The following is a 57,671-nucleotide window of genomic DNA, read 5'->3' on the forward strand; positions in this document are numbered from 1 at the left end:
ACCTAGTTGAATAGTTTTTGCCTGATAATCATCTACACGTTCAAATTTGACGCTACTTGTGCCTGTGCCATCACGGCTAGGCTTGCCCCACTCACCTTCACGATAAGCCAAGTTACCCATCAATTGGGTTTGATCACTAATAAAGTAGCTACCTTGAGCATAGAAATTATCTAAGGTTTTATCGGTATTTTCACGAATATCACCTTGCTGGTATTCAGTGTCTTGGTAATCATCCGACATTGACCAGCCATCTGTTGTTTGGTGGGAATAATTCACTAGACCTTGCCAATTATCACCACTGCCTGCTGCACTGATGTCACCGTTAAAGGTACTGTCTTGTCCAAGCTCTAATCGACCTGCTATCGCCGGAGCACTTTCACCTTGCTTAGTGATGATATTAATCACGCCGCCAGCACCACCTGGACCATATAAAACGGATGATGGACCCACTGACACTTCAACGGAGGCTATTTGGGAAGTAGGGATGAGACTAGGATCGAATTGACCATCTTCAGCATCATTGGCTGGAACGCCGTTAATCAGATAAATAACATGACGTGCTTTAAAGCCACGAATATCGACTCTTGGGGTACCTTGACCGCCTGTGCGAACATAAATACCAGGCACATTTTTCAAAACTTGATCAAGACTTTGTGCACCTGAAGCTTTTATTTCTGCTTCATCTAAGCTCCAGTGCGTCGTTGCTGACTCAATGACTGAGCCGCGTTCACCATGTACCACTATGACCTCTGACACATTAAAAATAGCGTCTCTTTCTATGCCATCTGCTTGAGCTTGGTAAGCGACACTCATCGCCAATACTAGCGTTGAAACTCGAAGCACTTGCTGTGATTTGTTCATTTAATCCATCATCCTAACGCCATAATTAACACTATTGTCAAAAAGCATCGAAGATCACTCAAGACAATAAAATCACAAAATGAAGCTAGATCAACTATTGGAACTAATGGGTAAAAGGTTTTACTAATGAAGGACAATTTGTCTCACAGTAAACATTTAACCAAAAAAGCAGTGGGACAAAAGGGGGCAGATTTTTTGCTAATAAAGCATCAAATTCAATATAGTGGAAATACCGATATTGATTTTTTCTGCGTTAAAAGTAATTTATCAGCGCCGTAGAAACTCCTGGCACACATAAGATACGTACAATCTCATCTAGAGTGTGACCAATGGCTCATTTTCAGTTTAGACAGTGCCAGCGATCCATATTGCTATGCAATGATTCACTATATGGGATTATTTAACGTAAACACTAACCAGTATTAGTGTGCCCCTTAACCGGATAATAAGTAAATGAAGCTCCACAAGGATGAACAATGACAGAGTCGGCCGAACTGACCTACATGAGTGTAAAGCAAGTTTCTGAATACCTTTCTCTCAACGAAAAGAAAGTTTACTCCATGGCCAACGACCGTATTTTACCGGCGACAAAAGTCACCGGAAAATGGTTATTCCCCAAAATACTGATCGATAGATGGATTATGGAGTCTTGTCATAGCGGAATGCTTTCGGATCGAATGCATATAACCGGTAGTGACGACCCTTTATTATCGATGTTGGTCGCAAAAGTGATGTCACAAGTTGGCACCAGTGAACTTGTTAGCTATAGCTCTACTGGCTCGAGCTTGGGTTTAGATATATTATCCCGTGGCTATGCCGATGTGTGTGCTCTGCATTGGGGCAAATTGGAAGACAGTAATGAATCCCACCTTGAGTTATTAAAAAAATACCCAAACCATCAACAATGGCTGATGGTTCATGGCTTTAACCGTAAACAAGGCTTAATGATGCGTCCAGAAACGCATCTTAAATACGAAATGCTAGCTGATGATTCCACAAGTTCATCTTTACAATCTTGGCGCTGGATAGCTCGTCAATCGGGCTCGGGCAGTCAGCAACACCTTGAACAATGGCTTGCCAAAAAAGACATCAACTTTGAAGAGGTTAATTCGACCATCGTAGCCCAAAGTGAACGGGAACTGGCAGGTTATATCGCTCGCCATAATGGTGATATTGGCTTTGGTTGTCAGTCAGTGGCCTTTGAAAGTGGTTTAAGCTTTGTTCCTGTCTTAACTGAATCTTTTGACTTTGTTATGCCACAAGGCATCTATTTTAGGCGCCAATTACAACAACTTTTAAGTATGTTTCAAGAGCCAAAGTCAATTCAACTCGCCGCTACCCTTGGCGGCTATGACCTCACTGATTGCGGCAAGTTAATGTGGGATGGTAAATCTGAAAATGGACCATAAAACAATATCGTTTCAGTGAATTCGAATATTGCTAGTACGCATTATCTTAAACTTGTAGTAAAGTGATTGTTCGAGGACGACCTTGATTCGTATTCTTATCAGCTAAATAGAATGCAACAATGACAGTATTGTAAGCACTGAGATAGCTTGAAAATAAACATATGAACACTTTCGGGGACGGCCCCATCTGACTAAGACAGATAGGAGCCACCATGTTCAATCCCGCTTATACCTTGATAATATTTACCCTCTTTTTCAATATATTTACCTCCGTTCAAGCCGTTGAGAAACCATCAAACCATTATGGTGTGCATGGCATGACGTTGTTTGGTGGGAAAGATGGTTTATTTGCCTCACATTTACCTATGTACCATCAACCCCACAATGTACAAATGATCATGCAATTTCACTTTGCCAATGAGAAAGTTGAAAACTCGGTTAGACAACAACTTCAACAACAATCATCGAGCCCACAACAACTCTGGACTATCGTCCCTAAGCCTTTTGATTTAATGACCTTACACCCTAAAATGTCAGATGAATTACCGCGATTACACATTGAGGTCGTTGAAGGACATTTTGAGCGAGGTGGCAACAGTCAGTTCACCGCCCAAAAAATTATCATTGATAAGGTATTATTATTTTCTACCTTAAACATGGAAAAAGAACAGCCCAAATCAGCCTCGGCGCAATATCAGAAAATTGCAGTATCACCAAACAGTCCCAATCAATTTTTGATTAAACGACTAGGTAATAGACCGGAAGCAGATCATTTATTAAGAGTGCTTAACTACGATTTATCTAAAATGTCACAGTTATCAGTGCCAATTGAATCAGAACTAACTGAATCAGGATTAACCGAATCAATTCACCCTTCAACGACAGCAATAACTGAAGCATTAGGAAAACAAAACTATAATCATGACTTATCGGCAGCAAGTGTCATTGAAATTTATCTAGAAACCAGAGAATTACAATAATGGCGGTATTATCACTGGCAGTGATCCAGCATCACCCTGCCGAAGGTCCTGGACGAATACAAGACTGGTGTGACAGTCACGGCCATCAGCTAACCTGTTTTATGGCGCCTTTAGGCGCGCTGCCTAAACTAAGTAGCTTTGATGGTATTATCATTCTCGGTGGGCCTACGGATGTGGCAGACAACTCGGCGTGGATGCAGGCCGAGCTTGAATTAATAAAGGATGCTATCGACATTGATATGCCGATTTTAGCCATTTGCTTAGGGGCGCAACTATTAGCCACAGCCCTGGGAGCCAGCCTGTATAAATTAGAACAGCCCGAACTCGGCTGGCATGAGGTTAAGCTGTTATCAAACGGATTAGTCGCTGAAACACTAATGGTGCCTCAATGGCATTTTTATGGGTTTGATTTTAATCAGCAAGCCCAAAAAAACAAGCCTATGAAACAAGTCAGTATTGAAGCCAGTTCAGTACTATGTCACCAGCAAGCCTTTCGCCACCAGCGTCAATTAGGGCTGCAGTTTCATCCCGAGTGGCATGAGCTACAAATACACGCCTTAATTGAACACTTTAAAGATGATTGCCCATTCGATACAGAAACTAAGCCGCTATTGCAGCAGCAATTAGCGCTGTGGTTTATGTCATTATTGGACTCAATGTTTAAGCCTAATGACCACTAAGATTTTGTCGCTAGATTCTGCATTAACGATACTAGCACTGGCTAATAGTAATGTTGGGTATTAGTGGCTTATCTTTTTTCTTTTCCTGTTTGTGTTTATACATTCGTTGATCCGCTAGTGATAAGCACTCTGATTGATTTGCTGTTTCAAAGCTTGTGGCAATACCAAAACTTAAACCTATATTCTTCCACCTAGTTCGCTGTAATTCCTGCTCTGTTTTGAGCAGTGCTACTGACAATTGCGAAATCACTGAAGCTGTTTGTTGAAGATTTGTAATTTCAGCCACCAAAATAAACTCATCACCTCCAGATCTGAAAATAGTTCCCAAACCTTGAAGTTTTTGTTGAATAAGATCGACTGTGGAAATTAATAATTTATCGCCTTCATCATGGCCAAATGTATCGTTAATCTCTTTAAAACCATCAAGATCAATAAATGTTAGACAATAGCCCCCAGTTAGCTTGGCGAGCTTTTCATTTTGAGCATAGCGATTGCCTATTTTTGTTAATGGGTCTATCCGAGAAATAGTATAACTGCGATGATAGTCCTTCTGTTTTATTTGCAACCATTCAGTCAATGATAACAAAATACAAATACAATCAATTGTTAATGCAACTTGCACAATCAATTCTGTAGAGATATTCCAATCAAGTTTTAGGGCATGAGATAAAACATAAGCAAACAGAGACAAGCCATATAACAGGTTACCTATTAAATAATATTTGGCTTTAAAATCCAAAGTGGTGAGCATAAAGATGCCTGTCCCGATACTTATTGGGATCCATACAGCTGCAATAATATGGGATATTAAGAAGCTGTTATTAAAGGATAGAAAAGGCATCAATAAGCCAAGAGTAACGCTGACTATTGATAATAAATTAAATAGCTTTGCGAATTTACTATGCTCCTGAGGGCAATTAAACAGTAGCTTAGTAAATTGACTTGCAGAAGCGATAGCAAACGGAAATATCATGATGCCAATATAAACAGGGTTAAAAGCGCTGACACTAAACAGCTGCCCGAAACTTCCAGAGGCAACAAGCCAACCTAAACCATGAAAACCAACATATCCGGCGCAGGCTAAGGTCACTAAATATCGGGTTCTGAAATAGATAAAACATGCAATTAAAGCGAGTGTAATCATCACCGAGAAAGCCATAGTATTAATGCTATTGGTAATAAATTGTTTGTTATAGAAAGCCGCTTTACTATAAATATTAACGTCTACCGGTGTGGCGAATTTTTTGGCTTGTATAAAAATCCACAGTACACCACGCTCTTGTTGACTCAACATCAGTGAGAAGGTTTGTGAATGAGCTAATTTAGGGTTTGTACCAGTTATTTGCCCAAAGCTTGCTAAAGCAACAACTTCACCTTGCTCTGACTGCCAATATGCAGTCCCTATGTCTAAGTAATTTGTATATAAATTCACAAACCGAGTGTGCTGAATATCACGACTATTGGCTAGTGGTATCCTTGCCACAAAAGCCCCGTTTCCTCCCAAGGTAGAAGTCACTTGCTTGGCATCGGCATATAAGAGCACTAGATCGGTAAATCGAGGATCTGAAATCAGGGGCGAAGTTTTATACCAGAGATTTTCCTCAACAATTTCAATTTTATCGCGTTCATCTAACGTAACATAAGGGCTAGCACTTACCGTACCAACGGCAAGTGAGATAAGAAAACAAACAAAAAGTGCGGTAATTCTTGCTATATTATTGATAAAATTTAGTCCTTTAAATTTATTTTTATTCCGCATAACATACGTGTTATTAAATTTAATTGTAGCTGCTAATTATATATTTCGTAGCGGAAACCTTTTACTTTGTTAAGCTCTAATAATGGTTTTATTCCTAATCAGTTAACTCTACGCTCTATGCCACCATGAAACGTTAGCCAGCTCAAAAATTAACAGTTAAATAAAACGCTCACAAACCAGACTATTACAACAAGCTCATCCCAAACAAAATTTGCGGTAGATCTTCACTTTCTATTATCTATTACGCTAAGCTAACTACCAACAAAATACTGAATTATAATGGAATAATATAAAAAGCTATTTTAGATGAGTACGGCTCAGTTGCCAGTTGATTACTCTTCATAACAATAATAAAAGTAAGGACACATAGAACATGTACCAGAATAAACAAGCTATCGCATTAGGAACTCTAGTATTTATGACCTTCACAGGGGTCATCATATTGATCTTAGCCTTGTGGGCTTGGCCAAAATACAACGTCTACAAAATGGAACTCAATGGACAGGCAGCGTTAAAAGAAGCCTAATGGTCAAAACAGATCCTTATTGAAGAATCCAAAGCCAGAGAACAAGCAGCTTTAATGCAAGCTAAAGCGAGAGTCACACTTGCCGAAGCAGAAGGTAAGGCGCTAATTGTTCGAGCAAAATCTGAGGGCGCAGCTGATATCGAACTTGCCAAGGCTGCAGCAGAAGCCAACAAGATCATTGGTGAATCATTAAAAGATAATGAAGCTTACTTACGTTATATCTGGATAAAAGGCTTACAAGACGGCAGTGGCGAGCGGATTTATATTCCTACCGAAGCGGGAATGCCAATTTTAGAAGCTGGCAAAGCTGGAAGCTAAATAATTTGCTGTAATTTCAGTGTTCAATATACTCAAGAGAAAACAAAAAAGAGGATTATTAATCCTCTTTTTTAGGTTTAGATGCTAGCCCAAGTCTGAGCTAGTACAGTTAATTAGCCTTCGGCGCTAAAGCCTCTGAATTTTTACTACCATTTGCTGTTACTGGAGGCATATTACTTTGCTTAATTGCGCTGCGAGTTGTATCAGTTAAGAAGTTTTCACCACTCACTAAGTCATTTAACGTGCCAGATTTTGAGTCTACCAACCCAAGCTCTTGCAGCATTGAGTCTACCAGTGGTGCATTGGCACGATAATTAAGCGCTGCCGAGGTAATTTGCTCCGCCATACCTGACGTTCCTGTTGCTACGCTAGCATCGTTACCAGGCCCAGCACCATGGTAGCCTTGAAGAATCTTAATACCATCTATATTTTCTAAAGGTTTAACGGCATTAGCCACGATTTCAGGCAGTACTTTTAATATCGCGAGGGCTTTTTGCAGCTCAATTTGCTCATCTTTCAAGGTGTTTTCAGCTTCATACAAAGCTTGTTTACCAGCAGCTTCTACAGCAAACACTTTTTCATCTGCTTCTGCTCGCAGTTTCTTTGAATCTGAATCTGCCCTTGCATCAGTTAATATCGCAATGGCTCTATCTTCAGCAGCTTGTTTCTCTGCCGCAGCATGTACTGTCACCCCGACAGCTTCTCGTTCTGCTTCTTTCTTAGCATCAATCACTTCAATTTCTTTACGACGGTTCGCTTCAGCAACTTGTCTTGCAGTAATAACCGCTTCTTCTTTTTCAACTTTGTCTTTTTCAGCACCTGCTGCTTTGGCTCTTGCTGCTGACTCTTCTTCTGACTTCACTGCAACAGCAATTTGCTTATCTTGTTCAGACACTTCAATGTCGCGTTGTTGTTGAATTTGCGCCTGAGCAAGAGTCCTTTTCTTATCAATTTGACGGGTTTCAATGTCTTTTGATTTTTCAATTTCAGCAGTTTCAATGGCGTGCTCTTTGGCGATTTCAGCTTCACGTTCTTCACGCTCATTGCTCTCACGGGTTTTAGCAATTTCAGCTTTTTGATCCGCACGTTTAAACGCTATAATTTGCTCCTGATTTAGACGAGCTTCCTCTTCTTCTTGCTTAATTTCTAGAGATTGACGCTCAGCTTCTAAGTTTCTACGCTGAATTTTTACGCGATTCTCCTGTTCAATATCATTGGTTTCTTTACGCTTTTCTTCAATAATTTTAGCCAGCCTTGCACGACCTTCGGCATCAAAGGCATTATTTTCATTAAAGAACTGCAAATCAGTTTGATCAAAGCCTGTTAGCGATACTGACTCAAGCTCGAGGCCATTTTTCTCTAGGTCATTGGCAACACTTTGTTGTACTTTTTGCACAAAATCAGTTCGTTGTTCATGCATTTCGGTCATGGTCATTTCAGCAGCAACGGCGCGCAGTACATCGACAAACTTTGACTCCATCAGCTTCTTAAGCTCTTCCACACGCATGGTTCTGGTACCCAGCGTTTGCGCAGCCATCGAAATACCTTCCTTGCTCGGCGCCACTCGTAAATAAAAGTCTGCTTTTACATCCACCCGCATTCTGTCTTTGGTGATCAACGCATCTTTCTGGGTTTTTTCAACTTCAATACGCAAGGTATTCATATTGACTGGAATGGTTTCATGCAACACAGGTAGGCAAATAGTGCCGCCGTCTTTTACGACTTTCTCACCACCGAAACCGGTGCGGACAAAAGCAATCTCTTTAGAGGCGCGAATGTATAATTTGGCAAACATTAACCCTATGGTAAAAAATGCCAATATAACCACACCCGCTACGATTAAGATAAACATGGTGTTGGTGTTTGAAGATATATCTAGTATGTCCATTGCTATTCCTTTTTAACGACAATTTATGGTTCTATCCATGATTTAATTTTTGAAGATTATTGATATTTCAGTGTTGAAACTTATTGCTTAAAACGGCTCAAGTTTGGCGACTAACCAAATACTGCCTGACTTACGTAACAATACGACCTGTTCATTTTGACTAAAGCTTTCTTCTGCGAATTCTGGCGCCACCATCACATAATGCTTTTGTGAGTATTGATCCACCAATACAGCTTCAGCTGGGCTATTTAATTTGGCGGTGCCTACGGTAATTTTGGCAGATAGACCACTAAAACTGCCATTAGATACCGCTAAAGACTCATTTTTAGGCAGGATTTTTGCTAAGGGATGACCCACGAGTGATGTACATAAAAGGCTGAATATAAATACAATGGGCGCACTAATAAATGGCGTGATTAAGCTGTTGGCATAGACGTAACTTAAATAATTAACGCTGTAACCCAGCAAGGCAAAACAGGTCAAAAATAACACTAACCAAATTAACATTGGTAGCTTATTGAGACAAAGCCAACCTAACAGCGGGGTGAGCCCGGTGTTAGCAAGGGTTAAGTCAGCATCAAGGTCTAAATCAACAGGGGATAAATGATCTAATAGGCTGGAAATACTGAAACCAATGACTAAACCCACCCCTTCTAATAGTGCAAGTACGAGCACCAAGGTTAGCGCTATGGCATAGGGTGTATTGGCATTGATGAGTAAAAACTCGAGCATAACTGTATTCCTTTACAGCAAACACTGAACATCAATATGAAAGTACAGTGGTATTGAAGAATGATGTAAAAATTTATTACTAACGTTAAATGAGCATATTTCAACCGCAAGTGGATGTAAAAATGCCGTAAAACTATAATGTTAACAACAATATCAGAACTACAAAGTTTGTAACACTGCAAGTTGACTTAATTGTTAACATCTTGGATGTTTTAGTGACCAATATTGTCTGCAGCCTGACCTAACTGCCATCACATTGGGCTTTACCAGCTGCATAACAGCTTGGTTGGCGTGGACACACGGCGCCGCGGGAGCAAATCACTCGGGCATCATTTTCAATTCCACGCTCAATCCAATTGATATTCAGAATTTTAGCCACACTGGTTAAATCAGCTTTGATGTGTTTTGGAATGGCCACCAAACCGCCATTATCAACACAGGCTTTCTTTAAATCGGCGGTAATGGATTTTGCATCCTTGCCTTGGGCTTCAATGGCAGGGTTGAGATCAATGCCCGCACATAGCACATGTGGATTGCCTGCAGAATCATCAACTTTGATTGATTCGCAACAGTAAATTCGCGGCTCGTTACCGACATTTAAAATCGAGATCTGCGCCGAGGTGCCATCAGTGCTAGGTTCATTAATTTTTCTAAACACTGCCCAGTGATGACATGGATCTTCAACAATGCGCATATTGCCCCACGGCAGTGGAATACCATTGCCACGATAAACCGCTTTTAGCTTTCCTGGCGCATAGGCATCAAAGTAATGCCAGTGTGGATAAGGTGACACTACCGTCATGCGGCGCATTGCCACTGATGCTGACACTTGCAGTTGTTTATGTACCGCAATTTCATAGCCATGACGGTCGAGTAATTGTCTAAATGGCACCTTGGGACATAATAAAGCGCCAGCAAAAAAGCTCGATTCAAAATCACGCCATGCATGCAAAATATCTTGAGCATTAAGGGTATTTGATTGCATTGAGCTGTCATCATCAATTTCTACCCGACGCCCTGAGGTCATCACACTTTTAAGGCCATCTTTATTGTGTAAAACACAATGGCCAATATGCACCGCCAAGTCATATTTTAATCGCGGTACATTGGCTTTCAGGGCTTTATTAATATAAATCGTCGCTGGCGGCTCAAAAAATGAGGTGGTTAATCGGGCTGAACTTGCGCCAGTTTCATCGATCACTTCTGTGGGGATTTCATCAATCCACTTGATTTTAAGCCCCATACTTTTAGCGATATTAAGCATTTCTTCAGCCGCTAGAGGCAGTTGTTTTTTACCAATATCTTCAGCGGCTCGTTCTAAATCTGGGAAGTGATTTTGATGATGCTCTTGATGGGCGCGAATAAGTAACTGGGCAAATTGCCTGCCTGATGTACCTGTTTGCGATAACATTTCTGGAATGGCAATTTGCAATATATCATTTGAAAACAAGAAACTAGGCTCAAGCGGCATGCCGCTAACACCGCCATGACGGCCTTTTTCAGGGGTGATTGACTGCTCTTCTGGCATGTCATCTAAAAACCATTCCACATCTTTTTGAAACACGGTTGCGATCACGGCCAGCATTCCTGCACTGGGGACACGTTTACCGCGCTCTATCATCGAAAGGTACGACACTGACGGCGCCGAACTGGAATCCACTCGAATACATCGAGCGGATAAATCTTCCATGGTCAGGTGATTGCGTTTACGTAAATTACGAATCTTAGTGCCAAGGAAATGTGACTTTCTCATCAAGCTTTGATCATTGCGCATTTTGTAAAATTCACAGTGTAAAATTTTTATTGTGAAATTGTAGTGAAAAATACACTAGACTACAAATTAAGCAATCGGGAAACAGTGTTTGTTTTAACAAAACCCGTTTAAGCCAGTAAATGTTAAACCAGTACGCAGGGCATTAATTGCTGAAAACAACCAGCAAGTGCCGACATCAAACGAAGAGGATAAGGTTATGATTATGACTACTATGAACCACAACACAGCCGCTCACGACCTTAACAGCTTCATTGAAGAACAAATTGTGGCCACCAGCACTAATGCAGATAAAATCACCAACGCGAAAATATTTTTAGATAATAACTTTCCATTGGCTAGCGGGACTCATGCCGATGTAAGTAGCTACGTGATTTACTACACTCATCTGCTAGCATTTATGAAAGATGGCAGCCAATGTGGATTGCAAAATCCTTGTCAATTTGTGGCGTTAACTGGTCATAAAAGCGACCCAACATCTATCGTGTTAAAAAATAACGATACCCATGTTGAAGTGAGCTTTGACCGAAACGGTGAACTGGGTGCTAACGACCCAGCGCATATTGAAGATATTCAAGTGGCACTGCCGATTAAGAATTTACCGACACCTTACAAGCAATGGGTAAGCATGCTGCATTCACGTTGTTTACCAACTGAAGGTAACTGCAAAGTGTTTACCGCCAAAGATGGCAGTGACTACGCTATGCATCAGCGTTAATTGTTACTCTCTATATCGCTTAAGATAGCAAAAATAGCCCATTAAAAAAGTCCAAGCTGTATTCATACAGCTTGGACTTTTTTATTGCTGGCATTTGTACTAAAACTAAACTCAAGCTTTAAGCCAGATTCAAGCCACACCGAGTTTAGAGCTATGCCAGAGTTAAGTAAACCCTAAAACTCTTGGTTCATCTTTGCTAAGCAGCTTTGTAAAACCTGTAGATGTTCTGGGTCGATATTGCGGCTCAAGTCAGCCACTAAATCTAAATGTAATTGATTATGCTGGCGATGAATCACTTGCCCGGCTTCTGTTAACACCACCACTATCGAACGTCTATCATCGGGGTGAGCGCAGCGTTCAATTAGCTGAGCTTGGACTAATTTATCCACCTGAACAGTTAAGGTGCCAGTGGTTATCGCCAGCTTTTGCGCCAACTCCTTCATGCGTAAAGGACCATGATTGCCCAACACTTCAATGGTATGGGTTTGCGCCAGTGAATAGCCGGTTTCTTTTACCACCGATTGCTCCCAAGAAGCCATCTTGTCGTAAAATTCAGTTAGTAAGTGATTTAGGTTTTGTAGATTTTTCATTATTTAACAGGATGAACCTCAAGGGTGAGATGATTAATTTTATCAAAATTCGCCAATAATTGTTTGTATTCAGCAATGCTTTTATCAACATGAGACTCAAGAATGATAGCCGCCGAGTAATGATCGCCACTGATTTTCCATATATGCATATCTTTGATGCTGGCAAAGGGCTGTAATGCTTGTGTTATCGCCTGACGATAATGCTGATCAATATTTTCATCCAGTAACACTGGGCTAGTTTGCTTTAATAGCCCTAAGGTCCACTTACAAATCACCACAGCGCCCACCATACCCATTACCGCATCAAGCCAGTTCCAGCCATAAAACTTACCAAAAATAAGCGCCACAATAGCCAGTACTGAGGTCAATGCATCGGCTAACACATGTAAATATGCCGCCCTTAAGTTGTGATCGTGATGCGGCTTATGTTGGTGATCATGCTGATGTTCTGCTTGCGCGGTTTCATCGCGGGAATGGTTATGTGAGTGCTGATGTGAATGATGATGTGAGTGGCTATCGGAATGAGCATGCCCGTGGGAATGATCATGGCCATGATGATGATCGCCAAGCAAGAACATGCTGACAACATTTACCGCCAAACCAATAAAGGCCACCATAATCGCTTCATTAAATTGAATATTTTGCGGGTTAAACAGACGGTGAATCGACTCTGCCATCATCAATAACGCCACTACCCCAAGCACTATCGCACTGGTGTAACCACCTAATACACTGACCTTGCCAGTACCAAAGGAAAATTTATCACTGCCAGCATGTTTTCTAGCATAGCGATAAGTAAATAAGGTGATATAAAACGCCGCAGCATGTGTGCCCATGTGCCAACCATCGGCTAGTAATGCCATTGAACCGTACATCGTACCGGCGACAATTTCTACCACCATAGCGGTAACGGTTAAGATCAACACATACAAGGTGCGCTTCTCACCTGTATTGTGCAACGAACTAAATTGATGATGATGTTGATTTAAAAATTTCAAAAGCCACCTTTGTTTGCCTATTGCTTGCCTATTGTTTGATAGTCAAACTATATTTAGCAATAGTATTTTGACTGCCAAACTAAGTCAATTAATTACTACGCCAATTGCTTACTAGGTCAAATTAGTGAAAAAATGGATAAGCTAGCACTGTAGATTATCCATTTTTATATCAGCCGACGTCAGTGCTGATACTAGGGCCTAAAAAAACGTGATTCTTGCGATACTTGATTCAATTGAGCTGAAGTCACCATGCCTTTTGGGGTAACTTCAGTAATAACAAACTCGAGATGATCAAATGACTTTGAAGCATTGTTTGCTTCATCCATAGACGCTGAACTCTGGCTAACGATTGTATTTGGATTGATGATAACGGTGCGCCTCACCGTTAGTGGATACTCTAACTGCTCGGCAGCCTTAATCATCACTAAAGTGTCATTAGGGATCTCAAATTGTGATTGTGATTGTGATTGTGATTGTGAATCATCAGTAGCGATAACACTTATCCTGTAAACAGCAGCTTGTTGGGTTTTATTCCTAATTTTTAATAGATAGCTATTCTCTGTCACCGTGTCACTGATTTCACGGTACAGACTTTGGCGATCGCGAATCACATTAAGTTGAATATCGCTGCGCTGATATATATCCATCACAATCAGTAACAACATAATGATTAACGCACTGGCGTACCCCACTGCTTTAACTGACCATATAGAAGGCTTAGCTTCACCTTTCAAAGCGTTTTCGCTAGTGAAACTAATGAGATTTTGTTGATAACCAAACTTATCCATTGTTTGATTACACGCATCGACACAAGCACCGCAGTTAATACACTCATATTGCAAACCATTACGGATATCGATGCCTGTTGGGCAAACATCAACACAAAGATGGCAATCAACGCAATCACCTAGAGCCGATTCTATAGACTTCTCAGCATTGTTAATGACAACTGCTTGTTCGCTTTTGTTGATACGTTTGCGCGGGCCACGAGTTTCCCCACGCATCGCATCGTAGCTTACTGTTTTAGTATTAGAGTCAAACATCACCGCTTGAAAGCGTGAATATGGGCAGCAGTGTAAGCACATCATTTCGCGCATCCAGCCTGCATTAATATAGGTACATATGGCGAAGAACCACACCCACACTCCGGTCCAAAAACCACTGCTTAAGGTAAATATATCGATATAAAGTGCTCTTGCAGGCATAAAGTAGCCCATGAAACCACAACCTGTTACCAATGCCGTTAACATCCACAGACTGTGCTTGATGAATCTTTTACGTATTTTAGCAATAGATAAAGGCGCTTTATCTAAAGCTGACCTATGATGGTGATTGCCTTCAACTTTAGCCTCTAGCCACATAAACATCGCCGTCCATGCGGTTTGCGGACATAGAAACCCACACCACACTCGTCCCCAATAAACGGTAATGAAAAATAAGCCAAAGGCCGCGGCCATGAATACCCATGCCAGAACGGTAAAATCTTGTGGCCATAAGGTGACATCAAAAAAGAAGAATTGCTGCTTAGTCACATCAAACAGTATTGCCTGACGCCCTTGATAATTAATGAATGGCAGTAAAAAGAACACCATGATCAGCAGGCTATTGCTACTTTTACGAATACGTTGAAATAGTCCTTTTTGCTCACGAACATGTATTTTATCTAAGTGGCTTTTATTACCATAAATATTAACGATTGGGATTGATTGACTTGCCGTAGTGACAGCACGAGATACAGGCTCAGACATATGCTTATTCCTAAATTCAAAATACTCTTAGGAATAGCAAGACATACGCCAACACTGAAATATGATTAAACCACTGATTAATATAGTTAAAAACCCGTCACCACATGAAGAAAGTCACGATATATCGCCTATTGATGATATATCGTGACTTATGACAGTTTTACTATGGTCGATTTAAGGCAAACGATGATCACTATTTCATTCATCTAGCACCTTACCTAGCACCCTACCTAGTAATAGACAGTTTCTTCATTCGAGATCGAAGCGTGCTAGGTGGTAAGCCTAATAGGTTGGCGGCGCCATTAACTCCAGATATTCGCCATTGGGTTTGGGCTAACACATCACCAATATGCGCCGCCTCCGCCTGTGATAATGTCATCACCTGCTTTGCTTGCGAAGTTAATCCGCTATTCGCTGTTACCTTACTCGTGTTTAGCGGGTTGAGGTTGAGACTATTAAAATTCAAGGTGTTGTTTTGTGTGAGAATAATCTCGCGTTCAATTAAGTTCTGTAATTCCCTGACATTACCCGGCCAAGTATAGTGCTGTAACTTTTTGAATCCTTTAGCACTCACCTTAGTGATTTTCTTACCCAGCTTTTGGCTTAATGAGCCCACCAAATCGCTCACCAATTCAGCTAAATCTTCACTGCGATCACGCAGTGGCGGTACTAAAATAGGAAATACATTCAAGCGGTAATAGAGATCCATTCGAAACAAACCTTGCTCCACTCTAGCTTGCAGATCATGATGAGTTGCTGCGATTAGCCGAATATTGACCTTAATGGATTCACTGCTGCCCACACGCTCAAAGGTTTGCTCTTGAATCACACGTAATAATTTTGATTGAGCCTCAAGGCTGAGCTCTGCTATTTCATCAAGAAATAAGGTGCCGTTATGTGCCAGCTCAAAACGGCCTTTGCGGCGACTTGTAGCGCCAGTAAAAGCGCCTTTTTCATGACCAAATAGTTCACTTTCCAAAATCGATGCCGAAAATGCGGCACAATTAACGCTGACCATAGGCTGGTCTTTACGATGACTTAATTGATGTAGACTACGGGCCACCAGCTCTTTACCTGTGCCATTTTCACCACAAATAAGCACCGTACTGTCAGTATTGGCCACCAAACTAATCTGTTGTGTCAGGTGCTTAATGGCCTGACTACTTCCTGATAAACCTGTAGCCCCCTGCTTACCTTGAAGTTCAGTAAGTAAATACTGATTCTCAGATGCTAATCGCTCTGAAAGCGCCTGCACTTGTGCCAGAGCCTCTCGTAATGAATTTTCGGTATGCTTTTGAATACTGACATCACGAAATATCGCGATAACCCCAATCAATACACCATGGTCGTATACCGGAGTCGAGCTGTAATACACCGGAAAACAGCTGCCGTCTTTTCGCCAAAACACATCTTCACTGACTTGTCTTGCCACCCCATCGTGCAAAGTACGATATATCGGGCAATCTTCTCGAGGATAATGGCGACCATCAGCATGACTATGGTGATGACAATCATGAATATTATTACCAATCAGTTCTTCACTTTTCCAGCCAGTCATTTTCTCGGCGGCAGGATTGATAAAAACGGCATTACCATCAAGGTCAAAGCCATACACACCCTCAGTTATAGCCGAAAGTAATAAGGTGTTTTCTGGTAAAAAGTGACTGCTTTTTATATCAGGACTCACATTCTGGCCAATACTCGAGCTGGTACTGGAGCTAATACTGGAGTTAATACTCGAGCTGGTACTGGAGCTAGGGCTAACACTAGCATGAGCACTGACATTAACGGAGTGGGGTTTATTCATAATAAGCGCGATACCAACAATATCGTAAAGAGTGGTTGTAATTATAACCAAGTCACGACATTTCGCGACCCCTACTTATCATTCACGATGATGAGTTATAACAGTGGATGAATAACAAAGAATTTATCAGCCAATTGCTCATTCATGTCGATTTATCGTTATTCAATACTGGATATATCGCGCGGTGAAATGAGTTTACATGCGCAAACTTCTCATGTTCACCATTAATTGTCTGAGTTTTATCGTCCATAAGCACTGATCTTGCTACAATAAGTCATCAGTATTGTGAGTTACTTTCAATGACAGCAGCTATTTCAGCACGATTCAAACTAGGGTTATTCATCGCCATAGGCATAATCTGCTTAACGCCTTTTATCTCTTCTCCTATCGCTTTGCTCATGGGGTTTACACTTGCCAGCCTTGGCATGGTGCCAAATAACATTGATTTAAATAAGCTCACTAAAAAGTTATTAGCCTATTCAATTGTTGGTTTAGGTTTTGGAATTAATTTACCTGAAGCGCTTGCTGCCAGTAGTCATAATCTTGGCTTAATCGTCGGCTCTATTTTTTTTACACTCATGCTCGGCATTGGTTTAACCCGATTAATGAAATTAGAAGTTAAGACGGGCCATTTAATCAGTTGCGGCACAGCGATTTGTGGCGGTAGCGCGATAGCCGCAGTCGCGCCTGCTATTAATGCTAAGAACGATCAAATTGCGGTTTCACTGGCATGTATTTTCCTACTCAACTCTGCTGCATTATTTTTATTTCCCACCATTGGCCATGCGTTATCACTTAGCCAATATGATTTTGGTGTTTGGAGTGCGATTGCCATTCACGATACTTCATCTGTGGTTGGCGCCGCCTCTGCTTATGGTGATGAAGCCCTTAAAACCGCCACTACCATTAAACTGGCTAGAGCGCTTTGGATCATTCCTATCGCGTTATTGAGTGCAATAATTTTTGACGGTGATAAATCAAAAATATCTATCCCGTATTTTATTGGCTTTTATTGCTTAGCCATTCTTATTGCTTACTTTATTCCACAAGGCCAGCCCGTTTATAACGTGCTGTTTAGCGTATCCAAGCAGTTGCTTATTGTGTGTTTGTTTTTAATTGGCGCTGGTATCACGGTCAGTAAAATGCGCGCTAATGGGCCAAAACCGTTAATGTTGGGGATCATATTATGGCTGGCGATTGGCAGTACATCACTTGGGTATATTTTATTGACGGGAGATTAACTTGAGTAGCTGTTGCGGCAATGTCTGCGCGAAATGCTGTTAAAGGTCTTGTTGGTTATTCTGCTGCTTAATAACCTCTGACTGTTCTTGCTGAATATCAGGTTTAGCTAACGCCAGTGCAATCAGGCCACTAAATGCTAGTAGCTCAATCACAGCGCGGGTTAAACCCGTTGTTTGCACCGAGGCAACAATGGCAATAATGCACAGGCAAACTATCGCGCAGGCTTTAATGATTTTTGAATTTAGCAGCCGAAACATAATAATGAGATAACAACCTTTCTGAATATGAAAGGTTATTATCGGAACTGTCAGTGTAAGCCGCCAATATCTATTTTTACTATGTTATACAATTAACTCGACGGTTTACTGGTATGACGCTTGTTAACGCTACTGGCCATTAACCAATGACTGGCAATTGAAAACACACAATAAGCACTAAAATAATAAAAGCCTATTTCAAAGTGGGCAGTGGTTGTCAATAGTTCGCCCATACCGGCAGAAGCATTGCCCGCCATATAAACTATGATTAGCGCCACCACAAATACATCTGCCATTGACCACTTTCCAATCGCACCAATGAATCTCATTAATCCATATTGCAACGGCTTAAATATTGGCAGATTGACCATCAACATAGTCAGTAACTTAATCGCCGGAAAAACGATACTGAATAAACCCACTAATGCTGCAACTAAAATATTATTGGATTGATATAACTCATTGACGGTATCAACAATACTGCGGGTTTTATAAAAAACCTCTACCTCTCCTTCAATATTATCAAACCCGAGCATACTCACCGCCATATCCAGCATACTGCGGGCATTACTGCGGTTATCTTCAGATAAGCTTTCGGTAAACATGGTCACGCCGGCTTCAACTAACTCCGACTTTTCGATGGAGCCTTGGATGGTCAAAATGGGTTGAGTCACCCCGGGAATTAATAGCGCCAGCGACAGGATTATCACAACAATGCTCAGTAGCGACTTCATCTACAACTCCATGGTATTGAGATTGGTATTGGCTAATAAAAAGGGCTTGGGTCCACAGCTAATGACCGTGGCGATACACCGCGGTCAATATTGAGGTTACATTTGCGTAAATCAACTAAGGTGACTTCGGTATAGCGCTGATGCTTTTGTGAATAAAAGCATTTTACCACTGGATGTAACGCATCTCTGCCTGTTGACTCCCATACAATGCCCACACGTTCATCAGACAATTGCACCAACGAGCCCACAGGGTAAATACCGACACAGCGGATAAATTCGTACACCAAAGTTTGATCAAGATGGAACGGGGTCAAACTCATTAAAATTTTAAATGCTGCAGCTGGGCTCATGGCTTCTTTGTAGCAGCGGGTCGCGGTAAGTGCATCATAAATATCCACAATACAACTCATACGCCCATGTTGCGGGATCTCGTCGCCTTTAAGGCCTTTGGGGTAACCTTTGCCATCAAGCTTTTCATGGTGCATCAAACACACATCTTTACTCACCTGAGATATCTCTTGGGTATCACTCATGATGTCGATGGCATACACCTGATGCATCTTAATCAGTTCAAACTCTTCTGCCGTTAATTTTCCTGGCTTGTTGAGTATTTTGTTATCCACTTGCACCTTGCCAATATCATGCAAGATCCCACCCACAGCAAGCTCTTTAAGCAGTGAGGCATCAAGACCTAGGTGCTTACCAAAGGTCACTAGCAAAAATGCCACGTTAACTGAATGCTCAAGCAAATAAGCGTCTTTGGTTCTTAATGCTGATACACACCTAAGTGCATCGGCATCATCCATCACCGACTCAAGCATCTTGTCGGCAACATCTTCAAAAGGAGCCACCTCGACAGCCTTGCCTTGATAGGTTTCAGACAAGACTTTACGCACTAATGTTTTTGCTTCAGTGAGGATTTTTTTAGCTTGAGTTTGTTTATATTCTCGGGTGTTGGTTATCTTTTTTACCAGTGGGGAATTGGGCTTTTTCTTTAAACCGCAGCCATCAGCTGAACGCTCAACATCAACCCATACGGTTTTAATACCGGCTTTGGCAAGCTTTACCATGGCGTCTTTATGCTTGATCTGCCCAGCATTACTAATCGCCACTTTGCTATCATTGCGATCAATCGCCACCACAAACATCCCCAGACTTAAGCGCTCTACCGGAATACGGATAATGTCTTGGGACTCAGGTAATACCGTCATTGATGGGGACCTCTCCTAAAAACCTTAATATCATGTAAATAATTGCTAACATGTTGAGTTTTATGTGCCCGACATGTAATTATTTAAAATGCATTTTATCCTTTTTAAGCAAAATTAACTAAAATAAATATAGCAAAGTGTAAGCTCATGTAAAAATAACGCAGCCAATGATAAGTAAGTTTAAAAACAGCCTAGTAACTGATGATATAAGCCATTATGATCACAGCATCGATGCCTGAAGATTGACAGTTTTTGAACCCTTAACTAACTTAAGGCATAATTCATATAAATCCTTTTACGCTTTTTCATTTCAATTATTTGAGATATTGACTCTGGAGTCTGCATTGGCTGGTCATATTTTTTTTGAGCACTTTAACGAGTTAATCAAAAAGTTACACGCTATGAAGTTGGCTCACGTCAAAGAGCCGATTGTGCAAGTCTCAGTAGAAGCTAAATCCTTGCCGTTATTATCTTGGTTAGGGGCGCAAACTCAATATCCACGCATATATTGGCATGCCCGTGACAAACAAGAAGAAGTGGCCGCTGTAGGCGCCTGCAAAGACTTCAAGCAAGAACAAGAAATTAATGACGAGCTACTGGCATCGATTTACCAATCCCAGCGTGGAAAAAGCAGTAATCAAGATATTCGCTACTACGGCGGCGTCGCCTTTGACCGCACCGTAGAATGCTGGCCTGAATTTGGCCGCACTCGCTTTGTACTGCCTCGCATAGAACTGCGCCGTCATGACAACATCATCAAAATTTTAGTAAATTTAAATTTTGAAGATAATAGTCAAGATGATGAGTGTAATGCGGCCATTGAAGCCATCAATCAGCTCAAACCAGCCAAACCATTGTCACCACCTAATAAACTGCCTTTAATGGGCCGCAGTGACTTGCCAAATTACCCACGCTGGAAAGAATTGGTTGAGCAAGTGACTAACCCTAAATTTAATGCCACCACCCCTAAAGTGGTGCTATCGCGCCAAACTCAGTTAGAAATTAATGATGTGGTCGATCCTTGGATGGTATTAGCCTGCTGGCAAGGGCGCAACCCCAACAGCTTTCAATTTGGGTTTCAATTTAGCCCTGAGCGCACCTTTATTTCATGCTCGCCTGAGCGTTTATACTTACGCCGCCAAAAAGAGTTATTTACCGAAGCCCTTGCCGGAACGACTGTGCGTGGTTTAAACCAAGAAGAAGATGATTTTCTTGCCAATCAGCTACTAGAAGACAGTAAAAACAGCAATGAAAACCAACTGGTTAGGCAGCAAATTGTTGATGTACTCACGCCATTAAGCCATTACGTTGGTGCGGATGAGTCTGCCAAAATTTTTAAATTAACTCATATTCAGCACTTACACCGCTCTATTCGCGCTGAATTAAAAGCCGGTGTTAATGACTTTCAATTACTTCAAGGTTTACACCCAACCCCTGCCGTGGGCGGGTTACCGCGAGAATCAGCATTAAACTTTATCCGTCAACGTGAAGGCTATAATCGCGGCTGGTATGCGGGCGCATGTGGTTATTTAAATAAGTACGAGAGTGAGTTTTCTGTGGCCATTCGCTGCGCCTTAATTGAACCAGGGCGAATTAATCTGTTTGCTGGCGCGGGGATTGTTGCCGGTTCAGATCCACTGGCTGAATGGCAAGAATTAGAAAATAAACTCACCACTATTTTATCCATTTTGGTTGAGTTATAAGCTTTAACATTACCAAAATAGACAAAAACCCCAGTGCGTCACTGGAATTTTTACTATTAAGGTAATCATTTCAATACTTTGTTTTCGCTATAAAAATAACGCTAAAACATGAATGATTAAAATTTATAGCCCACTGATATCATAGCGGCAGGATCTGTTTTAGTATCGCCATGATCTCCAAAAGAGCCACCTTCATCTTCACGGCGTAGACCTGCGCTAACACCGAATTGCCAACCACTTTGAGCAAAGCCACTGGGATAATACTCATAGTTGATGACTGCGAAACCATCTTCACTGGTTAGCGCTTCGCTTCCTAAACTTAATCCAAATGAGTGTGACTGACTCTCATCAACAAAATACTGATAGCCCAAAGCACCACCGACTAATCCTAATGCCGCCGAGAAAACATGACTGTCATGTTGAAAATGATACCGAGCCCCTAAAACGCCACCATATTGGTATCCAGCCCCCACAGTAAAACTCGAGGGCGAAGCAACGTCTTCCGCCTGGACTGTACTACTAGTGAGTAATGCAAAGCTGCTAGTGAGTAATACAAATAAAATTTTTACCATTCAAAGTTCCCTTTATAATTAATAAGCACTTCATGCACTTACGCTGGATAGTATCTCTGTTTGTCACTAAAAATCAATTTCAAATTAACGCTTCGCTAATTTAGCTGAAACGCAAACCGATAGCCGTACAACAAAAGTGCTTTTTCGCTTATATGAATAATCATAAAATACCGCGTTACGAGCATCAATTTTGGCCATTAAATTGATTATTGATAGAACTAACCAGAGTATTATTATCAAAATCGGTCAAAAAATGTCGCGCGATGGTTGCATCTTATTTTTTGCTCACTATAATGCGTCCTCCTTGGCGAAAATGACACCACTCAATAAACTCTTTGAGCAAGTTAAAGTCAGCTAAAATATATAATCAGCAACGCCAAGTACATACATATACGGGTTCCCTCACCCCGTCTAACCCAATAAAAAAGGCCATAACATGTTAATGCTCTCTCAGGCGCAATGTCGCCGTGCACTGATGTTTCTTGTCAGTTTTCATATCATCATTATTTGCGCAAGCAACTATTTGGTACAACTCCCGTTTCAGATTTTTGGTTATCACACCACTTGGGGTGCGTTTAGCTTTCCCTTTGTCTATTTAGCCACTGATTTAACTGTCAGAATATTTGGCCAGCAAGCGGCTCGCAGTATTATTTTCAAAGCCATGTTACCTGCACTGGTGATCTCCTATGTTATGGGAGTGGTTTTTCATCAAGGGATTTTCCAAGGCGCTGACTCATTAGCCCAGTGGAATCAATTTGTGTTCCGTATCGCACTTGCCAGCTTTGTGGCTTACTTAGTCGGACAGTTAATGGATATCACTGTATTTGCTAAATTGCGAAAAGCTAAAGCCTGGTGGGTAGCCCCTGCAGCATCGACTCTATTTGGTAACTTGGTTGATACTGTGGTGTTCTTTAGCATTGCATTTTACGCCTCATCAGATCCGTTTATGGCAAGTCACTGGCCTGAAATTGCCACGGTCGATTACGCCTTTAAACTTATGGTTAGCTTAGGGTTATTTTTACCTGCATATGGGGTATTACTGAAAGTGCTCACTGATAGATTGGTTTTAACTGATACAACCCGCGCCTCTTCCGCGCTCTAATGTCGATAAATCACCGCTAGCCACTGCTGACAAAACACACTTTCTAGTGATTTTTTAAGCTATGCCGCATTATTAACTGGTACGATGAGTTAACATGCGGCGATATTTTCGCTGTTGTTAGCTCAATATCAGCCGAGCTGATATTGAAGCCACATGGCCCGACTAAAAGTAAATCTTATATGCTAACTATCCAAATTGAAGCTCATACTGAGCTAACTACTGAGGTGGCTAATCATATTGCCGCTATCAGTGCCCGCATTAACGAACTCGATCGCGCTCAAACTATCGAATCATTACATAGCAAATTAGACAATCAAGCTTGTTTGATTTTATTAGCTTATGTTGAGGGCGAACTTGCTGGGTTTAAAATAGGATATCAACTTGATAATAAGCGTTTTTACAGCTGGCTTGGCGGAGTTGATGCTGATTTCAGGCAACTTGGTTTAGCAAAATCTATGCTCGAGTACCAAGAAAAGTGGGCGACAGAGCAAGGTTATCAACGCCTTGAAGTTAAAACTCGCAACCAATTTAACGCCATGCTGACGATGTTGGTCACTAACCAATACCACATTACGCAGGTTGAATCAGCCACTGACTCGGCAGATAACAAGTTGTTTTTGCATAAAGAATTAGCTTAACAACCAAGATAGGCAGTGTCGATTTGAACGATAAAAGTTATTCGACTGCCTCAAAGAGCTCGCAGAGCATTTGTAAAGGGTTTGTAAAGTTGAAAATAATTTAACTAACAAGTTGCAAATCTAAATGATAATGATTACTATTTATCTGCGTTCCAAAACTCAGTTCTTATTAATAGCTTCATCTCCTATTAATACCCTCTGAGTCTGCAAGCACGACATTGCTCATACACTCTTAGTGGCCAGGCTCATCACCTGGCTTTTTTTTATCTGCGATTGACTCAATTACACTATTAATCCCAAACCAAGAAACTAACGCAGACTATCTAGTCGTCACTGCTTATAACAATCCATATTCAATGTCATATGCAACTAACGCTATAAGCAGCTAATACGATAAACAGCTAAGCGTCAGTATCTACGCGGCTATTATCTTCAAAATGCAGTCCATCATAGGGATTATTTTCCTGTTCTTCTTTCGCCTTATGATAAAGCCCGATAGTAAATACCGTACCTTTACCTAAGGTCGACTTCACCTCAATGGTGCCACCAATGCGCTTAATAATGCCGTAACTGAGCGATAAGCCTAAGCCTGTACCGTCTTTACGGGTAGTGTAAAAAGGGTCGAAGATACGGCTTAAGCGCTCAGGTTTAATCCCCATGCCTTCGTCTTCCACTTCAATTTTTACCCCGACAACCTCGTCATTTTCAAGCCAATCATTGGCTCTGACCCAAATTCGGCCTTTATTTTCAATGGCGTGGGCAGCGTTAACCACTAGGTTAATGAGCACTTGTAAGATTTGCGGCTGATTCACTTGTACCGTGCATTGGGTATTAATATCTTTGATGAGTTCGACTTCTTGCTTTTCAATCGAGTGCCTAACCAGTACTAACATTTCTTCGATCATCGGTTGCACTGGGTGCATTTCAAGCGGCGCATTAAACTCACCGGGGCGACTGTACTGCAACAAGCTGCGAATAATGGTGCTTATTCTACCTACCTGCTGAATAACCAGTTCAATTTCTTCTTCAACAGCAACAGCCTTACTGCCAAGCTCATACTTCATTAGTTCCATATTGCCTAAAATTACCGCGGTAGGATTATTAATTTCATGGGCAATACCGGCTGTAAGCTCCCCTAAGGCGGTTAACTTTTCATTGGTGACCAGTTGATGTCTTGTTTCATTTAGCAAGGCCACGTTACGTTGCAGCTCTTCGGTTTTATCTTGCAAGCTACGGGTACGTTGCTCCACTTTCACTTCAAGCTGCTCTGCCGCTAGCTGAATTTGGTTATTACGCCGCTGCAGTAAGTCCAGCATGTGGTCAAATTGCTCAGCCAAATTAGATAGCTCATTATCATGCTCTAATCCCAGCTCGCCGATACGTAAGTCTCGGCCTGACTGCACCGCTTTTACCACATGATGAATGCGCTCAATGGGCTCAAGTAAGCTATTAGCCCCTCGATAAACCAAGAAACCAGACACCAACAACACCAGCATTAAAATGGTGCCAAGCTCGAGGATATTGAGAATATAGGTGTGTATAAAAGGCGACTCAGAAAAACCTGAATAAATCATCCCAATACGTTTACCACGAATATCTTTAAGGGGTGAGTAGCCTGAAATAAACCAGTCATTTAATACAAAGGCACGGTCAACCCACGACTCCCCTTCAACCAAGACTCTCTGGCGCACATCTTCTGACACTAAGGTGCCTAATGCCCTCGATTGGCTCGCTGTTTCATGGGTCGAAAATAGATCCATAGGCACATTGGTACTAATGCGGGCATTATCAAGAAAAATAGTCACAGTACCAATTGAGCGCTCAGGCAAGGTGCCCTCGTCGTACACCAAGTCTCGAATATGATCGACTATAACCGTGTTGCGATTAAATAAAATCCCACCATCGAGATACCAATTCACTTCGCCACTTTCATTTAATATAGGTAATAAACTCCGGCTTAACATGCCGCGAGTTTCTTCACTTTTAGTTGGCTCTTGCGCCCTTAATGTCGCCGATAAAGGAATGCGGGCGATACTGGCTAAATCGGGATCGAGGCGAGACAAACGCTTGGCTGATAACACCATCAAACCAGACAAGGGTTGTTGCTGTTGGATTTTGGGTAACATTATCCGCAAATCGGGATCGGCCGCGGCTTGCTCAACTTTGATTAGCCTTAATATATCAAGTTGTAAAAACTGCTTTTGTTGTTCCAGGTATTGATTAATTTTGTCTATCTGGGATGAGTCGCCCTGCTTGATTTGCTGGAAGGCATTCTGAAAGTCCCATGATTGACTCACATTGAGCAATTGAATTTCTTGTTGTCGCTGAACCTCTTCAAGGGTATTGGTGGCCACAGTCAAATCAGCCTTAACCTTCATAAACAACTGTTTACCGGTATAACTGATATTCCAGTAAATGGTAATGAACACTAGGCTTATCAGGGTCAGTAAGATGGGCAGCAATGTCAGGATTAAAATCCGATAACGCACTTTGGCCTGCATTTGCTGCCAGCTGACTCCAAATATTTGACTAAATACCGACACGATTTACGCTTCCTTATCCGGTTCAGCATCAAACCATTCTTTATATTTTCGATCTAAGGTTTTTCGAGACACCCCTAAATCGCGGGCAGCCGCCGATTTATTGCCATTATTGGCATCGACAACACTCATGACGTGTTGTTTTTCCACTTCTTTTAGTGGCCAACTTAGTGGGTAACCGGCTTGAGTCATCGCTTCTGTTTCTGGCGCTTTTTTCCAATACTCTGCAGGCGGCTTACCCAATAAAATACAGCGCTCAATCATATTACGCAGTTCACGAATATTCCCTGGCCACTCATGTTGTTGCAGTACCTGTATATCTTCATGGCTCCAAATCACCTCTTTAACCCCTAACTCGCGGGCTAGTTGCCAAGTAAAATGATGGGTTAATTCAATCACATCCTCAGGACGTGTGCGTAAAGGAGGGATCAAGATATTGAGTACATTGAGTCGATAATATAAGTCACTTCTGAAGTTACCAGCAGCTACCTCTTCTGATAACAAGCGGTTTGTTGCCGCCACCACTCTGACATCAATGGCGACTTCTTTTTCACTGCCCACGGGCCTGATAGATTTTTGCTCTAAAACCCTCAATAGTGCCGTTTGCATTTTCATTGGCATTTCACCAATTTCATCTAAGAAAATCGTTCCGCCTGACGCAAAACTAAATAAGCCTTCACGGGCGCCTTTCGCGCCAGTAAAGGCACCTGCGGTATGGCCAAAAAGTTCACTACTCAGCAACTCGGGGGCAATGGCGCCACAGTTAACTGGGACAAATGCGCCAGTGCGGCCACTTAGCTGGTGTAATTGCCTTGCCACCAGCTCTTTACCAGTACCTGACTCACCTTCGATGAGCACCACGGCATTTGTTGGCGCAACGCGTTCAATGACTTGTTTCACTTCCATCATGGCATCGCTGTTGCCAATCATGGTGGTTGAGTGGCCAGTTGAAAGCTCACGACGAAGCATGAAGTTTTCACGCTTTAATAACCTTCGTTCAATACAACGGTCAACCGAAGTCATCATTTGCTCGAGATGGAACGGCTTCATAATGAAGTCTGAAGCGCCCGCTCTTAAGGCTTTAATCGCCACATCCATATCGGCATAGCCAGTCATAAAGATAATGTCCGATTGGCGGTCAGGTTCATTTAGCGCCTCATGCCAATCGATACCAGAGCGATCAGGCAAGCGAATATCGACAATTAATAAATCAAAATGGCCACGGCTACGCAGCTTTTCTGCCTCGCCAATGGTGGAGGCAGTTTCTACTAAAGCGAATTTTTTTGACAACGCCTTTTTGAGAAAGCTACGCATTCCAGGCTCATCATCCACAATCAATACCGAAACAGCAGTGGGTAACGATTTTTCGTTTGAGTCATTGGTGTTCATATGAGGGCCTACTTTGGACATTTTGACTATATTTAAGCTTATCGTATCACTAAAAATCTATTGCTGGGTCAGTTTGCCCACCAGAATTAGCTTACTGGGACAATATGTCTGTAAAAACATAATTCGCACGCGATCTAGATCACAATTTTAAATTTAGTCGTGATCCAAATTTTCAGAAACGCCCTTGGCATATTATTTGCTTTATCTATTTGTAACTAAGATAAGTTAATGTAAATGTTGTTTTTTTAACCATAAATATGATGTTTTAATGATTATCTCTTCAAGGAATTAAAAATGTTTAGTCTAAAATCAGCTTTAACGGCAACATTCAGTGTCGCATTATTAACTAGCACCATGATGAGCGCGACAGTAAATGCTGAAGAAATTATTAAGCTTGCGACCACCACCAGCACTGATAATTCAGGTCTTTTACGCGCTATTTTGCCGACATTTGAAGCTGAATCTGGTTATAAGGTACAGGTTATCGCCACAGGTACTGGTAAAGCACTAAAACTGGCCAGTCAAGGTGATGTAGACGTGGTAATGACCCATGCACCTGCTGCTGAAGCTAAGTTTGTTAAAGACGGTTATGGCACTAATCCTCGCGGGATCATGGAAAACGATTTTGTGGTTTTAGGCCCAATTGCTGATCCCGCTAAACTAGCAACAAGCGATGATGTCGTTGAAGCGTTTCAAAAAATCGCAGCATCGGGCAACAGTTTTATCTCACGCGGTGATAATTCTGGCACCAATATGAAAGAGCTCGCAATTTGGAAACAAGCTTCTGTAACGCCAGATTTTTCAGGCTATACTTCAATTGGCCAAGGTATGGGTAAAACGTTACTGATGGCCAATGAGAAACAAGCCTATACACTGACAGATCGTGGAACGTTTGTTGCTTACAAAGCTAAATTAGATTTGGCAATTACATTCGAAGGCGGCGCCGATTTAGCAAACCCTTATCAAATTATCCTAATTAACGCAGAAAAATACCCTGAATTGAATCATCAAGGTGCTAAGGCATTAAGCGATTGGTTTATTAGCCCAGCGGCTCAGCAGATGATTAATGACTTTAAAGTTCAGGGAGAGCAATTATTTAAGGCAACATATAAGTAATGAATGAAGGCTGGTTAGCCCTACTGCAGCAAGCATTTAGCTTGCTGCTTTCGTTAGACCCTGATGTATGGTCTATCATAAGTGTATCTTTTTCCGTCTCTTTTGCGGCGCTGCTCATCACCTTGATCCCATCAATTGTGTTGGGCTTTTTGCTGGCATCTTACCAATTTCCTGGTCGCTGGTTTGTCACCAATATTGTGCAAACCTTACAATCAATCCCCACAGTTGTGATCGGCTTACTGGCTTATTTGCTGCTCACCAGAAATGGGCCAATGGGCGACTTACGCTGGTTGTTTACCCAACAAGGAATGATCTTAGGACAAATGATGATTTGTGCCCCGGTACTTATCGCATTATCCCAAGCGGCATTTAGTAGTGTAGACCGCCGCGCATGGGAAACAGCACGAACGTTAGGCGCATCATGGCAACGGGCTATTTGGACCGTATGTCGTGAACTGCGAGTGCCATTATTATTAGCCATTATTGCCGCTTTTAGCCGCATTTTGACCGAGGTGGGTTGCTCTATGATGGTGGGTGGCAATATTTTACACCACACCCGTAACATTCCCACCGCCATTGCCTTAGAAACCAGTAAAGGCGACTTTGCCCAAGCTATCGCACTAGGATTAGTGCTGCTGATTTTAGCGATTGTGATTAATTTTGCCATCGGCTCACTGCGTGGAAAAGCCATGCCAAGGAGTCAATAATCATGGTTAAAGTGACCGCGAAAAACATTCTGGTGCAATTTAAAGCAAGAAAGTTGTTTACTTTTAACAGCCTGAGTTTTTGTGAAGGTGATGTCATTTACCTGCAAGGGGACAATGGCAGTGGTAAATCCACCCTTATGAAACTATTGGCGGGCATCATTAAACCTTGTTCTGGTGACGTTATCGCAGAAGGTTTTGCCGCGCCAAAATGGTGGCAACCAAATACCTTACTAGGCAAAGCGGTTTATCTTCACCAGCATGCCTACCTGTTTGATGGTAATGTGGAGTACAACTTGCGCTACGCCTTACCGAAAGACAAGTTTAGCGCTAAGCAACTTCAACAGCGTATAAACCAAGCCATCGACATGGCACAATTAGGGGCATTATTACACAGTAATGCTACTGATTTATCTGGCGGTGAACGCCAACGATTAGCGCTAGCCAGAGCTTGGATTAGCCAACCTAAATTGTTAATGCTAGACGAGCCAATATCCAATATGGATAAACAATCGCAAAAACTGGTTTTAGCGATGATTAACCAATTAAAACAAGAAGGCACAGGTCTAATTATTAGTAGTCATCAAACCTGTGGCTTAACAGCCTTGTGCAAAAAGCATTGGCATATTACTGACAACAACGTTGTGGCCAGCAATCATATACCCAGCGTTGAACAATCACAGGAGCTTCAATATGTCAGTGCAAATTGATGCCGTCATTTTAGCCGGCGGTATGGCAAGAAGAATGGGCGGGATTGATAAAGGGCTTGTTGAATTAAACAACAAACCAATGATCAGCCACACCATTGAGCGAGTTCAACCACAAGTTAATCGCATCATCATTAACGCCAACAGAAACCAACAACAATATGCTGAGCTAGGTTTTGAGGTTATCAGTGACCAAGAAACCGGTTATTTAGGCCCATTAGCTGGCATGGTCACCGCTATGGCAAACACTAAAGCTGATTTTTTGCTCGTTGTGCCCTGTGATAGCCCAATGTTACCGATGGATTTGTGTGAGCGTTTATATGCCTCGTTGAAAGAAGCCAATGCTGATGTTGCTGTCGCCAGTGATGGTGAATACGATCAACCAGTGGTGATGCTATTAAAACCTGAATTAAAACAATCAATGCAAGAATTTTTAGACGCTGGTGATCGCAAGATTTTCTTGTGGTACGCGCAACATGAACACGTCATCACCAGTTTTGCTGATCAACCTAATGCATTCTTTAATGTGAATACACTTGAACAAAAACTTGTCATCGAAAATGCCAAGTAAGCTGTGGCAACACAGTAACAAGCCAACAATGAGGTCTTTATGAGTATACCGTTTTCCAATCCGCTGAGTATTCCTGTTCTTGGATTCTGTGCCTATAGCGGCACCGGTAAAACCACCTTGTTAAAACAACTTATTCCCGAATTAAATCGTCGAGGGTTACGTTTAGCAGTAATTAAACACGCACACCATAATTTTGATGTGGATATTCCGGGAAAAGACAGTTACGAAATGCGTAAAGCAGGTGCTAAGCAAATGCTGGTTGCCTCCCATATTCGCTGGGCATTAATGACTGAAGATGCGGTTGATGGTGACCCACAATTACCGCACTTACTAAAGCAAATTGAAACGGACAAAGTGGATATCGTGCTTGTTGAGGGCTTTAAAAAGCTGCAACTGCCTAAAATTGAGCTGCACCGCGCCGCCCACGGCAAGCCACTGATCCATACCCATGATGAAAACATTGTCGCTATCGCGTGTTGTGACGACACCGAAACACCGGCCGAGTTAACCCGACTCGATTTAAATAACGTCGGCCAAATTGCCGACTTTGTAATTGAATACAGCCAAAAGTGGCAAACGCCTGAAGTGGCTTTACCGATCCCAACCGTTGCAACACCTGTAAGCGATGAGCAGAAATTTTTATCAGTTGCCCAAGGCTTAGAGCAACTCATGACCATGGTGACGCCGCTTACCGCTAGTGAGCAAGTCACCATCGATGACGCAGCAAATCGAGTACTAGCTAGCGATGCGATTTCACCTGTTAACGTGCCCCAGCAAACCAATTCAGCAATGGATGGTTATGCTTTTGCTTATAGTACTGATAACAGCCCAAGCAACCCAGTTGCGCCATTAAAATTGATGGGTGAAGTGCTTGCTGGGCACCAATATCCAGGCACATTAAACCCCGGTGAAGCCGTACGCATTATGACAGGCGCAACCGTGCCAACTGGCGCTGACACTGTCGAAGCACGTGAATTGGTGGTTGAACAAGATGGCCAAGTGCAATTACAAGGCAAAGTGGATGCGGGTCAGCATGTCAGACTTGCAGGTGAAGATATTGCCAAAGATGCCTTAGCATTAGCAAAAGGTCATCGCTTACAAGCCGCTGAACAAGGCTTATTAGCCTCATTGGGTTTAGCCTCTGCAGATGTTGTTAAACAACCGGTTGTGGCGGTGTTTTCCACTGGCGATGAAGTGAGTCAACCGGGCGAGCCGTTAAAAGCCAACTGTATTTACGACTCTAATCGCTACACCATTAAATCAATGGCGCAAAAGTTAGGCTGTAAAGTCATTGACTTAGGCATTATTGAAGATAGCGAAGCATCATTAACGGCTGCGCTACAACAAGCCAGTGTTGATGCCGATATTGTGATCAGCTCCGGTGGAGTTTCTGTCGGAAATGCTGACTACATCAAAACAGTATTGGCTAAAATTGGTAAAATAAACTTCTGGCGCATTAATATGCGTCCAGGTCGACCATTAGCCTTTGGCCAAGTCAACGACAGTTTGTTCTTTGGCTTACCGGGTAATCCCGTGGCGGTAATGGTGTCGTTTTTACAATTTGTGCAACCTGCAATTCGTAAACTGGCTGGCGAAAGTAATTGGCAGCCACAATATTTACCAGCAATAACAGATAGCATCTTAAAAAGCCGCACAGGTCGAACAGAGTTTGTGCGCGGTGTTTACTCGTTAAGCAATGATGGACGGTTACATGTGACCTCAACAGGGGCACAGGGTTCAGGGATGTTGAACTCCATGGTTAAGGCAAATTGTCTGGTTATTATCGGTGAAGCCGAAGATGCCGTCATCCCTGGCCAGCAAGTCTTCATTCAGCCTTTTGCTGAACTGTTATAACTAACCATAAGATGTACTAATTCATGAGTTTGATCGTCGACAGTTTTAATCGAAAAGTAGAGTACTTACGTTTATCGGTCACTGACCGCTGTGATTTTCGCTGTGTATATTGCATGAGCGAAGATCCAAGCTTTCTGCCTAGAGAGCAAGTACTTACCTTAGAAGAACTCGCATGGATTGCACAAGCCTTTACCGAACTCGGAGTAAAGAAAATCCGCTTAACTGGCGGCGAACCTTTAGTAAGAACCGATTGCGATAAGCTTATTGAGTTATTAGGTAAATTGCCTGGTTTAGATGATTTATCGATGACCACCAATGGCTCACGCTTAAGTAAACTTGCTCAGCCCATGCATGATGCTGGTTTAAAGCGCTTGAACATCAGCTTAGATACCCTCAACCCTGAGCTATTCACTGAAATGACTCGCAACGGTAAAGTTGAACGAGTCATTGCTGGTATTGATGCCGCTAAAGCCGCAGGCTTTAAGCATATCAAAATCAATGCCGTGATTTTACGTGGCAAAAACGATCATGAAATCTTAGATTTAATCGACTTTTGCCGTGATCGTGAACTAGACATCACCTTTATTGAAGAGATGCCACTAGGGGTTATTGATGAGCGTAAACGCAGTCGTCATTGTTCTAGCGAAGAAGTCAGAGCCCTTATTGAAGCCCGCTATCCGTTAGTGCCGTCAAGCAAACGCACTGGTGGGCCAGCACGTTATTTCAAAATGGCAGATCACAGTATTCATATTGGCTTTATCTCGCCCCACAGTAATAGCTTTTGCCATGAATGTAACCGCGTCAGAGTGACAGTCGAAGGCCGTTTATTGCTGTGTTTAGGTAATGAAAACTCGGTTGATTTAAAAGCGATTGTTAGAGCGCATCCAGGTAATATTGATAAGCTAAAACAAGCGATTTTGGATGGCATTCAACAAAAACCCAAAGAGCACTACTTTGGCACCGATGATGACGTGCAAATTCTGCGATTTATGAACACCACTGGCGGTTAAGCCATTTTTACTTACGCAAATCAACCGCCTTCATTAACTAGCCTTAGCAGATAACCACCAAGGGTTACCCACTAAGGCTAGCTTTGATATACACTAAGACTAACAACCACTAGCACGTTAGTTTATGGCCTTATCTCGAAAAAAATGGAATAACATCCTGATCATTGCCTGCGTTTTCATGGTGGCAGTGCTAACCTTTATCGACTCAAAAACCAATCAAATGCCCGATGATGCCCAAGCATTATTTGATAAAACTAACCAGTTAACCCAATTGCAATTCGATGATATTTGGCTTAATAAAGGCGCTAACGGCTGGGTCTGCTCTGCAAGTGTTTTAAACTGTAGAACTTTAGCCGAGGCTTGGAGCCAATTAGCAATCTCCCCCACCAGCATAAGTGATGCAGAGCGCCAACAGTTACCGGCAGCGCAATCGTTAGTGATTGCGATAAATCACACCCCACAAGGACAACTTTGGCAATATTACCCCCAGTATGGGTTATTGCAGTCAGCCGCCGATAATTGGTACCAAATCCCGCCAAGCTTACGTACTGAACTCATCCCAATCATTGCCAGCCAAACACAAGAATAATAGAGAGTCCTATGCCTGAATTACCGGAAGTTGAAGTCACTCGCCAAGGAATATCACCCTACCTCGTCGATCAAACCGTTCGCGACCTTATTATTCGTAATGGTTCGTTACGTTGGCCTGTGCCTGACATTTGCCGCAATATTATCGGCCAAACTATCCGAAATGTACGTCGCCGCGCTAAGTACTTACTGATAGATACTGACGCGGGGATCACCATAGTCCATCTAGGTATGTCTGGGAGTCTGCGAATTTTACCAGCCAACACCCCAGCAGAAAAACATGACCACATTGATTTGGCGTTAGAAAATGGCCGCATTCTGAGGTTCAATGACCCAAGGCGCTTTGGTGCATGGCTATGGTATGAATTACCTGAAGAAGCACATCCATTACTATCAAAATTAGGCCCAGAGCCACTGTGTGAAGACTTTAATCCAGTGCAACTACACAATGCCCTCGCCAATAAGAAAAAGGCCATCAAACTGTGTTTAATGGACAATCACATTGTGGTCGGTGTGGGGAACATTTATGCCAATGAAGCCTTGTTTGCCGCAGGTATTCATCCTCAAGCAGCTGCTGGCTCAATTGATATTGAACGCTTAACAATTCTGGTTGCTGAAGTGAAACAGATTTTAGCCCAAGCCATTAAACAAGGCGGCACCACCTTAAAAGATTTTACCAATGCCGATGGTAAACCCGGTTACTTCGCCCAAAAGTTACATGTTTATGGCCGTGGCGGCGAAAACTGCACTGAATGCGGCAATCTATTAAGTGAAATACGTTTAGGTCAACGCACCACGGTATTTTGTGGGCTATGTCAGACATAAGATTGTTGAGGGTAAAATAGGGCAGAACAAGCCTTACTCCAGGTTGAAAGTATTTAGCGGCAATAAATCAAAAAGCCTCGATAGCATAGCTATTGAGGCTTTTTATTGAAAAAATTATAACAATAAATTTAATAACTTAATTAAAATTTATACTGGTAACGAGTATATAAAGTGCCATCTACTTCACTGTCTTCCACTTCAAACTCTGATTGCGATACGCTACCACCAAAGGTCATCATGCCGCTTAATAATGGCATACGATAAGACAGCTCTAGCATGAGTAAATCTTCTTTCGGTGGCTGCGGCGCCCAGCCATGACTTGGACTTTCGCCATCTTTATTTAATTGGGCATAACGTAAAATAGTGGTAAATGCATGGCTATTTGAAAACTGGCCAATTAACCCCAGTGCATACACCTGAGCATCACTGTCGTAGGTGCTGCCAATAGCGCGACCATAATTTCGAGATCCACTTTTATAGGTGCTGTGCTCATAGAAGCAATTAAAGGCATTCGGGTCTTCACCGCAAAACACCATAGTATCTGTATATTCAAAAAATAGCTTATATTGCTGCGAGGCAAAACTAAAGCGGGTGTCTACACCATACATTTTAGCGCAGTCGACTATTTGCCACGGTTCACCTTTTGAGTCTTCGCAGGTGCGCTCAAGAAAAAGTCCCACAGGCACATCCCAAAAAGTATCTGAATAGCGTACATCAAAGCCCGCCATTTGATTGCCGTAATTTGAGCAACCACTACCCGTATCATTGCGACAATCACGCTGACCAGTAATCGACTTCCAGGCGGAGTCCCAATCGCACTCTTGACCTTCACCACAAAACTGCGCCGTCCAAGAAAGGCCGATTTCTAATTGCCTTAATGGCTTTATTGAGCCGCGCACATTCCACAATAACGCATTGGGGGCATAACGATCTTCATCCATCATGCTTACTCCACCAGTGAGGTTCCACGCGCCCAGCCACGAAAGCCATGGGGTTTCAAACGCCTCAGCATTGTTGCGACTCACCATCAGTGATGGCATAGGTCGGGCATTATTGGATTTGTGTAATCCCGAATCAAAACCAGGCCCCCACCACTGCTCAAAGCTGCCTGCAGTGACAATCCAGTTACCCAATACTACCGCCATATAAGAGTCGTCTAAGCGAAATTCTTTATCATCTTGGGGATCGTAGTTAGCTGAAGCAGACACTTTATAAGCGAAGCGCTCGCCCATATATTCATAAGAGGCTTTGAGTTCAGCTTTTTCACGATAATCAGAGCCAAAGTGTTGAAACCTTGCTTCATCGGTCGCAGCAGTTGCTGTAATACTGGTGTTCCCTTTATTGCCAACAGCATTTTGATAATAAAAGTTCACTCGAGCAAACGCATCGACTAATGCGGGCTTCATTAATGAAGGTTCTGCTGAAGATAAATCCTTTCCAATACCCGACCACATCAGTGGAAATGTATTGATAGGTACCGTGATCACACCAGCATCTGCCAGCGCCTGAATATCTGCCCGTAGGTAAATATCTGAGGTATCAACCCAAGGCGCAGCCGAAAGTGCCGAACTTAAGCATAAACTGCCAAAGCCAAGCCCTAAAAAGCGCATTGTGAATGAACGGTGTTTAAATAGCGACTGCGATGATTTCATTTTAGGCTTATGTTTTGATGTGATGAATAACGGCATTAGCAGGCGATTACTTCGTCTGCTGTAATTTAATTGAAGCAATTTTTTGCAGCAAAGAAGCGGCGACATCCTGATGGACAAATTGACTAACGTCACCGCCATGCAGGGCAACTTCTTTTACCAAGGTAGAGGAGATAAATGAGTTTTCTTCCGCTGGGGTCAAAAAGACACTTTCTAAATCTGGACTTAAACGACGATTCATATTGGCTAATTGAAATTCATATTCAAAATCTGACACAGCTCGCAGACCACGCACTAACACACTCGCCTGTTGCTCTTTAGCAAAATCAACTAATAAGCCAGTAAAGCCAACCACTTCCACATTGTCTAAATGGGCGGTCACTAAATTAACTTGCTCTACACGCTCTTCAAGGGTAAACATCGGCTGTTTTGACGGATTTGAGGCAATGCCGATAATGACGTGACCAAATAATTTTGCCGCACGCTCAATTAAATCTGCATGGCCATTAGTAACGGGATCAAAAGTACCTGGGTAAATTGCGCGTCTATGCATTTGAATATTCACTGTGTAAAGTATTGCCAGCTAGTTTATCAGTATCAAATACTCGCATCAAAGTTTGATTTGATACTGGTCGTGTTTTACCATATTTCCCACTGAAGTCATTATTGCTGATGATGGTTCTAAACAAGAAACCAAAGCACTTATAGACTCTTATCGTGCCCAAAAGCTGCCCTTTAATTTAATCCATTGTTGGCAAGAAGATTTAGGCTTTCGAGCGGCCCAGAGTCGTAATAATGCCATCCAAGCGTCATCGGCAGACTATATCATTTGCATCGATGGCGATATTATTTTGCATCCTCGCTTTATTGAAGATCACCTGCATAATGCGAAAAAGAACCAAGTCATCGCCGGTAAGCGAGTCAGACTATCTCAAAAATTTAGTCAAAAGATAATGACGTCTAACGACCCCATCTCGCCGGTATCAGCTTTATTTGCTTCTGAAAGTGGTCATAAAAATGCCCTCCGCTCTAACGTGTTAAGTCACTACTTAAGCAAAACAAATCAAAATGCAGACAGCGTGTTTAGTTGTAACTTTAGCTTTTGGCGTCAAGATGCGATAAACGTCAATGGCTTTAATTGTGACTTTGTTGGTTGGGGCGCTGAAGATAAGGAATTTTGTATCCGGCTGATCAATGACGGAGCATCAAAAAAGCAATTGAAGCATTTAGCAGTATGTTATCACCTGTACCACCCAGAATTGTCTCGAAAAATGGCACAAGTAAATCAACAGATTTATGATGACGCCATTTCAAAGAAATTAACTTATTGTCGAAATGGCATCAAAAAATACATTCCAAGCTAAAACTCACTCAAAGCTAAAGCTGGCTTGGCAATTTGGGGAGCTTACTTCGATTAATTCTTACCTTGACCTCAAAACATAACTTTTGCCAAATGCGTTTTAGGGGATGTTTTTTAGTGGTATTTCGGTTACCCAAAGTACATATTTCACTTTCAAAGTCAGCCTCTTGCACAGGAAAAGGCCGAACAACAAAGCATCTTAAGTCCTTTTCAAACCAAAACTGAATATCGATATCCACCGGCCTTGCAATAGGCATTGCCGTTGCAAGCAACTTGTTAGCCCCAGATAACGACACAAATTGACCGCGCGTAGAAGAAGGGAGTTTCAAGCAGGTCGATAATGAAAAGTCATCATCAAGCTCAAGGGTATCAATAACCGCTTTTTGTTTACTGCCGTGACATAATTTAATGTAGTCCCATTGTGCAGATAAGTGACTAATACTCTTAATTAATGATAATAAATCAGGGTTTAAAATTGAGTCATCTTCTAAAATAAGCGCGAAATCCAATTGCTGCTCAAGCATAATATTCCAGCAATTTACATGGCTCAAATAGCAGCCAATTTCCCCTACATTCAGTACTTTATCGTATTTAGCTAAATTTGTTGGCTCATCAAATACAGCAGCAATTTCAGCTTGAGTCAGTGCTTTACCATATACCGCAGGCACTCGCTCAAACTCAATATTGAGTTGCTCAAGTTGTTGTTGCATAAAAGCCATTCTTTCAGTGCTTTTATCGAGATTGATTACAAACACTTTAAACTTCATAAAACGTCTCAATTCCGTCCTTGGTTTTATTTAATTTCTTTAACAACTTCAATTAATTGAGTCGTTGAAATCGCTGGTGTGCGCGGCAAATAAATGACCTTACATAAATCTGAAAAATGATCAAATTTACCCGCCCAATCATCACCCATAATTAAACAATCTGCTTGATGTCGCTGAATATAATCGGCTTTAAGCGCTAAGGATTCCTCCAAAAAAACCTCATCAACACACTTTAGTGCACTAACAATTCGCATCCGAGCATCTTCATCACAGATAGGATTTCTGGATTTTTTACTAAAATTTAATGCGTCAGATGAAACTCCGACAATTAAACGGTCACCTTGCTCTTTTGCACGTTCTAGAATATTTAAATGACCAATATGAAACATGTCGAATGTACCAAATGTAATAATCTTCACGCTTCACCTTCGATTAATAAATAGTCCGCGATTCTCTGACTGCAGCAACCATCAACAGCTCCAATAAGCTCATCTGTATACTGAGCCCGTTTTGCTGCAAAAAGTTCTGGAGATGAAACTTGCTGATCAACAACAGACTTTAGTTGGCTAAATGTTTCAGCGTGAGCAGCAACATCGGCATAGCGGTATAAATCTTGATCGACCCTGTTTTTAAACCTAAATTTAAAAATACCGCGATATGACCAGCGTAAATGATAGAAGTCACACCAAACCACGGGTTTATCCAGTGCTGCAAATTCAAATAATGCTGAAGATGCATCACTGATTAACACATCTGCTGATGCCATAAAAGGAAGCAAGTTGGTTTCTTCAACTTTTGCTAAATAAACATTGCTGTATGAAGCCCAATGTTGCAGCAGCGCCTTTTGTTTCTGATATGCAGGTTTAATTAGGGAGAAATAATGAGGTTTCAATAAAATATTATATTCAGCAAACTGTTCTGGCCAGTTTCGCCCCATTTTCTCAATGCTACTTGGATAAAAAGTCGGCGCATATAATAATGTTGCCTTTGCAGGGTCAAGTCCCAATCTAGCCATATCAATACCAGGCTCTGCACCTTGTATAATAGGATCGAGTTTCGCATAACCTGTATCAATAAAGGTCTTTTCAGGAAACATTGCTTGAAGTCGCTTCAGGCGATATTGTCCCTCAACAAACCTGACATCAATGTCCGAGTTCGACACAGTATAATAAACAGATTTAGGACCAACCCCATGCTGCATCAATGCGGTTTTTGAAATACCTTTTAAACTGTGTGCACGAGAAAACGCATTACCAAAAATAACCCAACGGGCTTTTTTCTCGAGATAGTACTCGAGAGCGGCAGCTTCATCATCGACCCACACCACATCTAATTGATGGCGTTTAACCATAGAAAGGAGAACTGAATGTTGTTCACTATTGTTATAAATAACAAATTTCACCGCAACAGACCTTCTCTTTAGCTCTTCAGCAACCGGTAGGTATTGCGGTAAATAATAGGGGTGTAACACATCAAAACAAATCACAGTTAACCTTTTCCTGATCAATTAGAATTAAAATCACTCTTTAAGATATTTAATAAATTTTGCTTATCACAAATGTCTAAGTTTAACTCATCAATTAAGCTTGGCGGGTTAGGCCATTGATTATCGATTAATATTCTTCCAGCAAAGTCAACTGATGACTCATAACGAGGAATAATATGAAAATGTACAGCAGGATCAACCATCATTAGCATTAAGTAATTCATTTTACTGTAATCGAAGCGTTTTTTTAGCAACCTTTCGACATCTGAAATAATCAAAGCTTGCTCCGCTGCAGCACTTTTGGAAATAGCAGAATATTGATGCACATCCTCTCTACAAATGAGCACCATAGAGCCAATAGTAGGTTGCATCGGCCTTAATAGTAGATCCCAATATTGATATGATTTAATCAGGCTTTCTGGGTAGCCAAATTTCTTCAGCGTGACTTGAGGCATATGAATAGTACACTTGAAAGTTATATAGAGCATTTTAATCCAATAATGTAACATCGTCCATGTGTTACTACTCACCTTTTCAACTATACAGATGTTATTATATAGCCGAATCTAGTGATATAATTTGCAAATCATCAAAGATATTATCTAGTCCAATAATCTTGAATTTATCGGAATGTGTATGAAGAAAATCGGCTATACCACAGGCGTGTTTGACTTGTTTCATATTGGGCACTTAAATGTGCTTAAGCGTGCTAGATTAGAATGTGACTACCTCATCGTTGGTGTCACCAGTGATGAGCTGTCTATGTCGGCAAAGAACAAAAAGCCTGTTATCCCCTTTCAAGAGCGTATGGAGATTGTGGAAGCGATTAAGTTTGTGGACGAGGTGGTTCCGCAAGTTAATTACGATAAATTAGAAGCATGGAATAACCTGCGATTTGATCGTATGTTTGTTGGTGATGACTGGAAAGGCACTGATAAGTGGAATCAAATTGAAAACGAATTTGCAGAGTTTGGTGTAGAGATCCTGTATTTCCCATACACCTCTCACACCTCAAGTTCGATTCTTCGCGAAGTACTCAGTAAAATTTAACTCACCCACCGAGTCATATTCAATGGTGTATTTTTACATACACCATTGAATAATATCTAAATGAACGTTAACTCTCCTAGCTAAGACCAGCGATAATACTGTAGTTTTTTACGAATTTTAAAACGTCGAATTAAATTCAGCGGCTTTTTCTTTAAATGGGCTATGCCTGTTTGAATTAAAGACTCCATAGCATCAAGTGCTCTTTCACTCGACAAACCATCTTTGTATGGATGTATTGCTCCTGAATGATTTTTCACTTCAGATAATAAATCATCGCTATCAAAAAGCGCTTTATCCAATACCTTTTCTAAATCATCAGCTTTTTCAAAGTTGAGCATCCATTTTTCTGGCCTGCGACTATTAAAAGCCACCACAATTTTTTCTTGTATCGCAAACTCAGCAAGAATAGACGAGGTGTCAGATAAAATGATGTCCGCAGCTTGTAGTAACGGAATAACATCGCCCGTTTCTATAAAGCGTAAGTTTTCAGACGATAAAGCTTTATACATAGCAACTTCTTCACTGGTCGCTTTTGGATGCAGTTTTACAATCCATTGCCAATCTCGCGTTTTAGTTAATCGCTGAATATTAGAATAAAGTTGTTCAGTACTAGTCAATTTGGGCGAAAAAGTAGGCGCATACAAAATAACCGGTTTATCAGACTGAAACTGAGCGGTGTTGGCATGCAAAGTAAATAAAGGATCTAGTTTTGACCAACCAGTCTCAACTATCTCACAGGTTCCGTCATTTATTGCTTCAAAGCCCTTAGTAATATTAGGCCCTTGGGTGCAATACAAATCAAAGAAGCCCCTGATATTAAACTTGCCCTTTTTACCTGAATCAAATCCATGGAACACTTGCACTTTTATCCCTGGGAAAAAGTCGGGAATAAAGTTGCCAGGTGCAAGGGTGGCATCTGCAGCGAACTGTTTCACCTCAGTGACATCCATCAAGCGTTTATCAGACGGTTTTAAAAAGGGTTCAGCCTCACTCCCTTTGGGAATAAACCAAGCGACAGAACCACCACGTTGCTTTATCGCTTTCTCAATCGGTCTCAATACACTATAAGAATAAGATAATGTGACGTAAAACAAATAACGCATATGCAATAAACCCTTTTGAAATCGATGAAAATTTAAATTGTTACTTACTCGATAAATTAAATAGCATCACCTCTCTGCAAGATGATTATTGGCTGACAATTTTATCAAATTGTTCTTTAACGCTTTCAACCTTGATTAACCCCATCAAGTCCTGCCCCTTTGCCCTTTTCCCCCAAGCAATGCTGCTATCAGGAAATTGCTGCTTAATCACTTGATCATACACACTGACGACCGAGTCTAAACTGCTATAAGGCCCTGTTCGGCCTGGATTTGAATGGGCGTATAAACCAATCACTGGCGTACCTTGAGTCACCGCCATATGGGCGGGGCCGGTATCTGGCGCAATAACCAGACTGGCTCTTTTCAATAATGCCAATAATTGCGTTAGGCTGGTTTTTCCAATCATATTGTCAATATGGCAGTGACTGCTTTTAATGATATTAGCCGCTAAATCGACTTCCAATTGACTTGGGCCGCCGCAAAGTATCACCCGATAACCTTTCTCGACCGCATGATCTGCCACTGCAGCGTAACGCTCTGGCAGCCAATTACGCTCAGCTTTACTGGCTGCGGGGCAAATCACTAACACTTTTTCATCATCTGTGATGACTTGTTTGGCGAACTCGGTATCGGCCTCAGGTACAGGAATATTCCAGCGTGGGGTTAAATCTTCAACCCCAATAGCTTTAGCAAAGCCCATAAAACCTTCTAATACATGGGGGGTTGCTAGCGGCTCCACCCCATGATTGGTCACTAACCACTGGCCTTCTTTGGCTCTGGCTTTATCAAAGCCTACTTTTATTTTGGCTGAAATCATCAATGATGCGATGGTCGCTCTCAGCGCCACTTGCATGTGTAGTAAAACATCAAAGCGTTGACCAGCGAGGGCTTTTCTCAATTGGCCATAACTGCGCCAACCTTGGGATTTATCAAAGATCACAAACTGAATACCGGGCATATGTTTAACCAATTGATATTCAACTTTACCAATCACCCAAGTAATGGCTAAATCAGGATATTGACGCTGAATCGCTTGCACCATGGCTACCGCATGACACACATCTCCAATCGCGGATAAACGAAGTAAACATAAGGATTGTATCGATGAAAAGTCTGCTTTCATGGGTTACCACTAACGATATAAAGGGAATTAAGTACAAGTATTCGATCTTAATGTAGAATATTGTTTTTAGCCACCGACAAATCGACGCTTTTACTAATTGGCCTATGCAATTTGAATCAACAGATACTGGGATCATTGCTTGGTGCGAGCCACTCGCGCAGCAATTAACTCCCGCACAATTCCAAGCTGACTATTGGCAGCAACAAAATGCCATTATAGGCCAGTCAAAAGGTCGCTATACCACCTGGTTTGTGGAAAATAACCACCAGCGCTGGGTATTACGCCATTATTGGCGTGGTGGCTTTATGGCAAAATTCAGCCGTGATGCTTATGTTTTTACTGGTATGTCTCGCACTAGAGCCATTGCTGAACTGGCGTTATTAGAGAAGCTATTTGATGAAAGCTTTCCAGTACCTAGACCCATTGCCGCCAATGTTGAACGCTTTGGCATCTGGTATCGCGCCGATCTGATTATTGAGCTCATTGATGGCGCGAAAGATTTGGTAGCCTATTTATCCAAAACAGCCATGAGTGATAGCCAATGGCAGCAACTGGGCGCCCTCATTGCCAGATTTCATAATCGTGGCGTATATCATGCCGACCTTAACGCAAAAAATATCTTACTGGCCGAAGCGCAATTTTACCTTATCGATTTTGACCGTGGGGTAATAAAAACACCCGCTAAGCAGTGGCAACAAGCCAATTTAAGCCGATTACTGCGCTCGTTTTATAAAGAGCAAGCGAAACTGCCAACATTAAATTTCAATGAATCAAATTGGCAGCAGTTACTTTACGGTTACCAACAAGCCATTAATTAACTGAATTTAGCGATTAGCTGATTAACTGAGTAAAGCGCAATTGCTGCTCAACTATTTCAAACTGCTTTTGCAATGCGCCGCGATTTTGAGACACCACCGCTAAGCTCGCTTTGGCGGCGTTATCATGCAATTCGGCGTTAGCAAACAGCTGTAATAACATGTCAGCCAGCTCATCGGCGTTATTCACCACAGTTAAGCCACCAGCTTGCTCAAGTAAATTGGTGATTTCAGCAAAATTCCAATGGTGCGGGCCAACACTTACTGGCAAGCCCATTGCTGCAGGCTCTAAAGGGTTATGCCCGCCACTTTCAATCAGTGTGCCGCCAATAAAGGCAACATCTGCAGCGCCATATAGCATCAACAGTTCACCCATGGTATCGCCCAGCAGTACTTGGGTGTGCTGAACGACCGCCTCATTCATACTGCGCCTAGCTAAATTCAACCCTTGTTGAGTGGTCGACACAGCGGCAACATTAAATTGTTCAGGGTGCCTTGGCGCCATAATCAGCAGCGCATCAGGATATTGCTCCAACACTTTTTTATGGGCTTGCAACATCATATCAAACTCACCAGGATGAACACTGCCAGCAGCCCATACAGGGGCTTGGCTTCGGTTCCAATCAGCTCTTAAGGTTTTAGCTTGTTGGTATTTGCTGTCATCAATCTGTATGTCAAACTTTAAACTGCCGCAAACATGCAATGACTGAGTGTTGGCCCCTAACGCCGCAAAGCGGGCAGATTCAGCCTCGGTTTGCACCGCAATCGCATCAAGCGCCGTTAACATGGGTAAACTTAGCCCCATTTGCTTATGGTATTTATCGGCAGATTTTTGCGATAAGCGCGCATTAGCTAACACCAAGCGAGTATTATTCTTCTTGGCAAAATGAAGCAGGTTTGGCCACAATTCAGTTTCCATAATCACGCAAAGTTGCGGATTAACCTGCTTAATAAAGCGACTAATACAAAGGTTAATATCAAACGGAAGGTAACAATGCTGCACACTATCGCCAAAAGCCTTTTTAACCTCAGCAGATCCCGTAGGGCTTGTGGTGGTAACCGTAAATGACAGTTGTGGGTACTGTTTCATTAAGCGTTTTATTAACGGTATTGCTGCTAAGGTTTCCCCCATCGACACACTATGAATAAGTACATCAGTTTGCTTTAAGCGCATTAATCCAAAACGCTCGCCCCAGCGGCCGCGATAATCAGGGCTTTTAAACGCACGAAAAGCCAAATATGCCACGATGAGAGGGGATAACAGCAAGAGTAAAACAGAATATACGCCACGAGTCATGAAAACTACTTGATCAATTTTGCTTGTCAGATATCCACAATGTTAACATAATCTAAATTCATAGGGATATGAGCTTAGTCGTACCTAGTTAAGAAATGATTTCTTCATGAGCCTCTTATAATTGGAACTGATATGAAAACCCGCGATAAGATAGTTTTTGCCAGCCTTGAACTTTTTAACGAACATGGTGAACGTAATATCACCACCAATCACATTGCGGCTCATTTAAATATCAGTCCTGGAAACCTGTATTACCATTTCCGCAATAAAGAAGACATTATCAATTCTATCTTCACCATGTATGAATCTAATCTTGAAAATGGTTCAAAGCCTTATGAAGACGTATCAATTGACGTTGAATTATTATTGGGCTATTTCGATGCGATGTTTTATACCATGTGGCAATACCGATTTATGTACGCCAACCTAGCCGATATTTTAAGTCGAGATGAAGCCTTAAAGCAGCGCTATACTCTGGCACAAAAAAGCGTATTAGCACGCTCAAGTAACGTCCTTAAACAACTTAAACAAGATGGTTTTTTAAACGTTGAAGACGATAACATCGTCGAACTTGCAGATACCATGAAGATGATCGTTAGCTATTGGATTAGCTATCAACTGACCCAATCGGGTGCATCAAAAATCACCAAACCTGCAATTTACAAAGGTTTATTACGGGTGGTTATGCTGTTTAAAGCGTATTCAACGCCAATTTCTCAACCTACCTTTGCACGACTTGAGCAGCACTACCGCGAGTTAGTCTCTCAAGACGCCTGCCCAGAGCTTTAATTCAGGTAAATTAAACCGCCCTTACAATCCCATTGCTGGCAACTATAATAATAGCGTTGGCAAAAGGGATTGGCAGTATTTTAATCATAAAATACCGTTTTACTGCCACTTATTAATACTTCCCCAGTTAATGAAAGTTGATTAGTTTTATTTATCCGAAATCACCCCAAGCCCTAATCAATTTTATGTAACCACTGCGCTTAAAAAAAACGCTGTGGCCTTATAAAAATTAAGGGTAGAATGCCGACAACTCCCGATCAGAAATCAGCGCATGTTTGACTTAAACAGCCAAAGGTTGCGATTAACATAATAACCATTATTAGGAGAAATCAGGTGGCCTCTACCTCATTTTACGACCGCATAAATCAACAACTTGTCGATGTTAAAGCTGAAGGCTTATACAAGAGTGAACGTGTCATTGCGTCTGCCCAGCAAACCTCTATCAATGTAAATAGCGAAGAAGTGATTAACTTCTGTGCTAATAACTACTTAGGCTTGGCAAATCACCCTGAATTAATTAATGCTGCTAAGAATGGTTTATCAAGCCACGGCTTTGGTATGGCATCGGTTCGTTTTATTTGTGGCACCCAAGATATTCATAAGCAATTAGAAAATAGCTTAAGTGAATTTTTAGGAATGGAAGATACCATTCTTTACTCTTCATGTTTTGATGCCAATGCGGGTTTATTTGAAACTCTGCTAGATACGAACGACGCTATCGTCTCTGATGCGCTAAACCATGCCTCTATTATTGATGGTGTGCGTTTATGTAAAGCTAAGCGTTTCCGTTATGCCAACAACGATATGGCCGATCTTGAAACCCAGCTGATTGCCGCGCAAGCTGCGGGCGCACGAAACATTCTTATCGCCACTGATGGCGTGTTCTCAATGGATGGTGTGATTGCCAACTTACAAGGTGTGTGTGATTTAGCCGATAAATACGATGCACTCGTCATGGTTGATGACTCTCACGCTGTGGGTTTTGTTGGTGAAAATGGCCGTGGCACCCACGAGTTTTGCCAAGTAATGGATCGCGTCGATATTATTACCGGTACTTTAGGTAAAGCCTTAGGCGGCGCTTCAGGTGGTTTCACTTCTGCTAAAAAAGAAGTGGTTGACTGGTTACGTCAGCGCTCTCGCCCTTACTTATTTTCAAACTCTTTAGCGCCTTCAATCGTGAGTGCATCAATCCATGTGTTAGAAATGCTAAAAACGGGTCACGATTTACGTGAAGCCGTATGGGAAAACAGCCGTTACTTCCGTGAAAAAATGACAGCAGCAGGCTTTACTTTAGCAGGTGCTGATCACGCCATTATCCCGGTAATGATTGGTGATGCTAAATTGGCAGGTGATTTTTCAAACCGCCTACTCGCTGAAAACATCTACGTGGTTGGTTTCTCATTCCCGGTGGTGCCAAAAGGCCAAGCCCGCATTCGCACCCAAATGTCAGCGGCGCACACTAAAGCGCAAATTGATAAAGCAATCGAAGCCTTTACCCGTATTGGTAAAGAAATGGGCATTATTTAGGACTCACTACACATGAAAGCACTAAGTAAATTAAAGCCTGAACAAGGCATTTGGATGGTTGATGCGCCTAAGCCAACAATGGGCCATAACGATCTATTAATTAAAATTCGTAAAACTGCCATTTGTGGTACCGATGTACATATCTACAACTGGGACGAATGGTCACAAAATACCATTCCTGTGCCTATGGTTGTTGGACACGAATATGTCGGTGAAGTGGTCGATATGGGTCAAGAAGTTCGCGGCTTTACTGTCGGCGATCGCGTTTCTGGTGAAGGCCATATTACCTGTGGCCATTGCCGCAACTGTCGCGGTGGTCGCACGCATTTATGCCGTAACACTTCAGGTGTCGGGGTAAACCGTGAAGGTGCCTTTGCTGAGTACTTAGTGATCCCTGCATTTAATGCCTTTAAAATCCCTAACGATATTTCAGATGACCTCGCATCTATCTTTGATCCATTTGGTAATGCAGTACACACCGCATTATCGTTTGATGTGGTCGGTGAAGATGTGCTAATTACCGGTGCAGGCCCTATCGGGATTATGGCAGCGGCAGTATGTAAGCACGTTGGCGCCCGCCATGTGGTTATCACTGATGTTAATGAGTACCGCCTTGATCTTGCTCGTAAAATGGGCGCGACTCGCGCAGTAAACGTTGCGAAAGAAGACTTAAAAGATGTAATGATTGAGTTAGGCATGACTGAAGGTTTTGATGTTGGCTTGGAAATGTCAGGCGTACCATCGGCATTTCATTCAATGCTCGATACCATGAATCACGGCGGCAAAATTGCCATGCTAGGTATTCCTGGCGGTGAAATGGCCATTGATTGGAGTAAAGTCATCTTTAAAGGCTTAATCTTAAAAGGCATTTATGGACGCGAAATGTTTGAAACTTGGTATAAAATGGCCAGTTTGATTCAATCAGGGTTAGATTTGTCGCCAATTATCACCCATCATTTCAGTGTTGATGACTTCCAACAAGGCTTTGATGCAATGCGCTCTGGTCAATCAGGCAAAGTGATATTGAATTGGGATTAATCGCCATATAGCGGATTTTTTCTCATCTAAAAAGGGGTTGTATACGTACAATCCCTTGTCACATACTAAAGGCTCTATTGTCGTTTTTACTATCGTCATTTTTTAAAGGATTAACCATGTCAGCGTTTAAGCATTTATCGATTAACGAACTCATTCACATGCAGGAAGATGCCAGTGATGTGCAAATCGTCGATATACGCGATGCCGCCAGCTTTGCCGCAGGTAACATTAAAAATTCAGTGCATCTTACCAATGAAAACATCGCCCACTTTATGGCCGATGCCGATATGGATAAGCCATTAGTCGTGGTGTGCTATCACGGCGTGAGCAGTCAAGGCGCTGCGGGTTACCTTATTGAACAAGGTTTCGATGATGTTTATAGTCTTGATGGTGGATACACAGCTTGGAGTTTAGCTCACGTATGATAGAAATCGGCCAATTACCTAACGCTCGCGCAGCACAGGCATTCATAGACTATTTAAAAGGTCTTGATATTGAATGCCATCCCGTTGTGATTGAAACCGGGGTATCTTTGGTCGTTGAGCAACCATCTCAGGCACAACAAGCCAAATACGAGTTTGAACAGTTTAGACAAAACCCATACCAGAAGAAGTATTTACAAGCCTCTTGGGATAATGGCACCACCCAAACCAAATTAGATTATGGCTCCTCCAGTTTAGGGCTTATCCAGCAGTTTATTACTGGCGCAGGGCCACTAACCCTGATTACCTTCTTTGTTTGTGTGCTGGTATACGCCGGCATGAACCTTGGCTTTGCCAATGGCATTTTTAGCCAGTTATCCTTTTTTGGCGCTGTGCCCCAAAGTGACATTAGCCAAATATGGCGAGTGTTTACCCCCAGCTTGATGCATTTTTCATTAATGCATATCGCCTTTAACTTATTATGGTGGTGGTATCTAGGTGGCAAGATTGAAACCAAACTCGGTAGCAAGCCACTGATCATATTACTTGTCGTTGCAGGTAGTTTACCCAGTATTGTGCAATACATGATGACAGGGCCTAACTTTGGCGGCTTATCAGGCGTGGTATACGCCGTTGTTGGCTACACCTGGATAATGGGGCAACGCCAACCCCAATCAGGTATTGGCATTCCCAACAGTTACATGGGCTTTATGCTTGTTTGGCTGGTACTGGGCTTTACCGATTTACTCGGTATGCCCATCGCCAATGGTGCTCATATCGGCGGATTATTGATTGGTTTGGCTCAAGGCGCTTTTGATAGCCGTAAATCAGCCGCTAAATAACCACTAACACATCCCCAGCACTTCTGTGACCAGCTTTTTAATACCCACATTAGCCTCAGCTATGGACGTCGCCAACATATAGGCTGGGGTGGTTACCAGCCGATTTTGCTTATCAATAACGATATCAGCGCAAGTACTCTCTAAATGCTCACCACCCATTTCATTAAACGCCTGTGCGGTACCACTGTCATTACCAATGGTGCCTTGGGGGGCGTTATTAAAAATTCGCGGCAACATAATGGGTGCGATACACATAAAGCCCATTGGTTTGTTGGCGAGCACAAACTCTTGAATAAAACTTTCCACCTGTGGCTGCAGCACGCAATCACTACCTGCAACGGCAAAATCACACAAGTTTTTAGCAGCGCCAAAACCACCCGGGACAATTAAGCCATCAAATTGATCAATATTTAGCGCATTAATATCACTGATTTCACCACGGGCAATGCGCGCCGACTCCTCTAATACATTTCGCTGCGCATCCACATCAACTTCACCGGTTAAATGATTGACTACATGCAATTGATTAATATTTGGCGCAAAACAATGATAGCTCGCCCCTGCCTGAGATAAAGCTAATAAGGTTAAAACCGACTCTTGAATTTCTGCGCCGTCGAACACCCCATTTCCACTGAGTAAAACCGCAATATTTTTCATTACTGATCCCTTGCCATTGTATTAATTTAACCTTTTTTCAACAAATCTATTGATCTGTTCAAAAAACATGCTAACTTAGATTTCCTCAAATCTCCTCATGGTTTAAAACTGAACTAAGAATTCAGTTAATTCAAGGAAGAATATTAAAAAGTCCACAAATTGGGAATATATTTTAAAACTATAATTCAACTCACAAAAATTATATTTACTACAACAAATCAAAGGCTTAACCGTTTTACTTCCTGTCGTAGTTAAAACACACCTAAATGATTAATTAATTCACTCACAGACTTATCCACAGCCTGGGATAAAATTTGCCGTGGCCGAAAAGCCCTGTATGTGGCATTCTAGAGCCATCTCAGAATACTGAATATGAAGCCAAACTATGCCAACAATCCCCAATAACCCACTCGTCCTTGTGGATGGTTCCTCTTACCTTTACCGTGCTTATTATGCCCCACCTCATTTAACTAATTCTAAAGGTGAAGCTACGGGTGCTGTTTATGGTGTAGTCAACATGCTACGCAGCTTAATGAGCCGCTATAATCCAAGTCATATTGCGGTAATTTTCGACGCTAAAGGCAAAACTTTCCGTAATGATATGTATAGCGAATACAAAGCTCAGCGCCCACCAATGCCTGATGATTTACGTACCCAAATTGCCCCATTGCATGCCATTATTAAAGCATTAGGTTTACCATTAATCAGTATTGAAGGTGTTGAAGCCGATGACGTTATTGGCACCATCGCGCTCAAAGCTAGTCAAGAAGGTCGAGCAACCTTAATCAGCACTGGTGATAAAGACATGGCGCAACTTGTAGATGAACATGTCACCTTAATTAACACCATGACCGATACCATTATGGGCCCAGAAGAAGTCACCGCTAAGTTTGGTGTCGGCCCAGAGTTGATCATCGACTTGCTCGCCATGATGGGCGATAAAGCCGATAACATTCCAGGTCTGCCCGGTGTTGGTGAAAAAACCGCATTAGCAATGCTAACGGGGGTTGGCGGCGTCGATAAACTTATCGCCAATCCTGAGAGCGTGTTAGATGTGACTTTCCGCGGCTCTAAAACCATGCCAAAGAAAATTGCCGAAAATAAAGACATGCTGCAGCTGTCATACGATCTTGCCACCATCAAAACCGATGTGGAGTGGGATAATGACTGGGATAAATTAGCCACCAAACCACAAAACCGCGATGAATTAGTTAAGCTTTATGGTGAAATGGAATTCAAGCGCTGGTTAGCAGAAGTATTGGATAATAAATCAGGCTTTAATACATCAAGCAAGTCTAACACCACAGAGGAAATCACGCCTGTCGCTGCGGCCATTGAAGTTGAATATGACACCATATTAACCGAAGCGCAGTTAACCCTTTGGATTGAAAAGCTATCAAAAGCTAAATTAATTGCCATCGACACCGAAACCACCAGCCTAAACTACATGGAAGCAAAGCTGGTCGGTATTTCATTTGCAATAGAAGCAGGTAAAGCGGCTTATTTGCCGTTAGCCCATGATTACTTAGACGCACCACAGCAACTTGCTATGGAGTACGCACTTGAGCAATTAAGACCGATTTTAGAAAATGACCAACTTGAAAAAGTCGGCCAAAACCTAAAATACGATATCAGTATCTTTGCCAATGCAGGCATCAGCCTTAAAGGTGTTCGCTTTGATACCATGCTTGAGTCCTACGTGTTTAACTCTGTCGCCTCTCGTCATGATATGGACGGATTAGCCCTTAAGTATCTTGGTCATAAAAATATTAGCTTTGAAGAAATTGCCGGCAAAGGCGCAAAACAGTTAACCTTCAACCAAATTAATTTGGATGTAGCAGCGCCCTATGCAGCAGAAGATGCCGACATCACCCTGCGTTTACATCAGCACCTATGGCCAAGAATAGAGAAAGAGCCAACACTCAGCTCAGTATTTAATGAACTTGAATTACCGCTAATCCAAGTATTATCAAATATCGAACGTCAAGGCGTACTCATTGACAGCATGCTGCTCAGTCAACAAAGTGATGAACTTGCACAGAAGATTGACGATCTTGAAACTAAGGCTTATGACATCGCCGGTGAGAAGTTTAACCTCGGCTCTCCAAAGCAATTACAGGCATTATTTTTTGATAAACTTGGCTATCCGGTCATCAAAAAGACCCCAAAAGGTGCCCCGTCAACCGCAGAAGATGTACTGGTTGAATTAGCCCTAGATTACCCGCTTCCTAAAATTATTTTGCAGCACCGCAGTCTGTCAAAATTAAAGAGCACCTATACCGACAAATTGCCATTAATGGTTAATCCTGTTACCGGGCGCGTGCATACCAGCTATCATCAAGCCAATGCCGCCACAGGACGTTTATCATCAAGCGAGCCAAACCTGCAAAATATCCCTATCAGAACCGAAGAAGGTCGCCGCATTAGGCAAGCTTTTATCGCCGCTGAAGGCCGTAAAGTATTGGCTGCCGATTACTCGCAAATTGAATTACGCATCATGGCGCATCTTTCACAAGATAAAGGCTTATTGACAGCATTTGCTGAAAATAAAGATATTCATAAAGCCACCGCAGCAGAAGTATTTGGGGTGCATTTTGAAGAAGTGACTACCGAGCAACGCCGCCGAGCTAAAGCGGTTAACTTCGGTTTAATCTATGGCATGTCAGCGTTTGGCTTGGCCAAGCAGCTAGATATCCCACGTAAAGAAGCTCAAACCTACATTGATACTTACTTCGCCCGCTATCCTGGCGTATTGAAGTACATGGAAGACACCCGCGCGTTAGCCGCTGATGTTGGCTATGTCGAAACCCTTTACGGCAGACGACTGTACTTACCTGATATTAAAGACAGAAACGCCATGCGCCGTCAGGCGGCTGAGCGCGCAGCGATTAATGCGCCAATGCAAGGCACTGCCGCTGATATCATCAAAAAAGCGATGATAAAGATCGCCGCTTGGATTGAGAACGACACTCAAGGTGAGATCACCATGATGATGCAGGTGCACGATGAATTGGTTTTCGAAGTGGATGCAGATAAAGCAGAAGCCTTGAAGAGCAAGGTCTGTGAACTGATGGCCGAAGCGGCCTCCATTGATGTGATGCTATTAGCTGAAGCAGGACTTGGAAACAATTGGGATGAGGCGCACTAGGGTTTAACGACTCACATATACACCTAAACAGATGATGAAACGGATGCGGCTAAACAGATAGTCATTGCCGAATACAAAATACCTGTAATGAAAAATTTACAGGTATTTTTTTACCTGCTTGTTTACCACTTAGTCTTTTGCACAAAAAACGCTGATAAACCCAGCATAAATTGTGTTGCTGCTCACAATATTGTTCATTTTAACGAAAAACAGTTTTTCATTTAAAGGCTAATACCGTATTATCTTCGCTGTAGGGTACAGAGGTTAAGATGTTCCATCTTTCAGACCTTTTTATTTCACTAGAAATAGTGACAAGCCGAATTATGGCGCTCCAGCATCTATATATGCTGGAGCTTTTTTTTGCCCAAAATAAATTTTAGAGCAAATACTTTAACTACATTTAAGAAACAGGTATTATGAGCTTATTGAGCGTCATCAATGAGTAGATGGCACTTGAGTCTTGTTGAATTTAGCTTCTCCCCAAAAGAGCTAATTTTTTTAACCGATAGCTATTTAGTTATCGGTTTTTTTTGCCATTTTTCGAAACTCGATTTTTAAATGCAAAAAAGGCTACTAAGTACAAAGTCTTAATAGCCTTTTTAAACTGAATAAGAATTAGTTATTCTTATTCAGCCTGCTCTTGCGATGCTTGCTCCGCTTCAGCTTCAGTGAGCCAGCTTGGGTTACACCACTCATTTAAAATGCCTAGCACTTTAGGTTTACCAGTCCCTTTAGTAGAAGAGAAAGGTTCAACTTTAACCCAATCCCCATACTCAGCTAACTCTTTACGCACCGCATTAACTGTCTTCATTTTGACGTTTTGCGCGAGCTTATCAGACTTAGTAAGCAAAGCTAACACTGGGATTTCACTCAGCACAGCCCACTCAATCATTTGCAAATCGAGATCTTTAAGCGGATGGCGAATATCCATTAACACCACAACACCGCTTAAACAGGCGCGCTCTTGTAAATATTCACCTAAAGCTTTTTGCCATTTATTTTTTAATGCTAAAGGCACCTTAGCAAAACCATAGCCAGGCAAATCAACTAGACGACGGTTTTCTTCAAGTTCAAAAACATTAATAAGTTGAGTACGACCGGGGGTTTTACTGGTTCTTGCTAAGCCTTTTTGATCCGTTAATGCATTCAAGGCGCTTGACTTACCTGCATTAGAGCGGCCAGCAAACGCTATTTCTACTCCGGCATCACCAGGTAAGTACTCATTTAAGTGTGCAATGTCTGGCGCACTAATTAAAAACTTGGTTTTTCGAAAATCTATACGCGTTTCTGACACGATTTACTCCAATAATTTTTAGGTAATACCTTAATTATGTAAGATTTGCTTACTTTTCCACATTTTCGTGTAAAATATTACCCGGATCACAGTTTGTAGATTTTACCACGCTTGCAGGTCACCCTAGTAAGCTCAGGACAATAAATTAAACAAGAAGTTGGAACGCCATGAAAAAGTTAGCTCTTGCGCTGTCTGTATTTGCCGCTATATCAACCCCTGCAATCGCTGAAGGTAATGTGGAAGCGGGTAAAACTAAATCAGTTATGTGTTCAGCCTGTCACGGTGTTGACGGTAACAGCATTGCTCCTATTTGGCCTAAACTGGCCGGACAGCACGCATCTTATCTAGAAAAGCAATTACATGATTTCCAAGCGGCGGCTAAAAGCGGCGGCAAAGAAGGTCGTAATGATCCTACCATGATAGGCATGTCAATATCCTTATCTGAACAAGATATTAAGGATGTTTCTGCATATTATGCTAGCCAAACATTAAATGTAGCCGATGTGGCGAGTATTCCTGCTGAAGGCGAAGCCCTTTATAAAGGCGGCGATATGGATCGTGGTATCACTTCATGCATGGCATGTCATGGACCAGATGGTAAAGGCGCAGAGCTTGCAGGCTTCCCATCAATTGGTGGTCAACATGCTGATTATGTCAAAATCCAGCTAAATAAATTCCGCGATACAAATCGTAACAACGATCTCAATGGCATGATGCAAGATGTTGCTAAAAAGCTAACTGACAGTGATATCCAAGCATTATCTCAATATATTTCAAGCCTTAAGTAAATTTTACTGCTCGCGCTGACAACGACAAAAAGGGTGACAATTCACCCTTTTTTACAACCTCAAGTTTACGTTTACGTAAACTTGAGGTTATTGAGGCTTGACAGAGATCACTCTTTTAGGGTTAAATAGCCCCGTACCGAAATGAACCCAACTGTCAGAACAAAAATATCAATTCTATCTCACAGATTTCGGCTACGTTTACATTTAAGATATAAGAATAATATTTACCAATAACAATAATATAAATAAGACCACTCACTAAAAATAATAAGAGTAGTGATTTCAGCTTGAAGTCCAGGTCATATAGAATTTGTAAGGATTAGACCGAATGGTCGACACGCTTAAATAGCACTCCCTTACGCAACAGAGATAAAACCCCATAAGGACACTACTTTAAGGATTAAAGTAGCGGCAAAGGAAGCTAATTGCTTAGGATGCACTTGCGGAGGCTTGATATCACTGGACGGTACTTTAAACATGGATTGTTTACTAATGTCATTGAAGACAACTAGGAAATTGATGTGTCATTGAAGACCATCTACGGAAGCTGTGGTCAGGACGGCAACAGGATTTAAATAAAGTGTCATTGAAGACCGATAACAACTAAAAAAGCATGGAAAGCGCTAAAAACAAGAAGGATACTGACCGGGATAGTCACATAGCAAGTACGGATACTTGGAATCAGAATATAGTGTGATAAGCACTGTTTTACGAGGTGGCAGTTTACTGCCACCTTTTTTTATTTCCGCTTTTTGTAATCACTTTCATAATCAACCTAAATCTGCTATTGATTGATATATATCTTTGTTTTTGTTCAGGTGCCTGCTTACTTCAATGATAAAATGTCCCTTGTGCCGTTATCGTGCTGAATTTTTTCTACAAGATAAAAAAAGAGCCTTTTACCGCTGCGATCAATGCGGCCTTGTTTTCGCTAACCCCCAATCCCACCTTATGCCGGCAGCGCAATT

The 57,671-nt window shown here is 42.0% G+C and carries 55 protein-coding genes (2 of these 55 cut by a window edge); 28 read left to right on the plus strand and 27 right to left on the minus strand.

The features are described from left to right. A protein-coding gene (locus tag BCU57_RS20215; protein ID WP_102439364.1) for a TonB-dependent receptor plug domain-containing protein crosses the window boundary here: on the minus strand, nucleotides 1–861 show its beginning. The gene continues 1,173 nt to the left of window position 1, outside the view; 861 of the gene's 2,034 nt are visible here — the first part of the coding sequence; it begins with the start codon at nucleotides 859–861; its stop codon lies off the left edge, out of view. Nucleotides 862–1,337: 476 nt separating this feature from the next. Between BCU57_RS20215 and BCU57_RS20220 the strand changes: the two genes are divergently transcribed. From BCU57_RS20220 to BCU57_RS20230, 3 genes are all read left to right on the plus strand, one after another. Next, on the plus strand, nucleotides 1,338–2,270 hold the full coding sequence (locus tag BCU57_RS20220; protein WP_102439363.1) for a helix-turn-helix transcriptional regulator: 933 nt from the start codon (nucleotides 1,338–1,340) through the stop codon (nucleotides 2,268–2,270). A gap of 212 nt (nucleotides 2,271–2,482) precedes the next feature. Continuing rightward, nucleotides 2,483–3,250 carry a hypothetical protein gene (locus BCU57_RS20225; RefSeq protein WP_102439362.1) on the plus strand — a complete coding sequence of 256 codons (768 nt, stop codon included), beginning with the start codon at nucleotides 2,483–2,485 and terminating at the stop codon, nucleotides 3,248–3,250. Then, nucleotides 3,250–3,930: a type 1 glutamine amidotransferase gene (locus BCU57_RS20230; protein WP_102439361.1), complete on the plus strand. Its 681-nt coding sequence runs from the start codon at nucleotides 3,250–3,252 to the stop codon at nucleotides 3,928–3,930. Before BCU57_RS20225 ends, BCU57_RS20230 begins: the two co-directional genes overlap by 1 nt. A gap of 31 nt (nucleotides 3,931–3,961) precedes the next feature. Here the strand turns inward: BCU57_RS20230 and BCU57_RS20235 are convergent, their stop codons facing one another. Next, a complete protein-coding gene (locus BCU57_RS20235; protein ID WP_102439360.1) occupies nucleotides 3,962–5,689 on the minus strand; it encodes a diguanylate cyclase in 1,728 nt (575 codons plus the stop codon). Between the two features lie 580 nt (nucleotides 5,690–6,269). On the opposite strand from BCU57_RS20235, the gene BCU57_RS20240 reads away from it, so the two are divergent. Continuing rightward, entirely contained in the window at nucleotides 6,270–6,533 is a 264-nt protein-coding gene (locus BCU57_RS20240) for a hypothetical protein (protein ID WP_241903538.1), read from the plus strand. A gap of 109 nt (nucleotides 6,534–6,642) precedes the next feature. On the opposite strand, the gene BCU57_RS20245 is transcribed toward BCU57_RS20240, so the two are convergent. From BCU57_RS20245 to BCU57_RS20255, 3 genes are all read right to left on the minus strand, one after another. After that, nucleotides 6,643–8,421 carry a flotillin family protein gene (locus BCU57_RS20245; protein ID WP_102439359.1) on the minus strand — a complete coding sequence of 593 codons (1,779 nt, stop codon included), beginning with the start codon at nucleotides 8,419–8,421 and terminating at the stop codon, nucleotides 6,643–6,645. Nucleotides 8,422–8,508: 87 nt separating this feature from the next. Next, nucleotides 8,509–9,153 (minus strand): OB-fold-containig protein, encoded by a 645-nt coding sequence (locus tag BCU57_RS20250; RefSeq protein ID WP_102439358.1) that lies wholly within the window; start codon nucleotides 9,151–9,153, stop codon nucleotides 8,509–8,511. Nucleotides 9,154–9,394: 241 nt separating this feature from the next. Further along, on the minus strand, nucleotides 9,395–10,927 hold the full coding sequence (locus BCU57_RS20255) for a DUF3612 domain-containing protein (protein ID WP_102439357.1): 1,533 nt from the start codon (nucleotides 10,925–10,927) through the stop codon (nucleotides 9,395–9,397). Nucleotides 10,928–11,129: 202 nt separating this feature from the next. Here BCU57_RS20255 and BCU57_RS20260 point away from each other — a divergent pair, with 202 nt between their 5' ends. Beyond that, entirely contained in the window at nucleotides 11,130–11,642 is a 513-nt protein-coding gene (locus BCU57_RS20260; RefSeq protein WP_241901072.1) for a malate synthase, read from the plus strand. 173 nt (nucleotides 11,643–11,815) lie between these two features. Here BCU57_RS20260 and BCU57_RS20265 read toward each other — a convergent pair whose 3' ends face one another. The 5 genes from BCU57_RS20265 to BCU57_RS20285 form a co-directional block, all read right to left on the minus strand. Next, a complete protein-coding gene (locus BCU57_RS20265; protein ID WP_102439355.1) occupies nucleotides 11,816–12,232 on the minus strand; it encodes a MarR family winged helix-turn-helix transcriptional regulator in 417 nt (138 codons plus the stop codon). Next, on the minus strand, nucleotides 12,232–13,230 hold the full coding sequence (gene dmeF / locus BCU57_RS20270; protein ID WP_102439354.1) for a CDF family Co(II)/Ni(II) efflux transporter DmeF: 999 nt from the start codon (nucleotides 13,228–13,230) through the stop codon (nucleotides 12,232–12,234). The genes BCU57_RS20265 and dmeF overlap by 1 nt, the downstream gene beginning before the upstream one ends. A gap of 191 nt (nucleotides 13,231–13,421) precedes the next feature. Continuing rightward, the gene (gene ccoG, locus BCU57_RS20275; RefSeq protein WP_102439353.1) at nucleotides 13,422–14,978 is read right to left on the minus strand and encodes a cytochrome c oxidase accessory protein CcoG; all 1,557 of its coding nucleotides are present in this window, start codon (nucleotides 14,976–14,978) and stop codon (nucleotides 13,422–13,424) included. A gap of 226 nt (nucleotides 14,979–15,204) precedes the next feature. Next, complete coding sequence (locus tag BCU57_RS20280) at nucleotides 15,205–16,785, minus strand: sigma-54 interaction domain-containing protein (protein WP_102439352.1); 1,581 nt, start codon at nucleotides 16,783–16,785, stop codon at nucleotides 15,205–15,207. 277 nt (nucleotides 16,786–17,062) lie between these two features. Beyond that, the gene (locus BCU57_RS20285) at nucleotides 17,063–17,185 is read right to left on the minus strand and encodes a hypothetical protein (RefSeq protein WP_277869096.1); all 123 of its coding nucleotides are present in this window, start codon (nucleotides 17,183–17,185) and stop codon (nucleotides 17,063–17,065) included. Here BCU57_RS20285 and BCU57_RS20290 point away from each other — a divergent pair. Continuing rightward, nucleotides 17,142–18,026 carry a YeiH family protein gene (locus tag BCU57_RS20290; protein ID WP_413211476.1) on the plus strand — a complete coding sequence of 295 codons (885 nt, stop codon included), beginning with the start codon at nucleotides 17,142–17,144 and terminating at the stop codon, nucleotides 18,024–18,026. The two genes, BCU57_RS20285 and BCU57_RS20290, sit on opposite strands and share 44 nt — an antisense overlap. A gap of 39 nt (nucleotides 18,027–18,065) precedes the next feature. On the opposite strand, the gene BCU57_RS20295 is transcribed toward BCU57_RS20290, so the two are convergent. The 3 genes from BCU57_RS20295 to BCU57_RS20305 form a co-directional block, all read right to left on the minus strand. Continuing rightward, on the minus strand, nucleotides 18,066–18,284 hold the full coding sequence (locus tag BCU57_RS20295) for a hypothetical protein (RefSeq protein WP_102439350.1): 219 nt from the start codon (nucleotides 18,282–18,284) through the stop codon (nucleotides 18,066–18,068). Between the two features lie 92 nt (nucleotides 18,285–18,376). After that, complete coding sequence (locus BCU57_RS20300) at nucleotides 18,377–19,018, minus strand: paraquat-inducible protein A (protein ID WP_102439349.1); 642 nt, start codon at nucleotides 19,016–19,018, stop codon at nucleotides 18,377–18,379. A 32-nt stretch (nucleotides 19,019–19,050) separates the two neighbouring features. Continuing rightward, the gene (locus BCU57_RS20305; RefSeq protein WP_102439348.1) at nucleotides 19,051–20,229 is read right to left on the minus strand and encodes an HD-GYP domain-containing protein; all 1,179 of its coding nucleotides are present in this window, start codon (nucleotides 20,227–20,229) and stop codon (nucleotides 19,051–19,053) included. Between the two features lie 401 nt (nucleotides 20,230–20,630). On the opposite strand from BCU57_RS20305, the gene BCU57_RS20310 reads away from it, so the two are divergent. Next, nucleotides 20,631–21,932, plus strand: a complete 1,302-nt coding sequence (locus BCU57_RS20310) for an isochorismate synthase MenF (protein WP_102439440.1) — start codon at nucleotides 20,631–20,633, stop codon at nucleotides 21,930–21,932. A gap of 116 nt (nucleotides 21,933–22,048) precedes the next feature. On the opposite strand, the gene BCU57_RS20315 is transcribed toward BCU57_RS20310, so the two are convergent. After that, nucleotides 22,049–22,504 (minus strand): hypothetical protein, encoded by a 456-nt coding sequence (locus BCU57_RS20315; RefSeq protein ID WP_102439347.1) that lies wholly within the window; start codon nucleotides 22,502–22,504, stop codon nucleotides 22,049–22,051. 436 nt (nucleotides 22,505–22,940) lie between these two features. Here BCU57_RS20315 and BCU57_RS20320 point away from each other — a divergent pair, with 436 nt between their 5' ends. Next, entirely contained in the window at nucleotides 22,941–23,606 is a 666-nt protein-coding gene (locus BCU57_RS20320; protein WP_102439346.1) for a 7-cyano-7-deazaguanine/7-aminomethyl-7-deazaguanine transporter, read from the plus strand. Nucleotides 23,607–23,785: 179 nt separating this feature from the next. After that, nucleotides 23,786–24,244, plus strand: coding sequence for a GNAT family N-acetyltransferase (locus tag BCU57_RS20325; protein WP_102439345.1), 459 nt, complete (start codon nucleotides 23,786–23,788; stop codon nucleotides 24,242–24,244). Between the two features lie 401 nt (nucleotides 24,245–24,645). Here the strand turns inward: BCU57_RS20325 and BCU57_RS20330 are convergent, their stop codons facing one another. Beyond that, nucleotides 24,646–26,745 (minus strand): cache domain-containing protein, encoded by a 2,100-nt coding sequence (locus tag BCU57_RS20330; protein ID WP_413211477.1) that lies wholly within the window; start codon nucleotides 26,743–26,745, stop codon nucleotides 24,646–24,648. Between the two features lie 45 nt (nucleotides 26,746–26,790). Next, the gene (locus tag BCU57_RS20335) at nucleotides 26,791–28,173 is read right to left on the minus strand and encodes a sigma-54-dependent transcriptional regulator (protein WP_102439343.1); all 1,383 of its coding nucleotides are present in this window, start codon (nucleotides 28,171–28,173) and stop codon (nucleotides 26,791–26,793) included. A gap of 354 nt (nucleotides 28,174–28,527) precedes the next feature. Here BCU57_RS20335 and BCU57_RS20340 point away from each other — a divergent pair, with 354 nt between their 5' ends. The 8 genes from BCU57_RS20340 to mutM all read left to right on the plus strand — a co-directional run bounded on the left by BCU57_RS20340 (nucleotide 28,528) and on the right by mutM (nucleotide 35,548). Next, a complete protein-coding gene (locus tag BCU57_RS20340) occupies nucleotides 28,528–29,289 on the plus strand; it encodes a substrate-binding domain-containing protein (protein ID WP_241903543.1) in 762 nt (253 codons plus the stop codon). Beyond that, nucleotides 29,289–29,996 (plus strand): ABC transporter permease, encoded by a 708-nt coding sequence (locus tag BCU57_RS20345; protein ID WP_102439341.1) that lies wholly within the window; start codon nucleotides 29,289–29,291, stop codon nucleotides 29,994–29,996. Before BCU57_RS20340 ends, BCU57_RS20345 begins: the two co-directional genes overlap by 1 nt. After that, nucleotides 29,993–30,703: an ATP-binding cassette domain-containing protein gene (locus BCU57_RS20350; RefSeq protein ID WP_102439340.1), complete on the plus strand. Its 711-nt coding sequence runs from the start codon at nucleotides 29,993–29,995 to the stop codon at nucleotides 30,701–30,703. The genes BCU57_RS20345 and BCU57_RS20350 overlap by 4 nt, the downstream gene beginning before the upstream one ends. Beyond that, nucleotides 30,687–31,271, plus strand: a complete 585-nt coding sequence (gene mobA / locus BCU57_RS20355) for a molybdenum cofactor guanylyltransferase MobA (RefSeq protein WP_102439339.1) — start codon at nucleotides 30,687–30,689, stop codon at nucleotides 31,269–31,271. Before BCU57_RS20350 ends, mobA begins: the two co-directional genes overlap by 17 nt. A 39-nt stretch (nucleotides 31,272–31,310) precedes the next feature. Beyond that, nucleotides 31,311–33,125, plus strand: coding sequence for a bifunctional molybdopterin-guanine dinucleotide biosynthesis adaptor protein MobB/molybdopterin molybdotransferase MoeA (locus BCU57_RS20360; protein WP_102439338.1), 1,815 nt, complete (start codon nucleotides 31,311–31,313; stop codon nucleotides 33,123–33,125). Nucleotides 33,126–33,148: 23 nt separating this feature from the next. Beyond that, nucleotides 33,149–34,135, plus strand: a complete 987-nt coding sequence (moaA, locus tag BCU57_RS20365; protein ID WP_102439337.1) for a GTP 3',8-cyclase MoaA — start codon at nucleotides 33,149–33,151, stop codon at nucleotides 34,133–34,135. 124 nt (nucleotides 34,136–34,259) lie between these two features. Next, complete coding sequence (locus tag BCU57_RS20370; protein ID WP_102439336.1) at nucleotides 34,260–34,724, plus strand: hypothetical protein; 465 nt, start codon at nucleotides 34,260–34,262, stop codon at nucleotides 34,722–34,724. 11 nt (nucleotides 34,725–34,735) lie between these two features. Beyond that, nucleotides 34,736–35,548 (plus strand): bifunctional DNA-formamidopyrimidine glycosylase/DNA-(apurinic or apyrimidinic site) lyase, encoded by an 813-nt coding sequence (mutM, locus tag BCU57_RS20375; RefSeq protein ID WP_102439335.1) that lies wholly within the window; start codon nucleotides 34,736–34,738, stop codon nucleotides 35,546–35,548. Between the two features lie 140 nt (nucleotides 35,549–35,688). Here the strand turns inward: mutM and BCU57_RS20380 are convergent, their stop codons facing one another. Next, on the minus strand, nucleotides 35,689–37,158 hold the full coding sequence (locus BCU57_RS20380) for a capsule assembly Wzi family protein (RefSeq protein WP_102476014.1): 1,470 nt from the start codon (nucleotides 37,156–37,158) through the stop codon (nucleotides 35,689–35,691). 88 nt (nucleotides 37,159–37,246) lie between these two features. Next, a complete protein-coding gene (gene coaD / locus BCU57_RS20385) occupies nucleotides 37,247–37,750 on the minus strand; it encodes a pantetheine-phosphate adenylyltransferase (RefSeq protein WP_076542073.1) in 504 nt (167 codons plus the stop codon). Between the two features lie 109 nt (nucleotides 37,751–37,859). Between coaD and BCU57_RS20390 the strand changes: the two genes are divergently transcribed. After that, entirely contained in the window at nucleotides 37,860–38,561 is a 702-nt protein-coding gene (locus BCU57_RS20390) for a galactosyltransferase-related protein (protein ID WP_277869074.1), read from the plus strand. Nucleotides 38,562–38,574: 13 nt separating this feature from the next. Here BCU57_RS20390 and BCU57_RS20395 read toward each other — a convergent pair whose 3' ends face one another. From BCU57_RS20395 to BCU57_RS20410, 4 genes are read right to left on the minus strand one after another with little or no spacing between them, the layout of a single operon-like run. Next, nucleotides 38,575–39,324: a glycosyltransferase family 25 protein gene (locus BCU57_RS20395; RefSeq protein ID WP_102435859.1), complete on the minus strand. Its 750-nt coding sequence runs from the start codon at nucleotides 39,322–39,324 to the stop codon at nucleotides 38,575–38,577. Between the two features lie 26 nt (nucleotides 39,325–39,350). Next, nucleotides 39,351–39,743: an adenylyltransferase/cytidyltransferase family protein gene (locus tag BCU57_RS20400; protein ID WP_102435861.1), complete on the minus strand. Its 393-nt coding sequence runs from the start codon at nucleotides 39,741–39,743 to the stop codon at nucleotides 39,351–39,353. After that, the gene (locus BCU57_RS20405) at nucleotides 39,740–40,810 is read right to left on the minus strand and encodes a CDP-glycerol glycerophosphotransferase family protein (protein ID WP_102435863.1); all 1,071 of its coding nucleotides are present in this window, start codon (nucleotides 40,808–40,810) and stop codon (nucleotides 39,740–39,742) included. The genes BCU57_RS20400 and BCU57_RS20405 overlap by 4 nt, the downstream gene beginning before the upstream one ends. A 17-nt stretch (nucleotides 40,811–40,827) precedes the next feature. Beyond that, entirely contained in the window at nucleotides 40,828–41,265 is a 438-nt protein-coding gene (locus tag BCU57_RS20410) for an HIT family protein (RefSeq protein WP_133149349.1), read from the minus strand. Nucleotides 41,266–41,446: 181 nt separating this feature from the next. Between BCU57_RS20410 and BCU57_RS20415 the strand changes: the two genes are divergently transcribed. Further along, complete coding sequence (locus BCU57_RS20415) at nucleotides 41,447–41,860, plus strand: adenylyltransferase/cytidyltransferase family protein (protein ID WP_102435867.1); 414 nt, start codon at nucleotides 41,447–41,449, stop codon at nucleotides 41,858–41,860. Nucleotides 41,861–41,940: 80 nt separating this feature from the next. Here BCU57_RS20415 and BCU57_RS20420 read toward each other — a convergent pair whose 3' ends face one another. Both BCU57_RS20420 and BCU57_RS20425 read right to left on the minus strand, forming a co-directional pair. Further along, nucleotides 41,941–42,963 carry a CDP-glycerol glycerophosphotransferase family protein gene (locus tag BCU57_RS20420; protein WP_102435869.1) on the minus strand — a complete coding sequence of 341 codons (1,023 nt, stop codon included), beginning with the start codon at nucleotides 42,961–42,963 and terminating at the stop codon, nucleotides 41,941–41,943. 85 nt (nucleotides 42,964–43,048) lie between these two features. Further along, nucleotides 43,049–44,086: a glycosyltransferase family 9 protein gene (locus BCU57_RS20425; RefSeq protein WP_102435871.1), complete on the minus strand. Its 1,038-nt coding sequence runs from the start codon at nucleotides 44,084–44,086 to the stop codon at nucleotides 43,049–43,051. Between the two features lie 104 nt (nucleotides 44,087–44,190). On the opposite strand from BCU57_RS20425, the gene BCU57_RS20430 reads away from it, so the two are divergent. Continuing rightward, a complete protein-coding gene (locus BCU57_RS20430) occupies nucleotides 44,191–44,904 on the plus strand; it encodes a 3-deoxy-D-manno-octulosonic acid kinase (protein ID WP_102435872.1) in 714 nt (237 codons plus the stop codon). Nucleotides 44,905–44,917: 13 nt separating this feature from the next. Here the strand turns inward: BCU57_RS20430 and waaA are convergent, their stop codons facing one another. Then, nucleotides 44,918–46,198 carry a lipid IV(A) 3-deoxy-D-manno-octulosonic acid transferase gene (waaA, locus tag BCU57_RS20435; RefSeq protein WP_102435874.1) on the minus strand — a complete coding sequence of 427 codons (1,281 nt, stop codon included), beginning with the start codon at nucleotides 46,196–46,198 and terminating at the stop codon, nucleotides 44,918–44,920. 132 nt (nucleotides 46,199–46,330) lie between these two features. On the opposite strand from waaA, the gene BCU57_RS20440 reads away from it, so the two are divergent. The 5 genes from BCU57_RS20440 to glpG all read left to right on the plus strand — a co-directional run bounded on the left by BCU57_RS20440 (nucleotide 46,331) and on the right by glpG (nucleotide 50,816). Beyond that, nucleotides 46,331–46,987, plus strand: coding sequence for a TetR/AcrR family transcriptional regulator (locus BCU57_RS20440; RefSeq protein WP_102435876.1), 657 nt, complete (start codon nucleotides 46,331–46,333; stop codon nucleotides 46,985–46,987). Nucleotides 46,988–47,320: 333 nt separating this feature from the next. Further along, entirely contained in the window at nucleotides 47,321–48,514 is a 1,194-nt protein-coding gene (locus BCU57_RS20445; RefSeq protein WP_102435878.1) for a glycine C-acetyltransferase, read from the plus strand. Between the two features lie 12 nt (nucleotides 48,515–48,526). After that, complete coding sequence (gene tdh, locus BCU57_RS20450) at nucleotides 48,527–49,552, plus strand: L-threonine 3-dehydrogenase (RefSeq protein ID WP_102435880.1); 1,026 nt, start codon at nucleotides 48,527–48,529, stop codon at nucleotides 49,550–49,552. A gap of 116 nt (nucleotides 49,553–49,668) precedes the next feature. After that, the gene (gene glpE, locus BCU57_RS20455; RefSeq protein ID WP_102435882.1) at nucleotides 49,669–49,977 is read left to right on the plus strand and encodes a thiosulfate sulfurtransferase GlpE; all 309 of its coding nucleotides are present in this window, start codon (nucleotides 49,669–49,671) and stop codon (nucleotides 49,975–49,977) included. Then, entirely contained in the window at nucleotides 49,974–50,816 is an 843-nt protein-coding gene (gene glpG / locus BCU57_RS20460) for a rhomboid family intramembrane serine protease GlpG (protein ID WP_102435884.1), read from the plus strand. Before glpE ends, glpG begins: the two co-directional genes overlap by 4 nt. A 3-nt stretch (nucleotides 50,817–50,819) precedes the next feature. On the opposite strand, the gene elbB is transcribed toward glpG, so the two are convergent. After that, nucleotides 50,820–51,473: an isoprenoid biosynthesis glyoxalase ElbB gene (elbB, locus tag BCU57_RS20465; RefSeq protein WP_102435885.1), complete on the minus strand. Its 654-nt coding sequence runs from the start codon at nucleotides 51,471–51,473 to the stop codon at nucleotides 50,820–50,822. A 385-nt stretch (nucleotides 51,474–51,858) separates the two neighbouring features. Here elbB and polA point away from each other — a divergent pair, with 385 nt between their 5' ends. Further along, nucleotides 51,859–54,621 (plus strand): DNA polymerase I, encoded by a 2,763-nt coding sequence (polA, locus tag BCU57_RS20470; RefSeq protein ID WP_102435887.1) that lies wholly within the window; start codon nucleotides 51,859–51,861, stop codon nucleotides 54,619–54,621. A 625-nt stretch (nucleotides 54,622–55,246) separates the two neighbouring features. Here polA and yihA read toward each other — a convergent pair. Beyond that, on the minus strand, nucleotides 55,247–55,915 hold the full coding sequence (gene yihA, locus BCU57_RS20475) for a ribosome biogenesis GTP-binding protein YihA/YsxC (RefSeq protein ID WP_102435889.1): 669 nt from the start codon (nucleotides 55,913–55,915) through the stop codon (nucleotides 55,247–55,249). Nucleotides 55,916–56,082: 167 nt separating this feature from the next. On the opposite strand from yihA, the gene BCU57_RS20480 reads away from it, so the two are divergent. Next, nucleotides 56,083–56,703, plus strand: a complete 621-nt coding sequence (locus BCU57_RS20480) for a c-type cytochrome (RefSeq protein ID WP_102435891.1) — start codon at nucleotides 56,083–56,085, stop codon at nucleotides 56,701–56,703. A gap of 834 nt (nucleotides 56,704–57,537) precedes the next feature. Continuing rightward, on the plus strand, nucleotides 57,538–57,671 hold the beginning of the coding sequence (locus BCU57_RS20485) for a methyltransferase domain-containing protein (RefSeq protein ID WP_102436160.1). 529 nt of this gene lie beyond the right edge of the window; 134 of the gene's 663 nt are visible here — the first part of the coding sequence; its start codon is at nucleotides 57,538–57,540; the stop codon falls past the right edge of the window.

Origin of the sequence: Shewanella sp. 10N.286.48.B5 (genome assembly GCF_002874355.2) — a bacterium.
In the GTDB taxonomy this organism is placed as follows: Bacteria; Pseudomonadota; Gammaproteobacteria; order Enterobacterales; family Shewanellaceae; genus Shewanella.

Excerpts from the sequence above, each read along its gene's own strand:
- polA (WP_102435887.1), top strand. The coding sequence starts at position 51,859 with ATGCCAACAATCCCCAATAACCCACTCGTCCTTGTGGATGGTTCCTCT.
- mutM (WP_102439335.1), top strand. The coding sequence starts at position 34,736 with ATGCCTGAATTACCGGAAGTTGAAGTCACTCGCCAAGGAATATCACCC.
- BCU57_RS20255 (WP_102439357.1), bottom strand. The coding sequence starts at position 10,927 with ATGCGCAATGATCAAAGCTTGATGAGAAAGTCACATTTCCTTGGCACT.
- tdh (WP_102435880.1), top strand. The coding sequence starts at position 48,527 with ATGAAAGCACTAAGTAAATTAAAGCCTGAACAAGGCATTTGGATGGTT.
- waaA (WP_102435874.1), bottom strand. The coding sequence starts at position 46,198 with ATGACTCGTGGCGTATATTCTGTTTTACTCTTGCTGTTATCCCCTCTC.
- glpE (WP_102435882.1), top strand. The coding sequence starts at position 49,669 with ATGTCAGCGTTTAAGCATTTATCGATTAACGAACTCATTCACATGCAG.
- coaD (WP_076542073.1), bottom strand. The coding sequence starts at position 37,750 with ATGCATAGACGCGCAATTTACCCAGGTACTTTTGATCCCGTTACTAAT.
- BCU57_RS20295 (WP_102439350.1), bottom strand. The coding sequence starts at position 18,284 with ATGTTTCGGCTGCTAAATTCAAAAATCATTAAAGCCTGCGCGATAGTT.
- BCU57_RS20320 (WP_102439346.1), top strand. The coding sequence starts at position 22,941 with ATGTTAATGCTCTCTCAGGCGCAATGTCGCCGTGCACTGATGTTTCTT.
- elbB (WP_102435885.1), bottom strand. The coding sequence starts at position 51,473 with ATGAAAAATATTGCGGTTTTACTCAGTGGAAATGGGGTGTTCGACGGC.
- BCU57_RS20220 (WP_102439363.1), top strand. The coding sequence starts at position 1,338 with ATGACAGAGTCGGCCGAACTGACCTACATGAGTGTAAAGCAAGTTTCT.
- glpG (WP_102435884.1), top strand. The coding sequence starts at position 49,974 with ATGATAGAAATCGGCCAATTACCTAACGCTCGCGCAGCACAGGCATTC.
- BCU57_RS20250 (WP_102439358.1), bottom strand. The coding sequence starts at position 9,153 with ATGCTCGAGTTTTTACTCATCAATGCCAATACACCCTATGCCATAGCG.
- BCU57_RS20440 (WP_102435876.1), top strand. The coding sequence starts at position 46,331 with ATGAAAACCCGCGATAAGATAGTTTTTGCCAGCCTTGAACTTTTTAAC.
- BCU57_RS20285 (WP_277869096.1), bottom strand. The coding sequence starts at position 17,185 with ATGAGCAAAGCGATAGGAGAAGAGATAAAAGGCGTTAAGCAGATTATG.
- mobA (WP_102439339.1), top strand. The coding sequence starts at position 30,687 with ATGTCAGTGCAAATTGATGCCGTCATTTTAGCCGGCGGTATGGCAAGA.
- BCU57_RS20370 (WP_102439336.1), top strand. The coding sequence starts at position 34,260 with ATGGCCTTATCTCGAAAAAAATGGAATAACATCCTGATCATTGCCTGC.
- BCU57_RS20280 (WP_102439352.1), bottom strand. The coding sequence starts at position 16,785 with ATGAATAAACCCCACTCCGTTAATGTCAGTGCTCATGCTAGTGTTAGC.
- BCU57_RS20315 (WP_102439347.1), bottom strand. The coding sequence starts at position 22,504 with ATGGTAAAAATTTTATTTGTATTACTCACTAGCAGCTTTGCATTACTC.
- BCU57_RS20480 (WP_102435891.1), top strand. The coding sequence starts at position 56,083 with ATGAAAAAGTTAGCTCTTGCGCTGTCTGTATTTGCCGCTATATCAACC.
- BCU57_RS20235 (WP_102439360.1), bottom strand. The coding sequence starts at position 5,689 with ATGCGGAATAAAAATAAATTTAAAGGACTAAATTTTATCAATAATATA.
- BCU57_RS20245 (WP_102439359.1), bottom strand. The coding sequence starts at position 8,421 with ATGGACATACTAGATATATCTTCAAACACCAACACCATGTTTATCTTA.
- BCU57_RS20415 (WP_102435867.1), top strand. The coding sequence starts at position 41,447 with ATGAAGAAAATCGGCTATACCACAGGCGTGTTTGACTTGTTTCATATT.
- BCU57_RS20260 (WP_241901072.1), top strand. The coding sequence starts at position 11,130 with ATGACTACTATGAACCACAACACAGCCGCTCACGACCTTAACAGCTTC.
- BCU57_RS20345 (WP_102439341.1), top strand. The coding sequence starts at position 29,289 with ATGAATGAAGGCTGGTTAGCCCTACTGCAGCAAGCATTTAGCTTGCTG.
- BCU57_RS20300 (WP_102439349.1), bottom strand. The coding sequence starts at position 19,018 with ATGAAGTCGCTACTGAGCATTGTTGTGATAATCCTGTCGCTGGCGCTA.
- BCU57_RS20325 (WP_102439345.1), top strand. The coding sequence starts at position 23,786 with ATGCTAACTATCCAAATTGAAGCTCATACTGAGCTAACTACTGAGGTG.
- ccoG (WP_102439353.1), bottom strand. The coding sequence starts at position 14,978 with ATGTCTGAGCCTGTATCTCGTGCTGTCACTACGGCAAGTCAATCAATC.
- BCU57_RS20340 (WP_241903543.1), top strand. The coding sequence starts at position 28,528 with ATGATGAGCGCGACAGTAAATGCTGAAGAAATTATTAAGCTTGCGACC.
- BCU57_RS20410 (WP_133149349.1), bottom strand. The coding sequence starts at position 41,265 with ATGCCTCAAGTCACGCTGAAGAAATTTGGCTACCCAGAAAGCCTGATT.
- BCU57_RS20380 (WP_102476014.1), bottom strand. The coding sequence starts at position 37,158 with ATGCGCTTTTTAGGGCTTGGCTTTGGCAGTTTATGCTTAAGTTCGGCA.
- BCU57_RS20310 (WP_102439440.1), top strand. The coding sequence starts at position 20,631 with ATGAAGTTGGCTCACGTCAAAGAGCCGATTGTGCAAGTCTCAGTAGAA.
- BCU57_RS20240 (WP_241903538.1), top strand. The coding sequence starts at position 6,270 with ATGCAAGCTAAAGCGAGAGTCACACTTGCCGAAGCAGAAGGTAAGGCG.
- BCU57_RS20330 (WP_413211477.1), bottom strand. The coding sequence starts at position 26,745 with ATGCAGGCCAAAGTGCGTTATCGGATTTTAATCCTGACATTGCTGCCC.
- moaA (WP_102439337.1), top strand. The coding sequence starts at position 33,149 with ATGAGTTTGATCGTCGACAGTTTTAATCGAAAAGTAGAGTACTTACGT.
- BCU57_RS20420 (WP_102435869.1), bottom strand. The coding sequence starts at position 42,963 with ATGCGTTATTTGTTTTACGTCACATTATCTTATTCTTATAGTGTATTG.
- BCU57_RS20335 (WP_102439343.1), bottom strand. The coding sequence starts at position 28,173 with ATGAACACCAATGACTCAAACGAAAAATCGTTACCCACTGCTGTTTCG.
- BCU57_RS20305 (WP_102439348.1), bottom strand. The coding sequence starts at position 20,229 with ATGACGGTATTACCTGAGTCCCAAGACATTATCCGTATTCCGGTAGAG.
- BCU57_RS20430 (WP_102435872.1), top strand. The coding sequence starts at position 44,191 with ATGCAATTTGAATCAACAGATACTGGGATCATTGCTTGGTGCGAGCCA.
- BCU57_RS20225 (WP_102439362.1), top strand. The coding sequence starts at position 2,483 with ATGTTCAATCCCGCTTATACCTTGATAATATTTACCCTCTTTTTCAAT.
- BCU57_RS20230 (WP_102439361.1), top strand. The coding sequence starts at position 3,250 with ATGGCGGTATTATCACTGGCAGTGATCCAGCATCACCCTGCCGAAGGT.
- BCU57_RS20395 (WP_102435859.1), bottom strand. The coding sequence starts at position 39,324 with ATGAAGTTTAAAGTGTTTGTAATCAATCTCGATAAAAGCACTGAAAGA.
- BCU57_RS20265 (WP_102439355.1), bottom strand. The coding sequence starts at position 12,232 with ATGAAAAATCTACAAAACCTAAATCACTTACTAACTGAATTTTACGAC.
- BCU57_RS20360 (WP_102439338.1), top strand. The coding sequence starts at position 31,311 with ATGAGTATACCGTTTTCCAATCCGCTGAGTATTCCTGTTCTTGGATTC.
- BCU57_RS20425 (WP_102435871.1), bottom strand. The coding sequence starts at position 44,086 with ATGAAAGCAGACTTTTCATCGATACAATCCTTATGTTTACTTCGTTTA.